Origin of the sequence: Aeromonas sp. QDB54 (assembly GCF_027707385.1) — a bacterium.
Classification (GTDB): Bacteria; Pseudomonadota; Gammaproteobacteria; order Enterobacterales; family Aeromonadaceae; genus Aeromonas; species Aeromonas hydrophila.
Genome location: NZ_JAPCIT010000007.1, coordinates 169,483 through 227,153, shown reverse-complemented (window position 1 = coordinate 227,153; position 57,671 = coordinate 169,483). Strand labels below are relative to the sequence as shown.

50 protein-coding genes (2 of these 50 only partly in view) are annotated in these 57,671 nt (G+C 61.1%); 32 read left to right on the top strand and 18 right to left on the bottom strand.

All coding sequences use genetic code 11. The features are described 5' to 3' along the window. The 5 genes from xni to queF all read right to left on the bottom strand — a co-directional run. Positions 1–629: the 5' portion of a flap endonuclease Xni gene (xni, locus tag PG881_RS09400; protein ID WP_162902007.1), read on the bottom strand. The gene continues 175 nt to the left of window position 1, outside the view; 629 of the gene's 804 nt are visible here — the first part of the coding sequence; its start codon is at positions 627–629; its stop codon lies beyond the left edge, outside the window. Between the two features lie 130 nt (positions 630–759). Beyond that, positions 760–2,115 carry a nucleotide 5'-monophosphate nucleosidase PpnN gene (ppnN, locus tag PG881_RS09395; protein WP_011705076.1) on the bottom strand — a complete coding sequence of 452 codons (1,356 nt, stop codon included), beginning with the start codon at positions 2,113–2,115 and terminating at the stop codon, positions 760–762. Between the two features lie 150 nt (positions 2,116–2,265). Next, the gene (locus PG881_RS09390; protein ID WP_270799505.1) at positions 2,266–3,885 is read right to left on the bottom strand and encodes a GGDEF domain-containing protein; all 1,620 of its coding nucleotides are present in this window, start codon (positions 3,883–3,885) and stop codon (positions 2,266–2,268) included. A gap of 90 nt (positions 3,886–3,975) precedes the next feature. After that, the gene (locus tag PG881_RS09385; protein WP_017408616.1) at positions 3,976–6,246 is read right to left on the bottom strand and encodes a hypothetical protein; all 2,271 of its coding nucleotides are present in this window, start codon (positions 6,244–6,246) and stop codon (positions 3,976–3,978) included. A gap of 134 nt (positions 6,247–6,380) precedes the next feature. After that, on the bottom strand, positions 6,381–7,229 hold the full coding sequence (gene queF, locus PG881_RS09380) for an NADPH-dependent 7-cyano-7-deazaguanine reductase QueF (protein ID WP_270799502.1): 849 nt from the start codon (positions 7,227–7,229) through the stop codon (positions 6,381–6,383). A gap of 157 nt (positions 7,230–7,386) precedes the next feature. Between queF and syd the strand changes: the two genes are divergently transcribed. Continuing rightward, on the top strand, positions 7,387–7,935 hold the full coding sequence (syd, locus tag PG881_RS09375) for a SecY-interacting protein (RefSeq protein ID WP_270799500.1): 549 nt from the start codon (positions 7,387–7,389) through the stop codon (positions 7,933–7,935). Between the two features lie 69 nt (positions 7,936–8,004). On the opposite strand, the gene PG881_RS09370 is transcribed toward syd, so the two are convergent. From PG881_RS09370 to PG881_RS09350, 5 genes are all read right to left on the bottom strand, one after another. Then, on the bottom strand, positions 8,005–8,790 hold the full coding sequence (locus tag PG881_RS09370; protein WP_039212951.1) for a Zn-ribbon-containing protein: 786 nt from the start codon (positions 8,788–8,790) through the stop codon (positions 8,005–8,007). 3 nt (positions 8,791–8,793) lie between these two features. Next, a complete protein-coding gene (locus tag PG881_RS09365; protein WP_270799498.1) occupies positions 8,794–9,090 on the bottom strand; it encodes a hypothetical protein in 297 nt (98 codons plus the stop codon). A gap of 88 nt (positions 9,091–9,178) precedes the next feature. Then, positions 9,179–9,415 carry a DUF2789 domain-containing protein gene (locus PG881_RS09360; protein WP_011705082.1) on the bottom strand — a complete coding sequence of 79 codons (237 nt, stop codon included), beginning with the start codon at positions 9,413–9,415 and terminating at the stop codon, positions 9,179–9,181. A gap of 57 nt (positions 9,416–9,472) precedes the next feature. Further along, positions 9,473–9,772 carry a DUF3301 domain-containing protein gene (locus tag PG881_RS09355; protein WP_011705083.1) on the bottom strand — a complete coding sequence of 100 codons (300 nt, stop codon included), beginning with the start codon at positions 9,770–9,772 and terminating at the stop codon, positions 9,473–9,475. A gap of 69 nt (positions 9,773–9,841) precedes the next feature. Further along, entirely contained in the window at positions 9,842–10,870 is a 1,029-nt protein-coding gene (locus PG881_RS09350) for a DUF3549 family protein (protein WP_039212953.1), read from the bottom strand. A 262-nt stretch (positions 10,871–11,132) separates the two neighbouring features. On the opposite strand from PG881_RS09350, the gene PG881_RS09345 reads away from it, so the two are divergent. The 6 genes from PG881_RS09345 (at position 11,133) to ptsG (ending at position 17,508) form a co-directional block, all read left to right on the top strand. Beyond that, positions 11,133–11,468, top strand: coding sequence for a YqcC family protein (locus PG881_RS09345; RefSeq protein WP_011705085.1), 336 nt, complete (start codon positions 11,133–11,135; stop codon positions 11,466–11,468). Beyond that, the gene (truC, locus tag PG881_RS09340; RefSeq protein WP_029303719.1) at positions 11,465–12,238 is read left to right on the top strand and encodes a tRNA pseudouridine(65) synthase TruC; all 774 of its coding nucleotides are present in this window, start codon (positions 11,465–11,467) and stop codon (positions 12,236–12,238) included. Before PG881_RS09345 ends, truC begins: the two co-directional genes overlap by 4 nt. A gap of 76 nt (positions 12,239–12,314) precedes the next feature. After that, complete coding sequence (locus tag PG881_RS09335; RefSeq protein WP_049048399.1) at positions 12,315–12,755, top strand: flavodoxin; 441 nt, start codon at positions 12,315–12,317, stop codon at positions 12,753–12,755. A gap of 528 nt (positions 12,756–13,283) precedes the next feature. Then, positions 13,284–14,582: a maltoporin gene (locus tag PG881_RS09330; protein ID WP_323971246.1), complete on the top strand. Its 1,299-nt coding sequence runs from the start codon at positions 13,284–13,286 to the stop codon at positions 14,580–14,582. Positions 14,583–14,673: 91 nt separating this feature from the next. Further along, positions 14,674–15,645 carry a MalM family protein gene (locus PG881_RS09325; protein WP_044799417.1) on the top strand — a complete coding sequence of 324 codons (972 nt, stop codon included), beginning with the start codon at positions 14,674–14,676 and terminating at the stop codon, positions 15,643–15,645. Positions 15,646–16,077: 432 nt separating this feature from the next. Continuing rightward, on the top strand, positions 16,078–17,508 hold the full coding sequence (gene ptsG, locus PG881_RS09320) for a PTS glucose transporter subunit IIBC (RefSeq protein ID WP_016349865.1): 1,431 nt from the start codon (positions 16,078–16,080) through the stop codon (positions 17,506–17,508). A 179-nt stretch (positions 17,509–17,687) separates the two neighbouring features. On the opposite strand, the gene PG881_RS09315 is transcribed toward ptsG, so the two are convergent. From PG881_RS09315 to map, 4 genes are all read right to left on the bottom strand, one after another. After that, positions 17,688–18,071 (bottom strand): DUF3461 family protein, encoded by a 384-nt coding sequence (locus PG881_RS09315; RefSeq protein WP_011705091.1) that lies wholly within the window; start codon positions 18,069–18,071, stop codon positions 17,688–17,690. A gap of 128 nt (positions 18,072–18,199) precedes the next feature. Continuing rightward, positions 18,200–19,027 (bottom strand): 2,3,4,5-tetrahydropyridine-2,6-dicarboxylate N-succinyltransferase, encoded by an 828-nt coding sequence (gene dapD, locus PG881_RS09310; protein WP_005303473.1) that lies wholly within the window; start codon positions 19,025–19,027, stop codon positions 18,200–18,202. Between the two features lie 166 nt (positions 19,028–19,193). Next, positions 19,194–21,848 (bottom strand): bifunctional uridylyltransferase/uridylyl-removing protein GlnD, encoded by a 2,655-nt coding sequence (gene glnD / locus PG881_RS09305; protein WP_270799492.1) that lies wholly within the window; start codon positions 21,846–21,848, stop codon positions 19,194–19,196. 97 nt (positions 21,849–21,945) lie between these two features. Next, positions 21,946–22,734 (bottom strand): type I methionyl aminopeptidase, encoded by a 789-nt coding sequence (gene map, locus PG881_RS09300; protein ID WP_011705093.1) that lies wholly within the window; start codon positions 22,732–22,734, stop codon positions 21,946–21,948. Between the two features lie 359 nt (positions 22,735–23,093). Here map and rpsB point away from each other — a divergent pair, with 359 nt between their 5' ends. The 22 genes from rpsB to pdxY all read left to right on the top strand — a co-directional run bounded on the left by rpsB (position 23,094) and on the right by pdxY (position 49,574). Beyond that, positions 23,094–23,822, top strand: a complete 729-nt coding sequence (rpsB, locus tag PG881_RS09295; RefSeq protein WP_005303470.1) for a 30S ribosomal protein S2 — start codon at positions 23,094–23,096, stop codon at positions 23,820–23,822. A gap of 104 nt (positions 23,823–23,926) precedes the next feature. After that, complete coding sequence (gene tsf, locus PG881_RS09290; RefSeq protein ID WP_016349867.1) at positions 23,927–24,808, top strand: translation elongation factor Ts; 882 nt, start codon at positions 23,927–23,929, stop codon at positions 24,806–24,808. A gap of 71 nt (positions 24,809–24,879) precedes the next feature. Next, positions 24,880–25,614 (top strand): UMP kinase, encoded by a 735-nt coding sequence (gene pyrH / locus PG881_RS09285; protein ID WP_011705095.1) that lies wholly within the window; start codon positions 24,880–24,882, stop codon positions 25,612–25,614. Positions 25,615–25,708: 94 nt separating this feature from the next. Next, complete coding sequence (gene frr / locus PG881_RS09280; RefSeq protein ID WP_085734650.1) at positions 25,709–26,266, top strand: ribosome recycling factor; 558 nt, start codon at positions 25,709–25,711, stop codon at positions 26,264–26,266. A gap of 72 nt (positions 26,267–26,338) precedes the next feature. Next, entirely contained in the window at positions 26,339–27,115 is a 777-nt protein-coding gene (gene uppS / locus PG881_RS09275; protein ID WP_017408605.1) for a polyprenyl diphosphate synthase, read from the top strand. Positions 27,116–27,141: 26 nt separating this feature from the next. Next, positions 27,142–27,999 (top strand): phosphatidate cytidylyltransferase, encoded by an 858-nt coding sequence (locus PG881_RS09270; protein ID WP_005303453.1) that lies wholly within the window; start codon positions 27,142–27,144, stop codon positions 27,997–27,999. A gap of 63 nt (positions 28,000–28,062) precedes the next feature. Then, positions 28,063–29,256: a 1-deoxy-D-xylulose-5-phosphate reductoisomerase gene (gene ispC, locus PG881_RS09265; RefSeq protein ID WP_113994930.1), complete on the top strand. Its 1,194-nt coding sequence runs from the start codon at positions 28,063–28,065 to the stop codon at positions 29,254–29,256. An 82-nt stretch (positions 29,257–29,338) separates the two neighbouring features. After that, positions 29,339–30,691: a sigma E protease regulator RseP gene (gene rseP / locus PG881_RS09260; RefSeq protein ID WP_270799486.1), complete on the top strand. Its 1,353-nt coding sequence runs from the start codon at positions 29,339–29,341 to the stop codon at positions 30,689–30,691. Between the two features lie 34 nt (positions 30,692–30,725). Continuing rightward, positions 30,726–33,149, top strand: coding sequence for an outer membrane protein assembly factor BamA (bamA, locus tag PG881_RS09255; protein WP_011705100.1), 2,424 nt, complete (start codon positions 30,726–30,728; stop codon positions 33,147–33,149). Positions 33,150–33,297: 148 nt separating this feature from the next. Then, positions 33,298–33,810, top strand: coding sequence for an OmpH family outer membrane protein (locus tag PG881_RS09250; RefSeq protein WP_011705101.1), 513 nt, complete (start codon positions 33,298–33,300; stop codon positions 33,808–33,810). A 3-nt stretch (positions 33,811–33,813) separates the two neighbouring features. After that, complete coding sequence (lpxD, locus tag PG881_RS09245; protein ID WP_011705102.1) at positions 33,814–34,833, top strand: UDP-3-O-(3-hydroxymyristoyl)glucosamine N-acyltransferase; 1,020 nt, start codon at positions 33,814–33,816, stop codon at positions 34,831–34,833. 24 nt (positions 34,834–34,857) lie between these two features. Next, the gene (gene fabZ / locus PG881_RS09240; RefSeq protein WP_010634777.1) at positions 34,858–35,319 is read left to right on the top strand and encodes a 3-hydroxyacyl-ACP dehydratase FabZ; all 462 of its coding nucleotides are present in this window, start codon (positions 34,858–34,860) and stop codon (positions 35,317–35,319) included. Between the two features lie 5 nt (positions 35,320–35,324). Then, entirely contained in the window at positions 35,325–36,116 is a 792-nt protein-coding gene (gene lpxA / locus PG881_RS09235; protein ID WP_124252437.1) for an acyl-ACP--UDP-N-acetylglucosamine O-acyltransferase, read from the top strand. Continuing rightward, positions 36,109–37,248, top strand: coding sequence for a lipid-A-disaccharide synthase (gene lpxB / locus PG881_RS09230; RefSeq protein WP_257684674.1), 1,140 nt, complete (start codon positions 36,109–36,111; stop codon positions 37,246–37,248). Before lpxA ends, lpxB begins: the two co-directional genes overlap by 8 nt. A 75-nt stretch (positions 37,249–37,323) precedes the next feature. Continuing rightward, entirely contained in the window at positions 37,324–37,914 is a 591-nt protein-coding gene (gene rnhB, locus PG881_RS09225) for a ribonuclease HII (RefSeq protein WP_270799481.1), read from the top strand. A 38-nt stretch (positions 37,915–37,952) separates the two neighbouring features. Next, the gene (dnaE, locus tag PG881_RS09220; protein WP_042067626.1) at positions 37,953–41,432 is read left to right on the top strand and encodes a DNA polymerase III subunit alpha; all 3,480 of its coding nucleotides are present in this window, start codon (positions 37,953–37,955) and stop codon (positions 41,430–41,432) included. Positions 41,433–41,448: 16 nt separating this feature from the next. Beyond that, the gene (gene accA / locus PG881_RS09215) at positions 41,449–42,399 is read left to right on the top strand and encodes an acetyl-CoA carboxylase carboxyl transferase subunit alpha (RefSeq protein WP_016349878.1); all 951 of its coding nucleotides are present in this window, start codon (positions 41,449–41,451) and stop codon (positions 42,397–42,399) included. A gap of 404 nt (positions 42,400–42,803) precedes the next feature. Next, positions 42,804–44,324, top strand: coding sequence for a lysine decarboxylation/transport transcriptional activator CadC (gene cadC / locus PG881_RS09210; RefSeq protein WP_270799478.1), 1,521 nt, complete (start codon positions 42,804–42,806; stop codon positions 44,322–44,324). Between the two features lie 143 nt (positions 44,325–44,467). Next, a complete protein-coding gene (locus PG881_RS09205) occupies positions 44,468–44,923 on the top strand; it encodes a hypothetical protein (protein ID WP_270799476.1) in 456 nt (151 codons plus the stop codon). Between the two features lie 168 nt (positions 44,924–45,091). Then, the gene (cadB, locus tag PG881_RS09200) at positions 45,092–46,426 is read left to right on the top strand and encodes a cadaverine/lysine antiporter (protein ID WP_024946039.1); all 1,335 of its coding nucleotides are present in this window, start codon (positions 45,092–45,094) and stop codon (positions 46,424–46,426) included. A gap of 76 nt (positions 46,427–46,502) precedes the next feature. Continuing rightward, on the top strand, positions 46,503–48,635 hold the full coding sequence (locus PG881_RS09195) for a lysine decarboxylase CadA (RefSeq protein ID WP_076361118.1): 2,133 nt from the start codon (positions 46,503–46,505) through the stop codon (positions 48,633–48,635). Between the two features lie 72 nt (positions 48,636–48,707). Next, complete coding sequence (pdxY, locus tag PG881_RS09190) at positions 48,708–49,574, top strand: pyridoxal kinase PdxY (RefSeq protein ID WP_024946037.1); 867 nt, start codon at positions 48,708–48,710, stop codon at positions 49,572–49,574. A 9-nt stretch (positions 49,575–49,583) separates the two neighbouring features. Here the strand turns inward: pdxY and PG881_RS09185 are convergent, their stop codons facing one another. Both PG881_RS09185 and PG881_RS09180 read right to left on the bottom strand, forming a co-directional pair. Beyond that, positions 49,584–51,005 carry an MATE family efflux transporter gene (locus PG881_RS09185; protein ID WP_101614568.1) on the bottom strand — a complete coding sequence of 474 codons (1,422 nt, stop codon included), beginning with the start codon at positions 51,003–51,005 and terminating at the stop codon, positions 49,584–49,586. 106 nt (positions 51,006–51,111) lie between these two features. Beyond that, positions 51,112–52,020, bottom strand: coding sequence for a LysR substrate-binding domain-containing protein (locus PG881_RS09180; protein ID WP_270799471.1), 909 nt, complete (start codon positions 52,018–52,020; stop codon positions 51,112–51,114). 504 nt (positions 52,021–52,524) lie between these two features. Here PG881_RS09180 and PG881_RS09175 point away from each other — a divergent pair. Continuing rightward, complete coding sequence (locus PG881_RS09175; protein ID WP_180345202.1) at positions 52,525–53,820, top strand: HAAAP family serine/threonine permease; 1,296 nt, start codon at positions 52,525–52,527, stop codon at positions 53,818–53,820. Positions 53,821–53,887: 67 nt separating this feature from the next. On the opposite strand, the gene PG881_RS09170 is transcribed toward PG881_RS09175, so the two are convergent. Further along, a complete protein-coding gene (locus PG881_RS09170) occupies positions 53,888–54,928 on the bottom strand; it encodes an MBL fold metallo-hydrolase (protein ID WP_270799467.1) in 1,041 nt (346 codons plus the stop codon). Positions 54,929–55,085: 157 nt separating this feature from the next. On the opposite strand from PG881_RS09170, the gene PG881_RS09165 reads away from it, so the two are divergent. Both PG881_RS09165 and yjeH read left to right on the top strand, forming a co-directional pair. Continuing rightward, on the top strand, positions 55,086–55,976 hold the full coding sequence (locus PG881_RS09165; protein ID WP_270799465.1) for a LysR family transcriptional regulator: 891 nt from the start codon (positions 55,086–55,088) through the stop codon (positions 55,974–55,976). Positions 55,977–56,099: 123 nt separating this feature from the next. Beyond that, the gene (gene yjeH / locus PG881_RS09160; RefSeq protein ID WP_270799462.1) at positions 56,100–57,380 is read left to right on the top strand and encodes an L-methionine/branched-chain amino acid transporter; all 1,281 of its coding nucleotides are present in this window, start codon (positions 56,100–56,102) and stop codon (positions 57,378–57,380) included. A gap of 41 nt (positions 57,381–57,421) precedes the next feature. On the opposite strand, the gene PG881_RS09155 is transcribed toward yjeH, so the two are convergent. Beyond that, on the bottom strand, positions 57,422–57,671 hold the end of the coding sequence (locus tag PG881_RS09155) for a GNAT family N-acetyltransferase (protein ID WP_270799460.1). It continues 290 nt past the right edge of the window; only the last 250 of its 540 coding nucleotides appear in the window; its start codon lies beyond the right edge, outside the window — the gene reads right to left on this strand; its stop codon occupies positions 57,422–57,424.

Sequence of the window (57,671 nt, the reverse complement as noted above, 5' to 3'; positions counted from 1 at the left end):
TCGCCGTATTGCTGCAGCAGCTGGGTGGCGGTCTTGGGGCCGATGCCGGGCACCCCCTTGATGTTGGAGCCGCCGATGCCGGTGAGAGCCCAGAAATCCACCAGTTGCGTCGGCGCCACCCCGTACTGTTGCTCGACGAAGGCGGCATCCAGCCAGCGCTTGTTGAAGTAGTCGCGGATCTGGATCTGCGGGCAGATGAGCTGGCAGAACCCCTTGTCGGTGGAGATGATGGTGGCTCTGGCACCGTGCTGGGCAATGCCGCTGGCGAGGGTGGCGATGAGATCATCTGCCTCGTCGGTCTGGGAGAGCAGGGCGTCCACGCCGCACTCCCAGAACGCATCCTGCAACTCGTTCAAACCCTCGCGCAGCTCGGTCGGCATGGGGGTTCGCCCCTCCTTGTACGCCGGGTAGACCTCTTTGCGCCAGCTGTGCACCTCGCCGTCAAACACCGCGATGACGTGGGTCGGCTCACTGGCGGCCAGCAGCTTGCGGCAGGTGTTGATGAGGTTGGCACGGGTGGCGATCAACGCCTGGGCCGGGGTCAGCGCCTGCTGGGCCTGAACCGCGTGCAGCCGGCGAATGAGATTGAGGGCATCGATGATGAGCAGGTGTGGCCTTGGGTTTGACATGGGGCACTCTTGGCAGTCGGGACGCCCCATTGTAACAAACCAGCGGGCTCGATGGGGGATTGATGGCCGCGGGCATCCCCTGCGACAAAAAAGGGGCGCCATGCGCCCCTCGTTTCAGCTGTGCTGTCCGTCAGCGCACGATTTCATAGCAGGGCACATACTGGCTGCCCGGCAGCTTCATACGTTGCTGCTTGACGAAGCTCTCCAGCAGTTTGTCCATCAGGTGCATCAGCTCCTTGTCGCCGTGCAGCTTGAAGGGGCCCTTCTTCTCGATGGCGCGGATGCCCCCTTCCTTGACGTTGCCGGCGACGATGCCGGAGAAGGCACGGCGCAGGTTGGCCGCCAGCAGCTGGGGCGGCTGGTTGCGGTGAAGGTCGAGGCTGGCCATGTTGGCGTGATCCGGCTCGAACGGCAGCTGGAACTCCGGCTCGATCTTGAGCGACCAGTTGAAGGAGTAGGCATCGCCGACCGATTTGCGGTATTCGCGGATCTTCGGCATCGCCTCTTTCATGACCCGGGCCACTTCCGGAGCATCGCCGACGATGATCCGGTAGAGGCTGGTGGCCGGCTCGCCCAGGGTCGCCTTGACGAAGTCGTCGATGGCGCGGAAGTAATCGGCGCTCTCCTTCGGGCCGGTCAGGATGATCGGCATGGGCTGCCGCTCGTTGGCCGGGTGCATCATGATGCCTAGCAGGTAGAGCAGCTCTTCGGCGGTACCAACCCCGCCCGGGAAGATGATGATGCCGTGGCCGAGGCGCACGAAGGCCTCCAGCCGTTTCTCGATGTCCGGCAGGATCACCAGCTCGTTGACGATGGGGTTGGGCGGCTCGGCGGCGATGATGGAAGGCTCGGTGAGGCCGATGTAGCGGCCGTTGCGCACCCGCTGCTTGGCGTGGCCGACGGCGGCGCCCTTCATCGGGCCCTCCATGGCGCCCGGGCCGCAGCCGGTGCAGATGTTGAGCTCACGCAGGCCCAGTTCGCTGCCTACCGCGCGGGTGTACTGGTACTCGATCTCGTTGATGGAGTGACCGCCCCAGCAAACCACCAGATTGGGATCGGCGCCAGGCAGGATCGCCTTGGCGTTGCGCAGGATAGCGAACACCACGTTAGAGATGTGGGTGGAGCTGGTCAGGTTGACCAGCCGGTTCGACTCCAGCTGGGTCGACACGTAGAGGATGTCGCGCAGGACGGAGAACAGGTGCTCCTGAATGCCGCGGATGATCTCGCCATCGACGAAGGCGTGCTCGGGGGCGTTGAACAGCTCGAGCTTGACCCCGCGCTCGCGCCGGATCACATGAATATCGAAGGATTTGAAGCGCTCCAGTATCTCTTTGGAGCTGTCGGTATGGCTGCCGGAGTTGAGTACCGCCAGCGAGCAGTTGCGAAACAGTTGATAGATATCGCTGGAGGCGGTTTGCTTGAGGCGGTCCACCTCGAGCTGGGACAGCAAGTCCATGCTGCCGACTGGATTGATGTGCGTAATCATAGGTTCCCCTTTCACTCGCTTGTTATCGTTGTGCTTTTCCCTGGGGAGAAAACGGGATGCCCTGTGGCATCCCTTGAATTTGATAGTAGATGTAAGCGGTGGGGCAGGGGAATAGGGGAAAAGTGCGTTTGCTGCTTTTTTAGTCGCCGATCAGGCCAGATTGACCTGATCCCGACCCGAGTTCTTGGAGCTGTAGAGCGCCTTGTCAGCCCGCTCGAATGCGTCCGTGGTGTGATCCCCTTCCCTAAACAGGGTGGCACCGATGGAGATGGTGATCTCGACCCTGGCATCCCGAAAACGGAACGGAATGCTCTTGATGGTCTGGCGCAAGGTCTCCAGTGGCTTCTGGAACTTGTCCGGGTTGATGTTCGGCAGCAGCACCACGAACTCCTCGCCGCCGAAGCGGGCGATGAAGTCGGTGTCGCGCAGGGCCCCCTGCAGCGCCTTGGCAACCACCTTCAACGCCTTGTCACCAGCCATGTGGCCGTAGTTGTCGTTGATGTGCTTGAAGTGGTCGATGTCGATGATGGCCAGGCACAGCGGCGTGTTGTAACGCAGCCAGCGCTTGTATTCGAGCTCGAGTCGCTCGTCGAGGGCCGCCCGGTTGTGCACCTGGGTCAGGCTGTCGAGGAACAGCTTGTGTTTCTGGATGGTGAGCCGCTTCTTGTATTCGGCGGTCTCCTCCTTCATCAGCCGCAGCTTGGCCTCCATGGTGGAGAGGCGGGTCAGCAGGTGGCGCTCGCGGGCGGCCATGGCCTCCCTGTCCTGCAGCAGCAGGTTGATGGCCCCCATGTGACCGGAGATGGCCCCCTTGAGGTCATCAAGGGTGTCATGGCTGGCCAGGGTATGGTCTATGGCCTTCAGCTCCCTGTCGATGGCCTTGCGGGTATCCAGGGTGGCACTTTGCAGGGCGCGCCCCTCATCGAGGGATTCGGTGAAGCTGAAGTGGACCGCCGAGAGGCTCTCGTTGAGGGTGCTGAGAAACGCCTGGGAGGCTTTGCGCTCCTCGCGGGTACCCTCGATAATGAGCTCGATCACCTGCAGGCAGATCTCCGCCAGCAGGGGAGGGGTGATGCCATTGAGCAGCTGGCGGCGAATGTCCGCCAGGCTCTCGCCGACGGCGCCGGCAAAGTCGAGTTCGGTGATGAGCCGCTGCAGCTCGTCGGCGATGTGAGCGTGCACCTTGACGTCAAAGGGGGCGCCCGGCTCCGGCGTGGCTAGGTCGGTGGCCGTTTCTGCCTGGTTGCCGGCGGGTGTGCTCTGGGCCAGCAAGGGCTGGGTGGGCAGCAGCTGGATCTTGATGGCCTGCTGGTAGAACTCCAGCAGCCGGATCACCTTCTTCTGGTGATCGCCGATGCCATAGCCATCCGGGCTTGCCAGAAACTCCTTGAGGGATTTGCGGGTCTCATCAGGAAAGCCTTTGAGAGCCTTGAGCTGTTTGCTGCCGAGCTCGATGGCGGACTTGGTCAGGGAGATGGACTCTTCCAGCGCGTTGCCGTGCTGCTGCAGCAGCTTCTCGATGACGGCGAGGTCGGCATCGAGGGAGGAGAGCGGCGGGTTGCCATCGAGTTTCTGCTTGAGCTTGGCAAGCTTGTTGTCCAGCTCGCGATCGTGGCCGCGACAGGCCTGCATCAGCTTGGCGATGAACTGGATGCTGCGGGCGCGTTCGGTGTCGGAGAAAGAGACGACGCCGTCCAGCTCCAGCTGCTTTTGCTGAAGGGATTCCCTGAGTCTGGCCAATTGTCCGGCTACGGCAGCGATATCATTCATTATTCAGGTCGCCCTGTTGTCATTATCGTTGTTGTGTTGGATAGCAACAGCGGTCGAACCCAGTTCCAGACCCAGTTGACTATCTATTCGTCATTGATCAACCGGCGCTTTCGTCCGTGAAAGTCGAAGCCAATTAACCCATTGCTTTTCATGAGAAGAATTTACTTTTACCAGTCCCTTGTCAATTGCCATCAAGCAGCATTGCCACACATCCCCATTAAAAAATGCGGCCTGCTGGCAATCGATGGCGGCCAGCTCCAGCCAGACGCTTTGCTGGTGTTTTTCGCTGAGCTGAATGGCTCCTGCCAGGGCCAGATAACAGAGGTCGAACAGGCCGTGATGATCGAGGGCGGTGGCCGCCTTGGGCAGGAAGGGGTGGCTGACGATGCCGAGGCTGATGTGGCGATCGAGCGGGTGCTGGCAGGGGAATTCGGCCAGTGCCGCGAGCAGTTCGCGGGCCAGTCGGTGCAGGTCTTCCACATGGCGCTGGGGCACCACATAGAGCAGGTGGCCTTCACGCAGGTCGTAGATGCGGCCATCCTGCGGGGTGAGGCCGTTGACGTAGGCGCCGAAGGCCTGCTCTATCTCGCGACTCACCTGATAACCGTGCTGTTCCAGGCTGTTGACCAGGAAGGGCACCCGAAACAGCAGGTAATGCAACTTGTCGTCGAACTCGCTGGTGGGCAGCTCGCTTAAATACCAGCGCTCGGATTTTTGCTGGCGCTTGGCCATCTCCCGCGGCCAGCGGCTCATCAGTCGCTGCCAGTTGGCCAGCCCGGTGCGTGGCTCGAGCAGCAGCGCCTCGCCCAGCTGTTTGCCCTGCAGACGGGCGACCCGCAGCTTGAGCCAGAGGGTGAAGAACAGATAGATGAACAGGGTCAGCAACAGACCGGTCACCACGCTCGACCAGAGGTAGCGATCCTGCTGATGCTTGCTGGTGCTCAGCTGCTGCTGCAGCTCCTTGATCTGCTGCTCCCGCTCCACCTGGGCGTAGTTGTCGCGGATCGCCTCCTGCTCCAGATCGACCTGCTGCTGGCGGACCTGCTCGCTGCGCTGGTGGAAATTCTTGTAGCTGTCCAGCGCCTGCTGCAGATAGCCCTTCTGCTCGTAGGCCGCCGAGAGCAGGCGGAAGATCTCGAACTGGCGCTGGGCGTCGCCGATCTGGTTGGCCAGTGCCAGCGCGTTTTCCAGCTGCAGGATGGCGATGCCCGCCTCCTTCTGCTTGAGGTGCAGCTCACCCAGCAGCAGCAGGGTGTCGATCAGCGGCTCCTTGTCGTCCCCCAGCTCGTGGGACTGGCGGGCCGCGGTGAGGTAGTTGCGGGCCAGGGTCAGGTTGCCGGTTTCCAGATAGGTTTTGCCTATCTCGTACTTGAGGTGGGCGATGCGGGTGCGGTTGTTGCCCTCGTCCAGCAGATCCAGGGCATTGAAGAAGTAGACCAGCGCCATGTTCATCTCGCCCTGTTCCCGGTTGAGGCGGGCCAGCACGATGAGGGCGTCGCTCAGCAGGGAGGGATTGCCGAGGGCATGGAAGTAGTTGGCCGCCTCGTTGGCGTATTGCAGCGCCTTCTGCGGCTCCTGCTCCTCCTGATAGAGGTTCACTATCTGGTTAGACAGCAGGCCGAGAAACAGTGGATCCTGCAACCCTCTGGCCTGCTGCTGGGCATCGATGTAGTCGCCCAGCGAGAGCTGGGGCTGCTTGAGGGCGTGGTAGAGGTCGCCGCTCACCGCGCTGACCCAGGCGCTGGCCAGCGGATTCTTGGTCTGATCCGCCCAGCGGCGAGCTTCGGCCAGCTGACGCTTGGCCTCGTCGAACTGGTGCGCCTCTATGCTGGCGTTGGTGCGCAGCAGCCGGCTGTAAACCTGCAGCTGGCTCTCTTTCAGGCTGGGGGTACTGAGCAGGGTCTCCAGCTGACCGAGCAGGCCGCCGCTGGCGCCGTGGGAACGCTCCTGCAGGTTCTGGCTGCGGATCTTCAGATAGAGGCCGTGGGCCTGCAGCTCCAGTTGCTGCTCTTTGGCCGCCATGGCGATGCCCTGATCGAGGGATTTCTGCGCCGCCTGGAACTGGCCAAGCTGCAGCAGGCACTCCCCCTTGAGCAGGTGGGCACCGGTGGCCTGGGCGGCGGTGCCATAGCTCAGCAGCGGCTCCCGATAGCCGTACTCTTGGCGATTGCTGATGATTTGCTTGGGATTATTGGCCGTGCGGGTGAGGAAGGCGGAGGTGATCTGCACGCATCTGGCGGGATCGGTCAGCACCAGGGTCTGGGCCTGTTGCAGATCGATGGACAACTGCTCCTTGGCCAGATCCAGATCAGGAGCCGACAGGGAGGACATCATCATTGCCAGAAAAAACAGTTGATTCATTGGATTAAGGGCAGCACGGGAGTGAGGGCATGTTATCCAAGCCCGCCCCCGTGCGTCCAGAGTTTACTGACAGATTGCGCGCCGGCCCCGCGATCCGGGCCGTGGCAGCACTGCAGGCCCGGCGGGTTGACCGGTTATTGCCGGATCAGGCGCAGGTTGACCGGCACCACTTCCCAGTCGCTGCGAAACGGGTTGATGTCCAGGCCGCCGCGGCGGGTGTAGCGGGCGTAGACCGTCAGCTGGCTCGGGCGGCAGAAGTGCTTGAGATCGGTGAAGATCCGCTCGATACACTGCTCGTGGAATTCGTTGTGCTGGCGAAACGAGATGAGGTAGCGCAGCAGTTTTTCCCGGTCCAGCTGCGGGCCGCGATAGTGGATCACCACGGATCCCCAGTCCGGCTGGCTGGTCACCAGGCAGTTGGACTTGAGCAGGTGGCTGTGCAGGGTCTCCTCCACCTCCTGGCTGCCGGCCGCACCTTGCAGCAGGTCGGCATCGAACTCGTAACAGTCCACGGCGATGTCCTGCTCGTCGATGCACTCGCCCGGCAGGGCGGCAATGTGGTGCGGAGCCTGGGCCAGCGGGAACAGGGTGACGCTCACGTCGCTACCGGCACAGGCGCTCAAGTCCTTGACCAGCATGGCCTGCACCGCTTCCAGCGAGTCACAGCGGGTCTGGTTGAAGGAGTTGAGATAGAGCTTGAACGACTTGGATTCGATGAGGTTCGCGCTGGTGGCGGGCACCGAGACCTCGCCGACGGCGACCATGGGCTTGCCCTTGGCATTGAGCCAGGAGAGCTCGTACAGGGTCCAGACATCGCAACCCTGGAACGGCAGTTCGCCGCCAAGACCGAGGTCGTCGCGGTTCAGGCTGCGCGGCACCGGCTGCAGCAGGGCCGGGGTGTACTGGCTGATGTAGGCCGACTGTTGACCCAGGCTCAGCCCCTGCAGGGCGCTGGCTCCGGCGTATCTCTCTTGTTTGCTCATGTGTGCTGACTCGAACGTTGAATGGGCGATGGCAGAGCATGCGCCCGATGGGGGCGGCAAGGCGGGGAGCGCTGGCTGGCGATCCGCGCTGCACCTTGTCTGCTCATGGCTTTGATGGTGCAATAGCGAACTTTGGCAGCAATTGTGGGGAATTTCGATGTCGGATCAAGTCTTGTCTGCCCTGGAACACTTTTTTTTGCGCTGGCAGCGCGATGGCGAGGCGAGGCGAGGGCTGCCCCTGTGCGAGTGGGAGGCAGACTGGCGCTCCCCCTGCGAGCTGGATGAGTCCAAGGAGGGGCGGGTGGCCTGGCGCCCGCATCGGCGCGCCGAGCCCGCCGATTTCACGGCGATGAACGAGGCGCTCGAGCTGACCCTGCATCCGGCCGCGCAGGCCCTGTTTGGTGGCTGGTTCAGCCGCCCTGTGCCCTGCCTCTACAAGGGGTTGCGGCTCGAGTTTGTGCTGCCCTGGAACGAGGCGGATCTCGACTTGCTCAAGGAGAACCTCATCGGCCACCTGCTGATGCTGCGCAAGTTGAAGCGCTCACCCTCTTTGTTCATCGCCACCACCCGCAACGAGATGACACTGGTGTCGCTCGACAACGAGAGCGGGCAGGTGTGGCTGGAGTGGCTCGACTCGGGTCGCCGGTTGGTGCTGGCCCCCTCACTGCCGGCGTTCCTCGAGCGGCTGGAGACTTTGCCGCAATAAACGGCGTCAGTTGCAATGAAAAACGCCTTGCCGACCGGCAAGGCGTTTTTGTTTGGTTCACCGCCGGGCTCAGTCCTTGAAATCCCAGGAGAGGTTGGCGACCAGCCGGCAGGGATCGCACTTGAAGTCGAAGATCTCGTGCAAGGGTTCGGCCAGTGCCCACTCGCCGCCGCAGATCGGACAGGGGCGGGCTTTCTCCTCGGCCGCACTCCGGCCGCCCACCCGGTAGAGGTAGTAGTAGGTGGGGATGCCGGTGAGGGCTTCCAGCCGCTTGCCGAGATCGCTGCCACGGCGATGGAGCCGGCTGCCCACCTCACCGATTTCATGCAGCGCCGCATGCTCGGCAATGGAGCCGTTCATCTGCAGCTGATCGCACGCCTCCCAATCCTCTTGCCACTTGATGATCTGTTTTTGGTCGCCGTTGGCGACGGCCGGCAGCCGATAGAGCGGGATGGGGGCGAAGTGGTCACCGCAGCGCAGCGGCGAACAGGTGTGCAGGAAGCTGGTGTAGAGCAGCATCCAGCTGGGGCGCTCGCCATCATGGCCGCAAGGGTCGGTGCTGTCGGAGAGCAGATCTGCCCCCTGCAACTGGAGTTTGGGGGCGAGCAGCCCGGCCTGATTGAGCTGCTGCTCCGCCAGCTTGACCTGCTCGCTCTGGTTGTCCGGGTGCAGGCTGTCCTGCTCAGGGCAGACCACCCGGCTGACGAAATAGCCCTCGTGCATGCTGGTGGGGAACTCCCGGCCGAGGATCTGGCCCTGATAGCGCAGCATGTCGAGGTAGTTGACGATGGCCCGTTCGGCCTCGCCCAGCGAGGTGTCGCGATAGCACTCAAAGCAGAGTTCGACGATGTACATGGCTTACTGTTTCCCCTGCTGGAGCAGCAGCTCGGTCAGCCGATCCACCTTCTGTTCGAGCCGCTCAAGCCGTTCGGCAAGCTGCAGCAGGGTGGGCTCGGCGGCGGGTGCGGGGGTCATCTGTGCTGTGCTGGCGGCTTCCGGGGCGCTGGCGGGCTGCTGCTTCCACTGGCTCAGCACTTTGAGCAGCTCGGCCATGGGAACGGGCTGGCTGAGGCGGGCCTTGACCATGGCGGTGGAGGGGGTGATCCCCTTGACGGCCAGTTCATTGGCGATGCGGATGATCTCTTGGGCTGACATGGGACTCCTGCGCAGGATGAAAAGTGGTTCGGGCTGGACGGGCAGAGAGCTTAACCAAAGCGCGGGGCGCTGAACAGCGGGGCAAGGGTCAGTCAGGCCGGCGCAGCAGCACATCCAGTTCGTCGATGGCTTCCGACCAGTCCGCATCATTCCACAGGGCATCGCGCAGAAAGTCGGCCTGGGCGCGATTCCAGAAGGGGGCTTCCGGCAGCAGGGTCTGGTTGTCCAAGCGGTGCTCGTGAATGAAGCGGTGCAGGCTCAGCTCGTCGTTGGCCAGCCCCAGCTGGGCAAACAGGGCGGCCAGATCGTGGGTCAGGAATTCCATCTCATCTCTCCCAAGAGGCATTCCTGAACATTATAGGCCCGCCCCGTGGCGGCAGATTTACAGGGTGGGCACCCGGTGGGGTGGCAGCTCGACGCCAACCACCTGCAGCCCCTGCATGCGCAGTTGCCCCAGATAGTGGCTCTCGCCATCGCTGGAGAATTCAAACTCGTAATAGGTGAGCAGCCGCAGTGGCTGGTGGGCCAGCGCACGGTGGCTGCGTGCCAGCGACAGCAGTTGCAGGTCGTGATGCTGGCAGTAGCGGCGCATGTATTGCCAGGCGAGCTCGGCCTGACGTCGCTGGTGCCAGAAGGCACCGGCACCGAGGATAAGCAGCAAGATTGCGAACATTTCACCCATCGCGGGCTCCTTCCGGGGTGTGATCCGTGGCGACAGGCGACCCGCCATGGTGGCGGGTCGCCGACATCATCAGGCCGAGGCGAACAGGCGACCGATGGCCTGGCCCAGGGCGTCGCTGCGCTCGGGGTCGCGCAGCCTGGCCAGCATATCATTGCGCAGGGCCGGCAGGGTCACCAGCTCGGCAAATACCTGATTGAAGAACTGGGTCGGCTGCAGGGCCAGCTGTTCCAGGAACAGGCTGAGCAGGCCAGCATCCTTCAGATCGGGCCAGAGCCGGCCGGCGATGGCCAGCAGCAGGGCCGGGCTCGGCTGGGTTTGCAGCAGGGTCAGCAGCTTGTTGGTGCGCATGCTGCTGCCGTTGCAGGAGGCCAGTGCCCGGCACAGGTAGGCCAAGGTCTCGGCATTGGGTTCGGCACACTCCTGCTCCTTGCCGATCCGCTCGAACAGGGCGCCCTGTACGGCCGGCGGCAACGGGGCGTTTTCCAGGCTCTGACAGAGGGCGTAGAGCGGCTCTTGCGGCAGTTTTGGCAGCGCCTTGCACACCAGCGCCAGGTTGCGTTCATCTTGCAGCCGCTCAGCGAGATCGGCAAAACCCTGTACGCCGAGGGTCTGCCATCCCTCTGGCGTCGGGGCAGCCAGATAGTGGCAGAGCCCCTCGAAGTAGGTCGAGGGGGCCTGCTCCAGCTGACGGGCCAGTTTGGCGTGCAGGCTGGCCATCTTGGCCTCGGCCGGGCGGAAGGTGTAGGGGTTCTCCGCCAGACGCTGGGCTTTCTCTTCATCGAGCTCGCCGGTCAGCTTGTAGCCCAGGGTTTCCACCACCTGATCCATGAAGTGTTTGGGGCCGCTGGCGATGAGCAGACCGCGCTCGTCGAGGGCAAACTTGAGAAACCACAGGTAGTGACGGGATTCGGCCGGCTGGAAGAAGTGGACGCCGAGCCAGGCGTGCTGCTGCAGGGGCCAGGGGTAGGGCTCCTGCTGTTGCTCGATGCGCTCGAAGGTGTCGCTCGCCAGTGGTCGCACCTGGCGGCCCATATCGAACAGTTGAAACTGGGTGTCGGCCTGGGTCAAGAATTCGGTCAGCGTATTGATGGTGGACATGAGGTGATCCGGCTAAGGGTGATGCGGGCCGATTATAAGGAGGTTGCACAAGATAGCCAGTGGGGGCGCGTCGCCTGGCATCCGGCCCGGTACGCAGGGGCAGGAGCCGCCATGGTTCTTCGCCCGTGTTGCCGGCCGCAAGGGGCATGGCAGAGGATAGGGGGGAGGGTGTATAGTAACGCCCTTTTTTGCAAAGTTCGGCCTGCCGCCAGCGACACAGGATTGGCGGCGGACGGTGTGTGGTGATGAGGAAGAGAACGCAATGAATCAATATCTGCTGGTAGCCGGCCTGTTGGGTGAACTGACCGCCGAGCTGCAACGTCTGGAACGCTGGCAAGCGGCCCATCCGGGTGAAGAGGCCCTGGCCAGCGAGCTGCCATTTTGCGTCGATACCCTGAGCTTCGATCAGTGGCTGCAGTTCGTGCTGATCCCGCGCATGGAACAGCTGGTGCTGCTACAGGCACCGCTGCCCAGCAGCGTCTCCCTCTATCCCATGGCCAGCGAAGTCTACAAGGAGGAGCTAGCCGAGGTCGAAGCCCTGCTGCGCCTGATCGCCCGCTTCGATCTGCTGCTCTCCGGCAAAGTGGTTGAGCAATGATGCGTGAGCAGGCACAGGAAGAGAACGCCTTGCAGCTGACCCTGCTTTATCAGGATGACTGGCTGGTGGCGGTCAACAAGCCCTCCGGCCTGCTGGTGCACCGCAGCTGGCTCGACAAGGCCGAAACCCGTTTCGCCATGCAGATGACCCGGGATCTTATCGGCGGTCGCCACGTCTACCCGGTACACCGGCTTGACCGGCCCACCTCGGGGGTGCTGCTGTTTGCCCTCGATCCCGCCGTGGCCCGCACCCTGACCGAAGCCTTTGCCGCCCGTCAGGTGCACAAGGAGTATCTGGCGCTGGTGCGTGGCTGGGCCCCCGAGCAGGGGCTCATCGACTATCCGCTCAAGGAGCAGCTGGACAAGATCGCCGATGCCATGAGCGATCCGGATCGTCCGGCCCAGGAGGCGGTGACCGCGTTTCGTCGCCTGCATCAGGTCGAGCTGCCCCATGCGGTCTCCAAGAAACACCCTACCAGTCGCTACAGCCTGGTTCGGCTGTTCCCCAAGACAGGCCGCAAGCATCAGCTGCGCCGCCATATGGATCATCTGTTCCACCCCATCGTCGGTGACACCACCCATGGCGATGGCCGCCACAACCGCTTCTTTCGCGAGCATTATGGCTGTGATCGTCTGCTGCTGGTGGCTCGCACCCTCAGCTTTGAGCACCCGGTGCTGAAGGTGCCGATGCGGATCCAGGCGCCACTGGGGCAGGAAGTACTGCAGCTGTTTGCCGAGCTGGGCTGGCCTGCCAGCGAGAGCGACTACTGAGCCTGACGATCGCGGGGTGTTGCCCGAGCGTTCACTGTGGCATGCTGGGCATCCATGTTGGTCAAAGAGGTCCGTGATGGCGCAGATAGACATAGTGGTGGGTACCGTATACGGCGCGGCCATGCTGGTGGCCGAGACGCTGGCCGCGCAGCTGGAGCAGGCGGGGCACGGCTGCCAGGTGTTCGAGGAAGCCGAGCTGGCAGATCTGGATGCGAGTCGATTCTTGCTGGTCATCACGGCTACCACGGGGCAGGGCGATATTCCGCCCAATCTGCAGCCACTGGCCACCGCCCTGGCTGACCGGGCCCCCTACATGAAAGGGTGGCGTTATGCACTGGTCGCCATGGGAGACAGCAGCTACGAGCATTTCTGCGGTGCCGGTCGTCACCTCGATGCGCTGTTGCAGGAGCTCGGTGCCAGTCCTCTGCTGCCCCGGCTGGAAATAGATGCCACCGTCGACGATGAGCCGGAAAAGGTAGCGCTGGCCTGGCTCAATGGCTGGCTAAATAAACTGTAGCGATCGTCCGTTTTTATCCTTTATTCATCCCCGCTCAGCCCGTCTGGCGGGGATGTTTATTTTGCGGTAATCAGCAGTCTCAACTGACCATATTTGCCCGATATTTATCCGGTTATTTTCCACGTCATCCCCACTTTGCTCAGCGATTTATTTCGGGGGCAGCCGACATGCCTCAAATTTAAAAGTTCCCCATTGAAAGCGATTTCAGTCATGTTTTTGTCATCAATTTGAATATTTATAACTTATTCATCGAAGCGAATTAATGGTTGGTAGCGGTTTCATGGTGGTTATTTTCGCTTTTACACCCGTATGGATGGTGAGTTATTGCATGGTTTGGTTGATTATCATCGTACAAAACCCTCCACGGCCAATGCTGGGCGATTTGTCGCCATTTTGTGAATCAGCTCATGTTTGTCCCGAAATTGGCTACCTATAATCGGCCTCGGTTATCACCTAAACGTTTTTATGGTGATAAGAACTTGGATATTCAGGATCACACTCCTCTCAGCGGGAATAAGGAAAATGAAAATGAAAGCAAAGTGGCTCCCGATCGCTGCAGCAGTAACCGCAGCCCTGGCTTCCCAAGCCGCCTTCGCCGTTGATTTCCACGGCTACTTCCGTTCAGGTGTCGGCGTTTCCAGTGATGGTGATATGCAGACTTTGAGCAAACAAAAGGTGGGCCGTCTGGGTAACGAAGATGATACCTACGGTGAAGTTCAGCTGGGGCAGGAAGTATTCAACAAGGATGGCAAGACTTTCTACGTTGACTCCATGTTCGCCATGACTTCCAACGGTTCTAATGACTGGGAAGGTACTGGCTCTGTATGTAACTTCGATGAAAAACAGTGCAGCGGTGACTCCGAGTTCGCGTTGCGCCAGTTCAACGTGCAAGCCAAGGGTCTGCTGGGTTTCGCGCCGGAAGCTACCCTGTGGGCTGGTAAGCGTTACTACCAACGTCACGACATCCACATCTCTGACTTCTACTACTGGAACATCTCTGGTGCTGGTGCTGGTATCGAAGGTGTCCAGGCGGGTCCTGGTAAAATTTCCTTCGCGTGGGTTCGCAATGACCGTGGTTGGGATGGCAAAGATGGCTGGACCAAGTTTGAGGGGATGGATGTAAATACCCTTGATCTGCGTTATGCAGGCATTCCTTTGTGGCAAGATGCTTCTTTGGAAGTCGGTGTTGACTATGCAATTGCTAATCCAACAGATGCTCAAAAAGACTCTTCTAATGCTCAGTACAAAAACGCTAAAGATGGCGTAATGCTGACTGCTGAATTGACCCAAGGTATCTTTGGGGGATTCAACAAGACCGTGCTGCAGTACGGTACTGAAGGCTACTCCAAGACCATGGCTTTCTACGGTGACGGTTCCTGGTACGGTGCCGAAGCCAAGGATGGTGCCGATGGTTTCCGTATCATCAACCATGGTGTGATCCCAATGGGCAACTCTTGGGAGATGGGCCACCAGCTGGTCTATGGGGTAGGCAATGACATGTGGGATGGCAACGACAAGTGGGAAACCATGTCCGTTGTTGCACGCCCGATGTACAAGTGGGATGACTTCAACAAGACCATCTTCGAAGGCGGCTACTTCAAGGACAAGAACAAGTCTACCAACGGTTCTTCCCTTGAGGATTCTGGTTACAAGTTGACCTTGTCTCAGGCTTGGTCTGCCGGCTCAAGCTTCTGGGCCCGTCCTGAAATCCGAGTCTTTACTTCTTATGTAGCTCTGGATGACAACGATATGGCTGGTACTCCCTATAACAGTAAAACATCTAAAGATACCTGGAACTTTGGTGTTCAAGCGGAAGCTTGGTGGTAAGCAGCTGTTTAAGTTAAGTTAGTCACTGCCCCCGTATGGGGGCAGTTTTGTTTCGCCGGGTAACGGCAACCGGGTTATGGAGATAAGAAGAATGAAACTGGTAAAGATGTCTATCGCAGCCGTGGTTACTGCGCTGTTGGCCGGTTGTTCCGGTAGCATGTTGGTCCCCGTGCAGGATCATGCATCCATCCTGAGTAATGCCGATCAGGCCAAGCAGGCGCTCTCGCAGGCGACCAGCTGCTGCGCCGCTTTCAGTGATTTCAATTATGTGGCGTTGCCGGAGGGCGACACTCTGCTGGCCCTCGACAGCAAGCAACCCAGTTTTCAGTTTGACGAGGGGATGAGCTATTTCGCCGCTTATCGCCTGCCGGCCAATACCGGCAATCTGGCCATCAGCATCGCATCCCAGGTGAGCAAGACGGTGCTGATCCCGCAGGTCATCATGCTGGATGCCCAGTTCAAGGTGACGCGCGTGCTGGGTGAATCGGTATTCACCTATCAGCCGGCCCATCTGCTCGATAACGACAGGATTGAGGGCAAGTTGTTCGTCGACCGCAGCATGCCGGGCAATCCGGCGGCCGAGACCTATATGATCGTCTATGCCCCGGCCAACAAGCTGGCAGGCAGTACCACCATACTGCACCCCTCCAAGGCGTTTGCCAGAGCCAACGGGACGGTTGAACCGGATATCAAGGACCCCGTGATCCCGCACTCCCCATGGGGTCTGGTACAGATCAAGGTGGCCGACATGGCAAAAGGGCAGGGACTGGAAGCGGTCTTCAAGCCTGAATATGCCGACAAGGTAGCAATGAGCAAGGCTGCACCGGCGGCGACGGCCGTTGCGGCAGGCACTGTGGCGACCGCTGCGGTAGCCGCGCCTGCCAAGCCTGCGCCCGCCATGCTGAGCGAAACCGAGGCCTTCTATCAATCCCAGATCGAAAAAGCGGTGAAAGCCGGTGATATCGACAAGGCGATGCAACTGGTCAGCGAGGCGGAGCGGGCCGGTTCGACCAAGGCGAAATCGATCTTTATTGATGCGGTCAAGCGCTCCCAAAAGGGCTGAATATTGCCCGGTCTTTAAAATATAATATTTATTTGAGGCCTCCCTTGTTGGAGGCCTTTTTAATCGGTAGACTAAAATAGAAAAAACAGCAAATGGTTACATTAAGTTACAATGAGTTTCGTTGGGTATTATTTTGATTGGCTAAAATACAATGCGAAACAGCACTTTTCATATTTATGGCTTAGCATGAAGATGCCGAAATATATCCGTAATTAGCCGAAAATTCCCGCCAAAATTATCTTGTGATCTCCCCTCCAAATTTTTTATTCGCTTACCCCTGATGGAAGATATTTGCGATCTGCTGGGTTATATTCAGCTGGTCAAAATAAACAAACCCGCGTCGAATTCATGCCGATGAGAGATGATGTTGATGATCGTCTATAAATTGGACTGAAGCGTCTACGGTAAGACATTCCATTCAGGAGCGCACACATGTTAAAAAATGCTTTCTCTAATCTGCAAAAGGTCGGTAAGGCGCTGATGCTGCCAGTATCGGTCTTGCCCGTTGCAGGTATTCTGCTGGGGGTGGGTGCTGCCCACTTCAGCTGGTTGCCGGAAATTGTCTCCCAATTGATGGAGCAGGCTGGTGGTTCCGTATTTGGTCAGATGGCCCTGCTGTTCGCAGTGGGCGTGGCCCTCGGCTTTACCAATAACGACGGCGTGTCCGGTCTGTCAGCCATCGTTGGCTACGGCATCATGGTCGCCACCCTGAAGGTCATGGCGCCCGTGATGGGCGTTGAGACCATCGAAACCGGCGTCTTGGGCGGTATCCTCGCCGGTGGCGTGGCCGCATGGGCGTTCAACCGCTTCTACAAGATCCAGTTGCCCGAGTATCTGGGCTTCTTCGCCGGCAAGCGCGCCGTGCCCATCATCACCGGTTTCGTCTCCATCGGCCTGGGCGTGATCCTGTCCGTCATTTGGCCGCCGGTGGGCGCTGCCATCGGAGCCTTCTCCGACTGGGCTGCCAACCAGAACCCGGTACTGGCTTTCGGTATCTACGGCGTGGTTGAGCGCTCCCTGATCCCGTTCGGTCTGCACCACATCTGGAACGTACCTTTCTTCTATCAGGCGGGTACCTGTGTCAACGCTGCCGGTGAAACCGTACACGGCATCATGACCTGCTTCCTGACTGCTGACGACGCTTCCCGCGCTGCCGGCAACGGCTTCGGTCAGCTGGCCGGTGGCTACCTGTTCAAGATGTTCGGTCTGCCTGCCGCCGCGTTTGCCATCGCGCACTCCGCCAAGCCGGAAAACCGCGCCAAGATCGTAGGTATCATGGCCTCTGCCGCCCTGACCTCTTTCCTGACCGGTATCACCGAGCCGATCGAATTCTCCTTCCTGTTCATCGCCCCGGTACTGTACGCCATCCACGCCGTGCTGGCTGGTCTGGCCTACGTGCTGACCAACTCCCTGGGCGTGGTACACGGTCACACCTTCTCCAACGGCTTCATCGACTTCGTGGTGCAATCCCCGCGTGCCGATCACATGCTGCTGCTGGTGGGTCTGGGTCTGGTCTATGCCGTCATCTACTACGTGGTCTTCACCGTGGTCATCCGTGCCATGAACCTGAAAACCCCGGGTCGTGAAGACGAAGCGGCCGAAGAGAGCGTTGGTCAGAGCAAGGACGAGATGTCTGCCGCACTGGTCTCTGCCTTCGGTGGCAAGGAGAACATCGCTTCGCTGGACGCCTGCATCACCCGTCTGCGGGTCGGTGTGAAAGACGTGGCCAAGGTTGACCAGGCTGGTCTGAAGAAACTGGGCGCTGCCGGTGTGGTAGTGGCAGGTTCTGGCGTACAAGCCATCTTCGGTACCAAGTCCGACAACCTGAAAACCGACATGGACATCTGGATGAAGAGCAACTAATCCTGTTGCCTGAATACCAGAGTTGTTGAAAAGGGAGGCGCAAGCCTCCCTTTTTGCTGGGCGTCATAGGGTAGCCGATGCGGTGGTGCATGTTTCGACCGGCGCGGTATCAATGTTGCCATCGGTCTTCAGTTCAAAGAAAAAGGCGCCCACGGGCGCCTTTGCTGCATCAGACCGGTTTAGAGCTTTTCCAGATCCCGCTCGATTTCGCTGATCTTGTTCTGCACCACTTTTTCCAGGTGGCGCAGGTCGCGCAAGATCTTCTGCTTGATGTCCGGGTCGGCCTGCACGTGCACGCCCTGGGTCAGGTTGTCGAGCTCATCCACCACGTACTTGAGATTGGCGTTGATCTCGGTGACATCCTTGTACTCGTGGGTGCCCGAATCGACCAGCATGGTCTTGCGCTGGCGCGGATATTTGAACTTGACGCTCTTGGCGAAGAACTCGCCCTTCTGTTTCTTGAAGTAGATCTTGAGGATGTCGTGATTGGCTTCCTGGCGCAGGGTATAGCTGTCCACTGAGGTGGGTTCCTGGATCCCCAGGCTCTTCAGATTCTCGTACATCGGGCTTCCTCGGTTTGAAACGATCCTGACCAATCTATCTTAACCGAGTCGGTGTGGCTTGCCTGTGACAGGGGCGCCAAAATCAAAAGGGCGCCATCAGGCGCCCTTTTAAATCACTGCAAAACCGCTTACTCGTCGATGGAGCGCAGCAGGGCGTTGATGCCGACCTTGGCGCGGGTCTTGGCATCCACCTTCTTGACGATCACGGCGGCGTACAGGCTGTATTTGCCGCACTTGGAGGGCAGGGAGCCGGAGACGACCACCGAGCCGGCCGGGACGCGGCCGTAGTGGATCTCGCCGGTTTCACGGTCATAGATGCGGGTGGACTGGCCGATGAAGACGCCCATGGAGATGACGGAGCCCTCTTCCACGATCACCCCTTCCACCACTTCGGAACGGGCACCGATGAAGCAGTTGTCTTCGATGATGGTCGGGTTGGCCTGCAGCGGCTCCAGTACGCCACCGATGCCGACGCCGCCGGAGAGGTGCACGTTCTTGCCGATCTGGGCGCAGGAGCCCACAGTGGCCCAGGTGTCGACCATGGTGCCTTCATCGACGAAGGCGCCGATGTTGACGTAGGAGGGCATCAGCACGGTATTGGGCGCGATGAAGGAGCCTTTGCGGGCGGTGGCCGGCGGTACCACGCGCACACCGGCAGCCTTGAACTGCTCGGCGCTGTAGTCGGAGAACTTGAGGGGAACCTTGTCGTAATACTGGGCGTCGTCACCCTTGATGATGCCGTTGTCATTGATGCGGAAGTAGAGCAGTACCGCCTTCTTCAACCACTGGTGTACCACCCACTCGCCGGCAATCTTCTCGGCGACGCGAGCCTTGCCGGAGTCCAGCAGGTCGATGGCTTGCAGGATGGCGGCCTTGGTGGCGGCATCGACGGAGCCGGGAGTGATGGAATCACGGCGCTCGAAGGCCGCTTCGATGATCTGTTGCAACTCGGTCATGACAGGTTTCCTTTAAAAAATTCCGTTTGTTGTATCACACTTTTCCAATTGTTTTTAAGGGCTCGGGCCGATTTCTTCACGGGAACGCTGATTTATTGTGCTGGCGTGGTCCAACCTTTTGTTCTGCTTGATAAATCAGGGGCAGACTCGGCGTCTTGTGAAGCCTTCACGGGCCCGGCCTGCCCTCATCATCGGCCGACTCTTGCGGGTTGAGCTGGTTGACCAGCCGCTCCTCCAGCGCCTGCTGCTCGGCCTGGGTCAACGGCTCGCCGGCCAGGGTGGTGAGGCTGAAAAAGTCCTCCACCCGCTCGCCGATGGTGGTGATCTTGGCGGCATGGAGCGACAGGCCGCACTGCTGAAACACCGCGCCGATGCGGGCCAGCAGCCCCGGGGTATCGAGCGCGGTCAGCTCCAGCAGGGTGTGGCGGGTCTCCCCCTTATGGGGCAGAAAGACCACCCGGGTCGGCACGCTGAACTGGCGGTGGCGCCGTGACAGTGGCTTACTGCGTAGCACCAGCTTGCCCGGCTCCTGCAGCGCCTTCTCCAGCGCCTTCTTGATGGTGGCGGTGCGGTTGGGGCTGATGGGCTCGCCGTTGGGTTCGAGCACCACGAAGGTATCGAGCACGTAGTCGCTGCGCGAATTCATGATCTGGGCGTCGTGGATGTTGAGGTTCTTCTGATCCAGCGCCGAGGCCACGGTGGCGAACAGATTCGGGGTGTCGCGACAATAGATGAACACCTCGCTGCCGCCGCGGGTCGGGTGCTTGCCGATGATCACCAGCGGCGCCGGGTTGTCGCCGTGTTCGATGATCTTGCGGCAGTGCCAGGCGATCTGCTCCGGCGTATGGCGCAGGAAGTAGTCGGCCTTGAAGTCGCTCCAGAGCTGGTTGATAGCCTCCTCCGGCACGTCGCGTTGGGCCAGGATCTGCTTGGCCTGGCGCTGGTTCTCGCGGATCTTGAGACGCATGTCGGGCGGGTTTTCCAGCCCCTGGCGCAGCGCCTTCTGGGTGGCGAAGTAGAGCTCGCGCAGCAGGGTGCCTTTCCAGTCGTTCCAGAGGGTGTCGTTGGTGGCGCAGATATCGGCCACGGTCAGGCAGTAAAGTAGGTCGAGGTGCTGTTCGTCGCGCACCTTCTGGGCAAAGTCGGTGACCACCTCGGGGTCATAGATGTCGCGGCGCTGGGCGGTGACCGACATCAGCAGGTGATGGCGCACCAGCCAGGCGACCAGCCGGCTCTCGTAGCGATCCAGGCCGTGCAACTGGCAGAACTCCAGCGCATCGACGGCGCCGAGCTCTGAGTGGTCGCCACGCCGGCCCTTGGCGATGTCGTGGAACAGGGCGGCGATGCTGAGCAGCTCCGGCTTGCGCAGCCGGGTGAACACCTCGTGGCAGAGCGGGTGGGTCTGGCGGCTGGCCGGGTTGGGAAACTGGTGGATGTTCTTGAGCAGCCGGTGGGTGTGTTCATCCACCGTGTAGGCATGGAACATGTCGAACTGCATCTGGCCGACGATGAGGTTCCACTGCGGCAGGTAGGCCGCCAGGATGCCGTACTTGTGCATCAGGGTGAGCGGCTGGCCGATGCCGTTGGGGTGGCGCAATAGCGCCATGAACAGGCGGCGGCAGTCGGGCAAGTCCTGCAGCCAGCAGTTGAGCTTGCGGCGCGCCTCGCGCAGCTGGCGCAGGGTGGCGGAGTGAATGCCGGCAATCTCCGGATGCTGTGCTATCTGGTAGAAGAGGCGCAGGATGGCGGCAGGCTCACGGCCGAACAGCTCGGAATCCACCGCATCGATGAGGCGCCCGCGCAGCTGGAACTCGTCGGAGAGGCGGCGCACGTCCATGGCGGTGTTGCCAAGGATCGCCTCGTCAAACAGCTGCAGCAGCATCTCGTTGAGCTCGGAGACCCGCCGCACCGTCTGGTAGAAGCGTTTCATCATCTGCTCGACCGGGGCGTTGCCTTCCCCCTCGAAGCCCAGCATCTGGGCCACGGTACGCTGGCGATCGAACAGCAGCCGGTTGTCGCCCTTGTTGATGGCCATGTGCAGGGCGAAGCGCACCTTCCACAGAAAATTCTGGCAATCGAGCAGCTCGCGATACTCGGCCCGGTTGAGAAAGCCGTGGCTGGTCATCTCGAACAGGGTGGTGGCGCCGAAGTGGCGGCGGGCCACCCAGGCGAGGGTCTGGATGTCGCGCAGGCCGCCGGGATTGCTCTTGAGATCCGGCTCCAGCTTGTAGGCGGTGCCGAGAAACTGCTGGTGGCGCTGGGCCTGCTCTTCGCGTTTGGCCTTGAAGAACTGCTCGCTCGGCCAGAAGTGCTGGGGGCCGGTGGCCTCCTTGAGCTGCTGGAAGCCCGCCTCGCGGCCGGTGATGTAGCGCGCCTCGATCAGGTTTGTGGCGACCGTGATGTCGCCGCGCCCCTGCTCGAGGCACTCGGCCACGTTGCGCACCGCCTGGCCCACCTCCAGCTTGAGATCCCACAGCAGGGTGATGAATTCGCCGATGCGCAGCCCCAGCACCTCGTCCAGTTCGTCCCCTTCATAGAGGATCAGCAGGTCGATGTCGGAGTGGGGGTGCAGTTCACCACGGCCATAGCCGCCCACCGCGATCAGGGTGAGCTCAGTTTTGTCGAAGCCGAACTTTTGCCACAACCGGGTCAGCAGCTCGTCCATGTATTCGGAGCGGGTAGCCACCAGTTCGATGATGTTGTCACCGGCATCGAAGCGGGCGTGCAGCCAGCCGAGAAAACGGCTCAGGTACTCCTTGCAGTTCTCGCGGGTGAGCTGAGCGTCGGGTAACAGGTGGGGGGAAAGCAGGCTGGCATCCATGGCGTCTCACACTCTACTGTCGCACGCATGTGCGCTGTTTTCGCACGGGTTCGCGGCTGATAAAAACAAAACCCCGGCGGGAGGCCGGGGTTTGATGTTAACCGTGTTTGATGAGACGGTCGATAGTGTCATCCGGGCGCAGCGTCAGCACCTCGCAGCCATCCTCGGTCACCAGCAGGGTGTGTTCCCACTGGGCGGAGTCGCCGCCATCCTTGGTGGTCACGGTCCAGCCATCCTTCGGATTGACCTTGCAGTGGTACTTCTTGCTGTTGACCATGGGCTCGATGGTGAAGCACATGCCCGGCTTGAGCTCCTGCTTGCCGCCGTTGCGATAGTGCAGGATCTGCGGCTCTTCGTGGAACTCGGCCCCGATGCCGTGGCCACAGTAGTCGCGCACCACGGAGAAACCGGCCTTCTCGACGATGGGCTGGATCACGGCGCCGATCTCGGTGATGCACATGCCCGGACGCACCTGCTTGATGGCGGCGTAGAGGCTCTCCTGAGCGACCTTGCACAGCTGACGGCGCAGCGGGGTGGTCTCACCCACGATGAACATGGCCGAGGTATCGCCGTGGTAGCCATCCTTGATGACGGTGATGTCCAGGTTGATGATGTCCCCTTCCCGCAATTTCTTGTGGTTCGGGATGCCGTGGCAGATCACATCGTTCACCGAGGTGCAGATGGACTTGGGGAAGCCGTGGTAGTTGAGCGGCGCAGGGATGGCCTGCTGCACGTCGACGATATAGTCGTGGCAGAGGGTGTTCAGTTCGTCGGTGGTGACGCCCGCCTTGACGTGGGGGGCGATCATGACCAGCACATCGGCGGCCAGTTGGCCGGCAACGCGCATCTTTTCAATCTCTTCCGGTGTCTTGATTTTAATGGACATGGGATCTCTCTTGGGACCTGATCGCGCATCTATCGATGTCCGGCAATCAGGTAATGAAAAATAGATGCGTTTGCAATCAGGCCAAAATTTTATCCCCAACCCCCGTTTACTTCCAGTGTGATTGTCATCACAGCGTCAAATCGGCGCTTCAGCATGCTGCCCAGGGATCCATTTTTAGCGGTTAGGCTGGTGGTGTCCTGACCAAAGTTATGGTATAAAGCGCGCCGGAATGGGGAACTTGTGTCCTCATTCCATCACCCTTACTTAAACAACACACACACATCGACACATATGCCGGGGTGCCTTAACGGGTCGGTTATATGGGATGTGTGGAGGCCTAACCCCAATAGAGGTATAAAATGGCTAAAGTTTCTATGCGCGACATGCTGCAAGCCGGCGTTCACTTCGGTCACCAGACTCGTTACTGGAACCCGAAAATGAAATCCTACATCTTCGGTGCCCGCAGCAAGGTTCACATCATCAACCTGGAAAAAACCGTTCCGATGTTTGACGATGCCATGAACTTCATCAGCTCCGTAGCTGCCAAGAAGGGCAAGGTACTGTTCGTAGGTACCAAGCGTGCCGCGTCTGAAGCCGTAAAAGAAGCCGCTGAGCGTTGCGACCAGTTCTATGTTAACCACCGCTGGCTGGGCGGCATGCTGACCAACTGGAAAACCGTTCGTCAGTCCATCAAGCGCCTGAAAGATCTGGAAACCCAGAGCCAAGACGGTACCTTCGACAAGCTGACCAAGAAAGAGGCGCTGATGCGTACTCGCGAAATGGAAAAGCTGGAGAAGAGCCTGGGTGGTATCAAGAACATGGGCGGCCTGCCTGACGTTCTGTTCGTTGTCGATGCCGACCACGAGCACATCGCTATCAAAGAAGCCAACAACCTGGGTATCCCGGTAGTTTCCATCGTTGATACCAACTCCAACCCGGACGGCGTTGACTATGTCATCCCGGGTAACGACGACGCTATCCGTGCCGTTCAGCTGTACCTGAATGCTGCTGCTGACACCGTACTGGAAGCTCGCGCTCAGGACATCGTTGTTCAAGCCGAACAAGATGGCTTCGTTGAAGCTGAGTAATTGATAAGGACTGCAAAGCCCTTATTAACCAAGCTGATGTAATTGGTTAGCAGGGGCCCTTGTGGCCCCTGTTTCTTGTCAATTCAAGACCGAGGATACTGGACATGGCAAACATTTCTGCCGCCCTGGTAAAAGAACTGCGCGAGCGCACCGCCGCTGGCATGATGGATTGCAAAAAAGCACTGGAAGAAGCCAACGGTGATATCGAACTGGCTATCGAAAACATGCGCAAATCCGGTCAGGCCAAAGCCGCCAAGAAAGCTGGCCGTATCGCCGCTGAAGGTGTGATCTTCGCCCGTACCGAAGGCAACGTTGCCGTCATGATCGAGCTGAACTGCGAGACTGACTTCGTTTCCAAGGATGCCGGCTTCCTGGCCATGGGTCAGAAAATCGTTGAAATCGCCGCTACCCAGAAGATCGCTGACGTTGACGCGCTGAAAGCCGCCGACTTCGGCAACGGCGAGTCCGTTGAGCTGACCATCACCAACCTGATCGCCAAGATCGGTGAGAACATGAACCTGCGTCGCGTGATGCTGGTTGAAGGTGACAACCTGGGCACCTACGTTCACGGCTCCCGCATCGGTGTTATCACCAAGCTGGCCGGTGGTTCCGACGAGCTGGCCAAAGATCTGGCCATGCACGTTGCTGCCAACAGCCCGCAATTCGTCAAGCCGGAAGATGTATCTGCCGAAGTCGTTGCCAAAGAGCGCGAAATCCAGATCGACATCGCCATCAACTCTGGCAAGCCGAAAGAGATCGCCGAGAAAATGGTTGAAGGCCGCATGAAGAAGTTCACCGGTGAGGTTTCCCTGACTGGTCAACCGTTCGTGAAAGATCCTTCCATGACCGTTGCCGAGCTGCTGAAGAAAGAAGGCGCTGACGTTGTTTCCTTCACCCGTTTCGAAGTGGGCGAAGGCATCGAGAAGCAAGAGACCGATTTCGCTGCGGAAGTTGCAGCCCAAATCGCGGCCGCTCAAAAGGCCTAATCGAACCGGTTTTTCCGTTTCCCCAGACCGCGACTTATGTCGCGGTCTTTATATGACCAGGAATCAGTGACATGAGTACCAATCCCAAGCCTGCATACAGACGTGTTCTTCTGAAGTTGAGTGGTGAAGCCCTGCAAGGATCCGAGGGTTTTGGCATTGATCCGGCGGTGCTGGATCGGATGGCCCAAGAGATCAAAGAACTGGTTGAGCTGGGTGTTCAGGTCGGTCTGGTCATCGGTGGCGGCAACCTGTTCCGTGGTGCCGGTCTTGCCAAGGCGGGCATGAACCGCGTGGTGGGCGACCACATGGGTATGTTGGCTACCGTGATGAACGGTCTGGCCATGCGTGATGCCCTGCATCGTGCTTATGTGAATGCCCGTCTGATGTCTGCCATCTCCCTGCAAGGCATCTGTGACTCCTATGTCTGGGCCGAAGCCATCAGCCAGCTGCGTGCCGGCAAGGTGGTGATTTTCTCCGCCGGTACCGGCAACCCCTTCTTCACTACCGATTCTGCGGCCTGTCTGCGCGGGATCGAGATCGAAGCTGACGTCGTGCTCAAGGCTACCAAGGTCGATGGCGTGTTCACCGACGATCCGGTCAAGAACCCGGATGCCGTGCTGTGCCATGAACTGAGTTATGATGAAGTTCTTGAAAAAGAACTCAAAGTAATGGATCTTGCTGCTTTTACTCTGGCCCGCGACCACGATCTGCCGATCCGGGTGTTCAACATGAACAAGCCGGGTGCGCTGCGTCGGGTGATCATGGGCGAGCCGGAAGGTACCCTGATCCATCACGTCAGCAAGTGAGACAAGCGTGAGCTTCGGCTCGTTTGTCCATGACGCCAGCCAATAAGATAGATACGGGCCGGTTGACGGCTCGTTCGCCAAAAGGAAAACCACTGTGATCAACGAGATTAAAAACGACGCCAAGGACCGCATGGCCAAGAGCGTAGAATCGCTCAAGACCCAGATGTCCAAGATCCGTACCGGCCGTGCTCACCCGAGCCTGCTCGACGGTATCCAGGTGGAGTATTACGGTGCGGCCACTCCTCTGAAACAGTTGGCCAACGTGGTGGCTGAAGATGCCCGCACCCTCTCCATCTCCATCTTTGACCGCTCCATGATCCAGGCGGTGGAAAAGGCCATCCTGACCTCCGATCTGGGCCTCAACCCGTCCAGCAACGGCCAGACCCTGCGCGTGCCGCTGCCGCCGCTGACCGAAGAGCGTCGTCGCGACCTGACCAAGATCGTGCGTGCCGAAGCGGAAGGTGCCCGGGTTGCCGTGCGCAACATCCGTCGCGATGCCAACGCCGACTTCAAAGCGCTGCTCAAAGACAAAGAGATCTCCGAAGACGACGACCGTCGTGCTCAGGAAGAGATCCAGAAACTGACCGATTCCTTCATCAAGCTGGTAGACGAAGCGCTGGCTCTGAAGGAAAAGGAGCTAATGGAAATCTAAGCCTCTGACAGGTATATTACGAGCGCCGTGTAGTGCCCCTGCACGGCGCTTTTGTCTTTGTGGGAGAAATGAATGTCGCTTTTGGCAGCCGTAGGTGATTGCGCCAATTCGTCCTTGCCTCGTCACGTCGCCATCATCATGGACGGCAACGGACGCTGGGCCCAGAACCGTGGCAAGATGCGGGTCTATGGCCACAAGGCAGGCGTGAAGTCTGTTCGCGAGGCGGTAACCTTTGCTGCGCGGGCCAAGATAGACGCGCTGACCCTGTTTGCGTTTTCCAGCGAGAACTGGCGTCGCCCGGAAGGGGAGGTCAGCGCCTTGATGGAGCTGTTCATGACGGTGCTGGGCCGTGAGGTGCAGAAGCTGCACAGCAACGGCATCCGGCTCAAGGTGATCGGCGATACCGCCCGTTTCAGCGAGCGTCTGCAGGCCAAGATTGCCAAGGCGGAGGCGCTGACCGCCAACAATCAGGGGCTGACTCTCAATATCGCCGCCAATTATGGTGGTCAGTGGGACATCGCCCAGGCGGCCCGCAAGCTGGCCCGTGCCGTGGCGAGCGGGGAACTGGCTGCCGACCAGATAGATGAAGCCATGCTTGGCCGCGAGGTATGCATGGCCGACCTGCCGCCGGTGGATCTGCTGATCCGCACCGGGGGCGATCATCGCATCAGCAATTTTGTGTTATGGCAGCTCGCCTATGCCGAGCTCTATTTTACCCCGGTGCTGTGGCCTGATTTCAACGAGGCCGAGTTCAGCGAGGCCGTTGCCTCCTTCGTGGCCCGTGAGCGTCGTTTCGGCTGCACGGGTGAACAGATCCGGGAATTGATCGCCGAGCAACAGACCGGCTAACCCCCCTCCCAAGAGAGAGGCTTCTTTTGCTAAAACAACGAATTATTACCGCATTGCTACTGGTTCCCCTGGTGTTGGGGGCGCTGTTTTTTCTGCCGTTGAAATTCTTTGCCCTGTTGGCATCCCTGGTATTTCTGTTGGCCAGCCGCGAGTGGAGCGGCTTCGTCTCTGCCAAGCCGCAGCAGTGGCTGCCGCTGGTGTACTGCCTGCTGCTCGGGGCCAGCCTGTTCTGGCTGCCGGTGGAGCAGCTGTGGACTCCTCATCTGCATCCGCTGGTGATGGGCGTGCTCTGGACCGCCGTCAGCTGGTGGCTGCTGGGGCTGCTGCTGGTGTTGCGCTATCCCCAGAGCGCCAAGCTGTGGAAGGAGTCCATCTGGCTCAAGTCCCTGTTCGGCCTGGTGACCCTGGTCCCCTTCTTCTGGTCCCTGGTGGCCATCCGTGGTTACAACTTCTATCACGACCCCATGATGGGGGCCTGGATCCTGCTGTTCGTGATGGGACTGGTCTGGGCGGCAGATTCTGGCGCGTATTTTTTCGGCAAGGCGTTCGGCAAGCACAAGCTGGCGCCGGCCGTGAGCCCCGGCAAAACCATCGAAGGCATGTGTGGCGGCCTGTTTACCGCCAGCCTGCTGGCGGTCGGGGTGACCTGGTTCATGGGCTTTGTGCCCGCCAAGATGGCCATCGTGCTGTTCTGCTCCTTGCTGGCGGTGCTGGCCTCGGTGCTCGGCGATCTCACCGAGAGCATGTTCAAGCGCGAAGCCGGCATCAAGGATTCAGGCACCCTGTTGCCCGGCCACGGTGGCATTCTCGACCGGATCGATAGCCTGACCGCCGCACTGCCGGTGTTCCTGCTCAGCTATCTGCTGCTCAGCCAGGAGTTTTGATGCTCAGCCTGATGCGTCTGCCTGCGGCGGGCGCCATCCATTCGTCATACAGCGGGAGTTTTGATGCATAACCTGGTGATTCTGGGAGCCTCCGGCTCCATCGGTCAGAGTACGCTCAAGGTACTGCGGCACAATCCGGGGCGCTGGCAGGTGCTGGCGCTGACCGCGGCCCGCAGCGTGGAGGCCATGCTGCGCGATTGCCTCGAATTCTCTCCCCGCTTCGCCGTCATGGTGGACGAGGCCGCCGCCAGCGAGCTGGCCGCTCAACTCAAGACCCACGGCAGTGCGACTCGCGTCATGGCTGGCCCGGCCGCCCTGTGCGAAGTGGCCGCTCATCCCGATGCCCACAGCGTGATGGCCGCCATCGTCGGCGCCGCCGGGCTTGCGCCCACCATGGCTGCGGTGCGTGCCGGCAAGCGCATCCTGCTGGCCAACAAGGAGGCCCTGGTGATGTCCGGCGCCTTCTTCATGGAGGCGGTGCGCGAGCACGGTGCCGAGCTGCTGCCCATCGACAGCGAACACAACGCCATTTTCCAGTGCCTGCCCGAGGCCATCCAGCGCCAGCCGGGCTTTTGTGACCTGGCGGGAGCGGGCATCAGCAAGATCCTGCTGACCGGCTCCGGCGGCCCGTTCCGTTATACCGACATCGCTGAGCTGGCCCGCGTCACCCCGGCCCAGGCCATCGCCCATCCCAACTGGTCCATGGGCGCAAAGATCTCGGTCGACTCCGCCACCATGATCAACAAGGGGCTGGAGTATATCGAGGCGCGCTGGCTGTTCAACGCGGCGCCCGAGCAGATCCAGGTGGTGATTCATCCCCAGTCGGTGATTCACTCCATGGTGCAGTACAAGGACGGTTCCGTGCTGGCCCAGCTAGGCAACCCGGACATGTGCACCCCCATCGCCCACGCCCTGGCCTATCCGGCTCGAATCGAGTCCGGTGTGGAACCTTTGGATTTCTTCAGTGTCGGAGAGTTCAGCTTTATCCGTCCCGACTATGAGCGCTATCCCTGCCTGCAGCTTGCCATGCATGCCTGTCAGCAGGGACAGGCCGCAACCACGGCCCTCAATGCCGCCAACGAGGAGGCCGTGGCGGCTTTCCTTGCAGAGCGGATCGGTTTTATGGATATTGCCAGAGTCAATGAGGCCACCATGCTCGCCCTGGGCGGTACGGCGGCCGGTTCGCTGGACGATTTGATTGCGCTGGATGGGGCGGCCCGTGCCCGTGCTCACAATTTGATTGAGGAGCTTAGCTGATGAGAGCTGTTTCGTGGCATTGTGCTGCCTTCACCCTGATTGTCGGAGACAGGACCATGCATGAACGCGAGGTGATGGGCTGATGGGCGGTGTGTTGTGGAACATCGGTGCCTTTATCGTCGCCCTCGGGCTGCTGGTTGCGGTACATGAATTCGGCCACTTCTGGGTGGCCCGTCGCTGTGGCGTCAAGGTGGAGCGTTTCTCCATCGGTTTCGGCAAGGCCATCTGGCGTCGGCTCGGCAAGGATGGCACCGAGTACGTGCTGGCCCTGATCCCCCTCGGCGGTTACGTCAAGATGCTGGACGGTCGGGTGGACGAGCTCAAGCCCGGTGACGAGCAGTACGCTTTCAATCACAAGAGCGTCTGGGCGCGGATGGCCATCGTGGCTGCCGGCCCCATGGCCAACTTCGTGTTTGCCCTGTTCGCCCTCTGGCTGATGTTCATGATCGGCGTACCCGCCGTCAAACCCGTGGTGGGGGAGGTGCGTCCCACCTCCATCGTGGCGGCGGCCGGGGTGGAACCCGGCATGGAGATCGTCGGCGTCGGTGGCGAGGAGACCGGTGACTGGGAGAGCGTGACCTATGCCCTCATCAGCCACCTTGGCGATGACTCGGTCCAGCTCAAGCTCAAGGCAGCCAACACCAGCTACGCGGTGGACAAGACACTGCAGCTGGCCGGCTGGAAGTTTGATCCCGACAAGGAGTCTCCCATCGGCAGCCTGGGCATAGTGCCGCTTGGTGGCAAGGTGCTGCCGGTGGTCGATGCGGTGGTGGCCGCGAGCGCCAGCGAGAAGGCTGGCGTTCAGGCGGGCGATCGCATCAAGCGGGTAGGGGAGCAGGAGATCACCGAGTGGGCCCAGTTTGTCCACCAGGTGCAGCAGTCGCCCCAGCAGCCGCTTGAGGTGACCGTCGAGCGGGCGGGCAGCGAGCTGACCCTGACCCTGACGCCGGATGCCAAGAAGGTGCGGGGCCAGCTGGTCGGTTTTGTCGGCCTGTCGCCGCAACTGGTTCCATTACCGGATGAGTATCGGATTCTGTTACAGTATGGGCCTTTGCAAGCCCTGTGGCAGGGCGCCCAGAAGACCTGGAGCCTGACCACCCTGACGTTCGACATGATCGGCAAGCTGATCGGTGGCATCGTCTCGCTGGACAACCTGAGCGGCCCCATCTCCATTGCCAAGGGCGCGGGCAGCAGTGCCGACTACGGTCTGGTCTACTTTCTCGGCTTTCTGGCGCTGATCAGCGTCAACCTGGGGATCATCAACCTGTTCCCCCTGCCGGTGCTGGACGGTGGCCATCTGGTCTACTTCCTCATCGAGGCGGTCACCGGCAAGCCGGTATCAGAAAAAATTCAGGAAGTGGGTTTCCGGATTGGCGCCGCCATTCTGATGTTACTGATGGGTATTGCGCTGTTTAATGATTTCGCTCGCCTCTGAGGCCAGAGCATCAACAAGGACACATAAGAACAAAATGGCTGTTAAAAAAGCATTGGTGTTGAGTTGCCTGCTGGGTGCCAGTTTCCTGGCCCAGGCGGCCCCTGCCTCTTTTGTGGTGCAAGATATTCAGGTTGAAGGTCTGCAGCGGGTGACCCTGGGTGCTGCCCTGCTGAACCTGCCGATCCGGGTGGGCGATTCCGTCGATTCCGTGACGCTGGCCAACGCCATCAAGAAGCTCTATGCCTCCGGCAACTTCGAGGACGTCAAGGTCTACCGCGACGGCCAGGTGCTGCAAGTGGCGGTCAAAGAGCGGCCGACCATCTCCAGCATCGAGTTCTCCGGCAACAAGGATATCAAGGAAGAGCAGCTGACCCAGAGCCTGGAGTCCTCCGGCATCCGGGTGGGTGATCCGCTGGATCGCACCGTGCTGAGCTCCCTCGAGAAGGGGCTGGAAGATTTCTACTACGGCGTGGGCAAGTACTCCGCCAAGGTCAAGGCCATCGTCACCCCGCTGCCGCGCAACCGGGTAGACCTCAAGTTCACCTTCGTGGAAGGGGAAGCGGCCAAGATCCAGCAGATCAACATCGTCGGCAACAACGTGTTCCCGGAAGAGAAGCTGCTGGCTCAGCTCTCCCTCAAGGACGACGTGCCCTGGTGGAACTTCACCGGTGACCAGCGCTACCAGAAGCAGAAGCTGGCCGGCGACATCGAAACCCTGCGCTCCTACTACATGGATCGCGGTTACATCCGCTTTACCCAGGAGTCGACCCAGGTCTCCATGACCCCGGACAAGAAGGGGGTCTACGTCACCCTCAACGTCAAGGAAGGGGATCAGTACAAGGTGTCCGGCATCCAGCTCAAGGGCGATCTGATCGATCGCGGCGGCGAGATGAAGGGGCTCATCCCCATCGAGACCGGCAGCATCTACTCCGCCAGCCAGGTGACCCACACCGAAGAGGTGCTCTCCAAGTTCCTCGGTCGCTACGGCTACGCCTACCCGAAAGTGGTCACCTTCCCGCAGGTCAACGACCAGACCAAGGAAGTGGAGCTCATCGTCAACATCGAGCCGGGCCCCCGCGTCTATGTACGCAACATCAACTTCACCGGCAACGTCACCACCAAGGACGAAGTGCTGCGCCGCGAGATGCGTCAGATGGAAGGCACCTGGCTCTCTTCCGACAGCGTCGAGCAGTCCAAGACCCGTCTCAACCGTCTCGGCTTCTTCGAAACCGCCGAAGTGGACACCAAGCGGGTGCCGGGCAGCGATGACCAGGTCGATCTGGACTTCAAGGTCAAGGAGCAGCCGGCCGGTTCCATCAACGCCGGTGTGGGCTACGGTACCGAATCTGGTCTGAGTCTGCAGGCGGGCCTGCAGCAGGACAACTTCATGGGGACCGGCAAGAAGATCGGCATCTCCGCCAGTACCAACAAGTACTCCAAGAGCGTCGACCTCAGCTACAACGATCCCTACTTCACCGTGGACGGGGTCAGCCTGGGCGGTCGTCTCTACTACAACCAGTTCAGTGCGGCTGACGCCAACATCGTGGACTACGAGAACACCACCATCGGCTTCCGCCTCTCCAGTGGTTTCCCGGTCAACGAGAACAACCGTCTCGACTTCAGCCTCGGGGTCGAAAACAACAAACTGTCCCAGCCCAACCCCTATCTGCAGGTGGATGAGTTCTGGAAGGTGTACAGCGAGAACAAGGATGGCGACAACCGCATGGTGTTCAACACCGTCGACGTCACCGCCGGCTGGACCCGTTCCACCCTCAACAAGGGCCAGTTCCCGACCGCCGGTGACCGTCAGCGGGTCAACGCCAAGGTGACCGTGCCGGGCATGGATCTGCAGTACTTCAAGCTCAACGCCGAAGACGCGCACTACTTCCCGTTCGATGCGGATCACAAGTGGGTGCTGATGGCCAAGGCGCGTGCCTCCTACGGCAACGGCTACGGTAGCAACGGCAGCTATGACCACGTATTGCCGTTCTTCGAGAACTACTTCGCCGGTGGTTTCGATACCCTGCGCGGCTTCAAGAGCAATACCGTGGGTCCGAAGGCGCTCTACTACTACAACCTGAGCGGCAACGACGTCATCCAGGGCACTGACAGCTCGGTGGGCGGCAACGCCCTGGCGGTCGCCTCCCTCGAGATGATAGTGCCGACGCCGTTTGCGTCCGAGACCTATCAGCCGCAACTGCGGACCAGCTTCTTCATCGATGCCGGCTCCGTGTGGGATACCACCTTCGACTATGACCAGTACCGCAACCGTTGCTTCAGCGGCTGCAACTATCTGGCCGACTATTCGGATCCGACCAACTACCGCGCCTCGGCCGGTCTGTCGCTGCAGTGGCTCTCCCCGATGGGCCCGCTGGTGTTCGCGATTGCCCGTCCGCTCAAGCAGTACGAGGGCGACCGGACCGAGTTCTTCTCATTCAACATCGGCCGTACCTTCTAAGGACGGACTCTGCCCCCACCCAGCGGTGGGGGTATTCAATGATGGGACGCGCAGCTTGCGTGCCTCACCAGGTAACAAGTCGGTCCGGGTACCACTTGCATAATCAGGTAAATCAGGTAGCCCTCACATGAGGGAACAAGGAGTAAGTGTGAATAAAGCGTTGAAAGTAGCTGGTTTGAGTTTTGCACTGATGGCTGCCGGCATGGGCTCCGCCTTGGCCGAGACCAAGATCGCCGTGGTCGACATGGGCGAAGTATTCCAAAAGCTGCCCCAGCGTGAAGCAGTCTCCAAGAAGCTGAAAGGCGAATTCGAGCCGCGCATGCGTGAGCTGCAGAAGCTGGAATCCGACGGTCAGAAACTGGTCGAGAAGTTCAAGAAGGACGAAGCCTTCATGAGCGCCGAGCAGAAGAAGCAGAACCAGGAGAAGCTGGCCAAGCTGCAGATGGAGTTCAACCAGAAGCGTCAGGCGTTTGAACAGGACAACGGTCGCCGTCAGTCCGAAGAGCGCAACAAGATCCTGACCAAGGTGCAGGCTGCCATCGATTCCATCGCCAAGAGCAATGGTTACGATCTGGTGCTGGAGCGCAACGCCGCCCCGTACGCCGCCAGCAAGCTGGACATCTCTGCCCAGGTTATTTCTCAGGTAAGCAAGAGCAACTAATTGATGGCATTCACTCTCGCACAGCTGGCCCAGCAACTGGGGGCCCAGGTCCATGGCGACGGAACCCTGGAAATCCGCAAGGTAGCGACACTGGAAAAGGCCGGGGAGGGGGATATCACCTTCCTGTCCAATAAAAAGTACCGGCATTATCTGGAGCAGAGCAAGGCGACCGCCGTGCTCATCACAGAAGCGGATCTGCCATTTTGTCCCACCAATGCCCTGGTGCTCAAAGACCCCTATGTGGGCTTTGCCCGGGTTGCCCAACTGCTGGACACCACCCCGCAGCCGGCCACGGATATCCATCCGAGCGCCGTCATCGCGGCAGACGTGCAACTGGGCGAGAGAGTGGCCATCGGGGCCAATGCGGTGATCGAATCCGGCGTGGTGCTGGGGGATGATGTGCGCATCGGTCCGGGCTGTTTCGTTGGCAAGAATACCCGACTGGGAGCTCGCTCCCGGTTGTGGGCCAACGTCACCCTGTATCACAACATCACCATGGGCACCGACTGTCTGGTTCAATCCGGCACAGTGATCGGCGCCGATGGGTTCGGTTATGCCAACGAGCGCGGCGAGTGGATCAAGATCCCCCAGCTCGGCGGCGTGACCATCGGCAACCGGGTCGAGATCGGTGCCTGCACCACCATCGACCGCGGCGCGCTGGAAGATACCCGCATCGCTGACAACGTCATCATCGACAACCAGTGCCAGATCGCCCACAACGTCGAGATCGGCTACGGCACCGCCGTGGCGGGCTCCACCGTGATGGCAGGTAGTCTCAAGGTCGGCAAATACTGTATCATTGGCGGCGCCTCCGTCTTTAACGGGCACATGGAGATCTGCGACCAGGCCACCGTTACCGGCATGGCCATGGTGATGCGACCCATTACCGAGCCCGGTGTCTACTCTTCCGGCATCCCCCTGCAAACCAATAAAGAGTGGCGCAAGACCGCCGCCCGGGTGATGCGTATCGAAGAGATGCACAAGCGGTTGAGCAAGCTTGAGAAGAAGCTGGACCAAGAATAATCACGATTGGTATAGGGTACTGTTTTGACTACTGAAAAGAAGAGCCTGGGTATCCAGGAAATAATGGATCTGCTGCCCCACCGTTATCCGTTCCTGATGGTGGACAAGGTGGAAAACTACGAGATCAGCGATGAGCGCAAGACCTTGCGTGCCATCAAGAACGTCTCGTTCAACGAGCCGATCTTTCAGGGCCACTTCCCGGCCAAGCCGGTGTTCCCCGGCGTGCTGATCCTGGAAGCCATGGCACAGGCCACCGGTATCCTGGCGTTTACCATGGTGGGCAAGCCGTCTCCCAACGAACTCTATTACTTTGCCTCAATCGACAACGCTCGTTTCAAGCGTCCGGTGGGCCCCGGCGATCAGCTGGTGCTTGACGTGGAATTCCTGAAAGAGCGTCGCGGTATCGCCAAGTTCACCGGTGTGGCCACGGTCAACGGTGAAGTGGTCTGTACCGCCGAGCTGATGTGCGCCAAACGCGAGGTTTAACACACGTGATCGACCAGACTGCCATCATTCACGATACTGCCGTCGTCCATGAGTCTGCCGTCATCGGTAAAGGGGTTGAAATCGGCCCCTTTTCTGTCATCGGTGCCGAGGTGGAAATCGGCGACAACACCTGGGTCAGCTCCCATGTGGTGATCAAGGGCCCGACCAAGATTGGTCGCGGCAACAAGATCTTCCAGCACACCTCCATCGGTGAGGATTGCCAGGACAAGAAGTACGCCGGCGAGCGCACCTTCCTCGAGATCGGCGACAACAACGTCTTTCGCGAGAACTGCACCGTGCACCGCGGCACCATCCAGGATCAGTCCCTGACCAGGATCGGCAGCGGCAACCTGTTCATGGTCAACGTCCACGTTGCCCACGACTGCATCATCGGTGACAACTGCATCTTCGCCAACAACGCGACCCTGGCGGGCCACGTGGTGATCGGCGATTTCGTGATCTTCGGCGGTCTCTCCGCGATCCACCAGTTCGGCCGTGTTGGCTCCCACGCCTTCGTCGGTGGCTGCGCCGCCCTCAACAAGGACGTGCCGCCCTACGTGATGGCCGCCGGCAACTACGCCAAGCCGTTCGGGGTCAACTCCGAGGGGCTGCGTCGCCGTGGTTATACGCCTGAGGCCATCTCCGCCGTCAAGCGCGCCTACAAAGAGATCTTCCGCTCCGGCAAGACCATCGAAGAGGTGCTGCCGGTGCTGATCGAGATGGCGGCCAGCGAGCCGGCCATCCAGCTCTACGTGGATTTCCTCAAAGACAACGAGCGCGGGATCATCCGTGCCTGATCCCGTTCGCATCGGTATCGTCGCCGGAGAGGTTTCCGGCGACATTCTGGCTGCCGGCCTGGTGCGCGAGCTGCAGGCCCGCTACCCGGACGCGCAGTTCGAAGGGATCGCCGGGCCGCGCATGCAGGCCCTCGGCGTGAAGGCGCTGTTCGAGATGGAAGAGCTTTCCGTCATGGGGATCACCGAGGTGCTGGGCCGTCTGCCGCGCATTCTCAAGGTCCGCCGCGAACTGCTGCGCCACTTCATCGCCAATCCGCCCGACATCTTCATCGGGGTGGATGCTCCGGATTTCAATATCGGGGTGGAGCTCAAACTGCGCCGCGCCGGTATCAAGGCGGTTCACTACGTCAGCCCCTCGGTGTGGGCCTGGCGCCAGAACCGCATTCACAAGATCAAGGCCGCCACCGACATGGTGCTTGCCTTCCTGCCGTTCGAGAAAGCCTTCTACGACCGCTTCGATGCCCCTTGTCGCTTCGTCGGCCACACCATGGCGGACGACATTCCGCTGGTGCCGGATCAGGCCGCGGTACGCAGAACCCTCGGCATCGACGCCAACCGGCGCTGGCTGGCGGTGCTGCCGGGCAGCCGCAGTGCCGAGGTGGGCTTTATGTCGCCCCTGTTTCTCGAGGCCTGCAAGCACCTGACGGTGCGCTATCCGGATCTCGGTTTCATCGTGCCGCTGGTCAACCAGAAGCGGCGCGAGCAGTTCCTGGCCATCAAGGCCGAGCTGGCGCCGGATCTCGACATGGTGCTGCTGGAAGGGCAGGGCCGTGAGGCGATGATCGCCGCCGACGTGGTGATGCTGGCCTCCGGCACCGCGGCGCTTGAAGCCATGCTGGTGAAAAAGCCGATGGTGGTGGGCTACAAGCTCAAACCGTTCAGCTACTGGCTGGCCCAGCGGCTGGTGAAGACCGAATTCGTCTCCCTGCCCAACCTGCTGGCCGGTCGCATGCTGGTGCCGGAGCTGATCCAGCACGAATGCACCCCGGAGAATCTGGTGGTCGAGGTGAGCAAGTTCTTCGAGCACGACAACAGCGCGCTGGTGAACACCTTCACCGAGCTCCATCAGCTCATCCGCTGCAACGCGGATCAGCAGGCGGCCGAAGCGGTGGCCGAGCTGCTCGGCAGATAACTTCCGGGCGGCCGCAGGGGCTGCGCCAACGTGACGCCAGGCCCTGCGGGGCCTGTTTTGATTCAAGGCTACAAGATGATGATCGATATTCCTGACGACAGGCTGGTTGCCGGTGTGGACGAAGTGGGCCGTGGCCCGCTGGTGGGGGACGTGGTCACCGCCGCGGTGATTCTTGACCCGGCCAATCCCATCATCGGGCTGAACGACTCCAAGAAGCTCTCCGAGAAGAAGCGCCTCGCCCTGTTTGACGAGATCAAACAGAAGGCGCTGGCCTGGTCCGTCGGCCGTGCCAGCCCGGCGGAGATCGACGAGCTCAACATCCTGCACGCCACCATGCTGGCGATGCAGCGCGCCGTGGCTGGGCTCTCCATCGCGCCCGAGCTGGTCTTCATCGACGGCAACCGCTGCCCAAGTTTGCCGATGGAAGCACGCGCCGTGGTCAAGGGTGACAGCCTGGTGGCCGCCATCAGCGCCGCCTCGATTCTGGCCAAGGTGACTCGCGATGCGGAGATGACCGAGCTGGACAGCCGTCATCCCGAGTACGGTTTCGCCCGTCACAAGGGCTATCCGACCGCGGAGCACCTCGCCATCCTGGCCGAGCGCGGCCCGCTGCCCGAATATCGCAAAAGTTTCAAACCGGTGCATCGCGCACTGGGGATCGAATAGACCATGCAATTTAGTCCGAGCAACGAGAGGGGATGACGATGGCTGAACCCCGTTTTATCCACCTGCGGGTCCACTCCGACTTCTCCATGGTCGACGGCCTGCAGAAGATCAATCCCATCGTCGGTGCGGCGGCGGCCAACAACATGCCGGCACTGGCGCTGACCGACCAGATGAACATGTGCGGCCTGGTGCGCTTCTACGGCGCCGCCCACGGCAAGGGTGTCAAGCCCATCGTCGGGGCCGACTTCTGGGTGCAGAGTGACGAGCTCGGCGACGAGCAGTTCCGCCTCACCCTGCTCGCCATGGACAACGACGGCTACCAGAACATCACCCTGCTCATCTCCCGCGGCTATCAGCGCGGTCACGTGCAGGGGCGCCCGGTCATCGACAAGGCCTGGCTGGCCGAACACGCCAAGGGGGTGATCGTGCTCTCCGGCGGGCGCGAGGGGGACGTGGGCAAGTTCCTGCTCAAGGGCAACCGCCAGATGACCGAGCAGTGTCTCGCCTTCTATCAGGCCCACTTCCCCGACGCCTATTATCTGGAGCTGCTGCGTACCGGCCGCCCCGATGAAGAGGTCTACCTGCACATGGCGGTGGCCATTGCCACCGAGTTTGCGCTGCCGGTAGTGGCCACCAACGAGGTGGTGTTCCTCACCGCCGATGACTTCGACGCCCACGAGATCCGGGTCGCCATCCACGACGGCTATACCCTGATGGACAAGCGCCGCCCGCGCCGCTACAGCCCGCAGCAGTATCTGCGCAGCCAGGAGGAGATGGCGGAGCTGTTTGCCGACATCCCCGAGGCGCTGGAGAACACGGTGGAGATCGCCAAGCGCTGCAACGTGACGGTGCGCCTCGGCGAATACTTCCTGCCCAACTTCCCCACCGGTGACATGACCACCGAAGATTTCCTGGTCATGAAGTCGAAAGAGGGGCTGGAGGAGCGACTCGAATTCCTGTTCCCGGATCCGGCCGTGCGGGCCGAGCGCCGCCCCGAGTATGACGAGCGGCTCGACATCGAGCTGAAAGTGATCAACCAGATGGGCTTCCCGGGTTACTTCCTCATCGTGATGGAGTTTATCCAGTGGTCCAAGGACAACGGCATCCCCGTTGGCCCGGGCCGGGGCTCGGGGGCGGGTTCCCTGGTGGCCTACGCCCTCAAGATCACCGATCTCGACCCGCTGGAATTTGACCTGCTGTTCGAACGTTTCCTGAACCCCGAGCGGGTATCCATGCCCGACTTCGACGTCGACTTCTGCATGGACCGGCGTGACGAGGTGATCGACCACGTCTCCGAGATGTACGGTCGGGAGGCGGTATCGCAGATCATCACCTTCGGCAGCATGGCGGCCAAGGCGGTGGTGCGGGACGTGGGCCGGGTGCTGGGCCACGCCTACGGCTTCGTCGACCGCATCTCCAAGCTCATTCCGCCGGATCCGGGCATGACGCTCGCCAAGGCGTTCGAGGCCGAACCCAAGCTGCCCGAGCTCTACGAGCAGGACGAGGAGGTCAAGGACCTCATCGACATGGCGCGCCGCCTCGAAGGGGTAGTGCGCAACGCCGGTAAACACGCCGGTGGCGTGGTGATCGCGCCCACCAAGATCACCGACTTCGCGCCGCTCTACTGCGATGACGAAGGTCATCACCCGGTTACCCAGTTCGACAAGAACGACGTGGAGTACGCCGGGCTGGTGAAGTTCGACTTCCTCGGCCTGCGCACGCTCACCATCATCGACTGGGCGCTCGGCATGATTAACCCGCGCCTTGCCAAAGAGGGCAAGCCGCCGGTCGACATCGCCGCCATCCCCATCGACGACAAGCGCTCGTTCGACCTGCTGCAGCGCTACGAGACCACCGCGGTATTCCAGCTGGAATCCCGCGGCATGAAGGATCTCATCAAGCGGCTGCAGCCTGACTGCTTCGAAGACATGATCGCACTGGTGGCGCTGTTCCGCCCGGGCCCGCTGCAGTCGGGCATGGTGGACAACTTCATCGAGCGCAAACACGGCAAGGAGGCCATCTCCTATCCGGACGAGAAGTGGCAGCACGAGAGTCTGCAGCCGATCCTCGAGCCCACCTACGGCATCATCCTCTATCAGGAGCAGGTGATGCAGATTGCCCAGACCCTGGCGGGTTATACGCTGGGTGGCGCGGACATGCTGCGCCGGGCGATGGGCAAGAAAAAACCCGAAGAGATGGCCAAGCAGCGGGCCGGCTTCGAGGAGGGCGCGGTCAAGAACGGCGTCGACGGCGAACTGGCGATGAAGATCTTCGATCTGGTGGAGAAGTTTGCGGGCTACGGCTTCAACAAATCTCACTCCGCCGCCTATGCGCTGGTCTCCTACCAGACCCTCTGGCTCAAGACCCACTTCCCGGCGGAGTTCATGGCGGCGGTAATGACTGCCGACATGGACAACACCGACAAGATAGTGACCCTGGTGGACGAGTGCCAGCGGATGGGGCTGACCGTGATCCCGCCGGATGTGAACACCGGCCGCTACCGCTTCAGCGTCAACGAAGACGGTCACATCGTCTACGGCATTGGCGCGGTGAAGGGGGTGGGGGAAGGCCCCATCGATGCGATCCTGGAAGCGCGGGATCGGGACGGGCCGTTTCGCGATCTGTTCGACTTCTGCAACCGGGTCGATATCAAGAAGCTCAACAAGCGGGTGATGGAGAAGCTGATCCTCTCCGGCGCCATGGACCGGCTCGGCCCCCACCGCGCCGCCCTGATGGCGACGCTGGAAGAGGCGATGCGCGCCGCCGAGCAGCACGCCAAGGCGCAGGCGGTGGGTCAGGTTGACATGTTCGGCGTGCTCACCGAAGAGATCGACGACGTCAAGAAGGCGTTCGCCAACGTGCCGCACTGGCCTGACAAGGTGTGGCTGGAAGGGGAGCGCGAGACCCTCGGGCTCTACCTCACCGGTCACCCCATCAACCAGTACAGCGGCGAGCTGCGTCGTTATACCTCTGGCCGGCTGTGCGATCTGCACCCCACCTCCCGCGATACCGTGACCACGGCCGCCGGCTTGGTGATTGCGGCGCGCAGCATGGTGACCAAGCGTGGCAACAAGATGGGGATCTTCACCCTGGACGACCGTTCCGGTCGCCTCGATGTGACCCTGTTCAGTGAAGCGCTGGAAAAGTATGAAGAATTGATGCAAAAAGACCGTATTTTGGTGGTTTCTGGACAGGTCAGCTTTGATGACTTCTCCGGTGGCCTTAAAATGTCGGCCCGTGAATTACTGGATATCAACGATGCGAGAGAGCGTTTTGCCAGGGCGATCCGCATCTCTCTCGATGAACAGCAGATTGATGATCGTTTTTTCCCGCGTTTGTGCGAGATTTTGGAACCCGCCCGTGCCGGAGTTTGTCCGGTTCAGGTAAACTATCGTCGCCCCGGCTCCCGGGTGCGATTGACGCTCGGTACCGAGTGGCGGGTGACGCCCACCGATCAACTGATAGATGACTTGCGCGTCCTGCTTGGACGAGAGCGGGTTGAATTGGTTTTTGATTAGAGGATCTATAGTCCCTATGAGTCTTTTTCTGGATTTTGAACAGCCGATCGCCGAGTTGCAGGCGCAGATTGACGAACTCCGTCATGTGAGTGAAGGCAATCACGCCGTGGATCTTAAAGAAGAGATCCGTCGGCTGGAGAAGAAAAACGAAGAGCTGACCAAGAAGATCTTCGGCGATCTGGGGGCCTGGCAGGTATCCCAGATGGCGCGTCATCCCCAGCGCCCCTATACCCTCGACTACATCGAGCACATCTTCACCGACTTCGACGAGCTGGCCGGCGATCGCGCCTATGCCGATGACAAGGCCATCGTCGGCGGCATCGCCCGTCTCGACGGCGAGCCGGTGATGGTCATCGGTCACCAGAAGGGGCGCGAGACCAAAGAGAAGATCAAGCGCAACTTCGGCATGCCGCGCCCGGAAGGGTATCGCAAGGCCCTGCGCCTGATGGAGATGGCCGAGCGTTTCAAGATGCCGATCATCACCTTCATCGACACCCCGGGCGCCTATCCTGGCGTAGGTGCTGAAGAGCGTGGCCAGTCCGAGGCGATTGCCCGCAACCTGAAAGTGATGGCCGGTCTGACCGTGCCGGTGGTCTGCACCGTGATCGGTGAAGGCGGCTCCGGCGGCGCCCTGGCCATCGGTGTCGGCGATCGCGTCAACATGCTGCAGTACTCCACCTACTCGGTCATCTCGCCGGAAGGGTGCGCCTCCATCCTGTGGAAGAGCGCCGACAAGGCGCCGGTCGCGGCCGATGCCATGGGCATCACCGCCCAGCGTCTGAAAGAGCTGAAACTCATCGACAACATCGTCGAGGAGCCGCTCGGTGGCGCCCACCGCAATGTGGAAAAGATGGCCAAGCGCCTGAAAGACCGCATTCAGCAGGATCTGAACGCCCTGCGCCCGCTCGAGACAGAGCAGCTGCTGGAGCAGCGTTACCAGCGCCTGCTGGGCTACGGCTACTGCTAAGCGGGCTTCGGTATCGCACCATGCTGGAAGGCCCCCGCTCTGCGGGGGCCTTCTTTTTTTGGGCGAGAGTTTGGGCGAGAGCAGGGCAGTGAAAAATCCTGTTCATATGGATACCTGTTGGCACGATGTTTGCCAAAACCCCCCTGTTGGATCAATTCAACGGCGATTTGTGGCCGAAAAAAGTGGGATCCCGCTCCCGTTTTGCTTAAAGTGATTGTTTCCGATCGACCCGATCGGCATGCCCGCAAGGACGCTCTGCGGACGTAAACAGGCCAGCCCGGCCTGACTCACAGGAATGTTCACCTTCCCGGCGGCCCAGTCTTGTGCAGCACCCTGCTGCGTCCAGCCGCCCCGGTGTTACGTCACTCTCATCGTGCATCGTCTCCATCTGCAGCGAGTGAATCATGAGCGAATCGGTTTTTGAGATCCATGACTGGACCCTGAGCGTCGACGACAACATGCTGTGTCGTCCCGACCGCGAGGTCTACCTCGAGCCCCGTCTGGTCAATCTGTTGCGCTTCCTGGCCAGCAACGCCGGCACGGTATTTGGGCGCGACTGCCTGATCAACGAGGTGTGGGACGGCGCCGAGGTGACCGATCAGGTGGTGACCCAGTCCATCTTCGAGCTGCGCAAGATCCTCAAAGACGGTCGCAACGATGCCGCCGACTACATAGTCACCGTGCCCAAGCGCGGCTACAAGCTGGTGGCGCCGGTGCGGCCGCTGCAAGTGGTGTCGGTGGTGATGGCGCCAGCCGGCGACGAGATCCAGAGCGATTTGAGCCCGCCGCTGGCAGAGGAGGATTCGGAGGCCGTGGTCACGACGGCCCCCTTCCCGGCTGGCCCACTGACCCGGGCCATCTCGAGCCACGCCCAGGATGGCCGCAGCCGCTGGAAGATGATCGGCTTCGATGTCTTCGTGGCGGTGATCCTGGTCTCCATCGTCAGCCTGCTCAGCTATCAGCACGCCAGCCCCCAGGTGCACTCCATGCTGGATCCCGACCTGCTGGTGTTTCGTTTTCACTCCGGCATGGATGGCAGCAACGAGAACGTGCGTCTCGCCGACGGTATCACCCGCGCCCTGATGGGGGAGGTGGCCGCCGCCACGCCGCTGCGGGTGCAGTATGGTGCCAACACCCTGATGGGGGGCATCCTGCCCGGCAAGGAGCTGAGCGTGCGGGTCTCCCGCCAGCCGGGGGGCACCTATCTCGATCTGGAGTACCGCAACATCAACACCAACCGGGTGCTGTTCAGCCACCAGTACCAGCTCAGCCGTCACAACGTGCACGGGGTGTTGCAGGCGAGCAGCCAGGATCTGCTGCGTGCCCTCGATCAGCCGGACGTGCTGCCCGGCATGGGCTGGCCGACGGATGACGGAGCGCTGATGGCCATGATGGAGGCGCACTACTACATCAACAGCCAGGATCCGGTGGCCCTCAGACGCGGCGTCGAGCTGCTCGACAAGTCGCTGGCCAGTCAGCCGGATCAGCCGCTGCTGCTGGCGGAGCGTTATCTGGCCGGGGAGGCGCTGGCGACCCTGACGGGGACTCCCCAGAGCGAGCGCCTGCAGGGCATCGGTGCCCATCTGGCCAGCGTGGTACGGGATCAGGTCGCCCTACCAGCCCGGGTCTGGGAGGCCCTCACCTTGCAGGCGATCCTGAACGGACAGCAGCAGGAGGCTACCCGGCTGCTGGCCGAGGCCGCCAGCCGGGGCCGCTCCGTGCTCTATCACATTCTGCGCGGCAAGCTGGCCGAGCTGGATGGTCGCCCCGAGGCGGCTGGGGATGCCTACAGCCAGGCCTTCCTGATGGAGGCGACCGAGCAGACCTATCTGCTCTGCCAGCAGCTCGGTTTTTACAGCAACATGGAAACCCTCACCCCGGCCCTGTTCAATGCCCTTGGCCAGAGCAAGGTGAAGCTGTTCTGACTCCCGCCGGGGCCATCCTGGCCCTGTCGCCAAGACGGCGATCCCCGCCGGTTGGCTGAGGGGCGCCGGCGGGTGCGCCGTCTGACATCATCTCTCTGCTATCCCCATTTCTATCCGATGATTGCCCCGTGCAGGCATAAGCCATGGTTGCCACCATCCTTGGCGCCAGCATCGAACTGTCTCTCTGTCTCCCCACCGAACCAGCCGAGCTGGTGCCGGTGTTTACCGTCTTATGGGCACTCAAGGTGCTCGATCTCAGTCTTGATATTGTCTTGAGCCTGGAGCGCGGCGCGGTTGTGGTCGCCAGCCGGTGCCTGTTGCAGCGGCCGGGCATTGGCAAGGCGCTGCCGGCCGAAAGCGAGAGCGTGCCCACGGCAGAGGGAGATGCAAAAACACCCAGCAAAGGGGACCGTGCGAACCCGTCTGCCGGGCATGGCCGGACTCGGTGGGTCATGAATGACGCGCTTTATGCCGTGGCGCCTCTCAGAAAAATATCAAGGCGTGTCGAATGGCGCTCATCGGCCGCATCAAGGGGGGCGGCGGATATCAAGGTTTTATCAAGGTGCTTGATGGCGCATTGGCCAGTCACTTGTTTTTAAAGTGTTTTTATCGATTTAGGCTGACCGGTCGAAAAAGTTCACTCATGTTTTTATCCCTTAGCTGGTCTTTATGTTTTCCGGGGCCGAGGAGCCTAGTCTGTGGCCATTGGTTGGCGGGAGGCTCCGCCAAGCGTGTGTTTGATGCCTTAATATCGACCCGGAGATTTTATGTCCCTAGATACGAGCAAGAAGATCGGCCTTGTCGCCTGTACAGGTGTGGTGGCCGGCAACATGATGGGGAGCGGTATTGCACTGCTGCCCTCGGCCCTGGCCACCATAGGTTCCATCTCTGTGTTCAGCTGGGCCATCTGCCTAGTCGGCGCCATGGGGCTGGCCTTCGTGTTTGCCCGCCTCGCCACCAAGAACCCGCAAGAGGGTGGCCCCATCGCCTACGCCGGCGAGATCTCTCCGGTGTTCGGTTTCCAGACCGGTGTGCTCTACTACCACGCCAACTGGATCGGCAACCTGGCCATCGCCATTACCGGCGTCTCCTACCTCTCCGTCTTTTTCCCCATTCTCAACAGCCCGATCCCGGCCGCCGCGGCCACCATCGCCGCCGTCTGGATCTTCACCTTCGTCAACCTGCTTGGCGGCAGCTGGGTGAGCCGGCTCTGTACTCTGGGTCTGGTGCTGATCCTGTTGCCGGTTGTCGGTACTGCCGTGATGGGCTGGGGCCATTTTGATGCCACCGTTTACAGCCAGAACTGGAACACCACCAGCGGCAGCGACCTGCATGCGGTCATCAGCGCCGTGCTGATCTGCCTCTGGTCCTTCGTGGGCGTCGAGTCCGCCGCCGTCTCTTCCGGCATGGTGAAGAACCCCAAGCGCACCGTACCGCTCGCCACCATGCTGGGCACCGGTATCGCTGGCGTCATCTACATCCTCTCCACCCAGGTGATCAGCGGCATGTTCCCGGCCGGTGAAGTGGCTGCCTCCGGTGCGCCGTTTGCCATGGCCTCTTCTGCCATCTTCGGCAGCTGGTCTGCACCGTTCGTCTCCGCCTTCACCGCGCTGGCCTGCTTCACCTCGCTGGGTTCCTGGATGATGCTGGTGGGCGAGGCGGGCAAGCGCGCCGCCCATGACGGCAACTTCCCGAAAATCTACGGCGAAGTGGACAAGAACGGCGTCGCCAAGAAGGGCCTGATCCTGGGCTCCCTCAAGATGACTGCGCTGATGGTCGGCCTGACCGCCTTCACTTCCCAGTCCGCCCACGCGGCCGATCTCTTCAACGTGCTGACCACAGATGCGGTGCTGCTGACCATGCTGCCCTACTTCTACTCCAGCATTAACCTGATCCGTTTTGAAGGCATGACCTCCCGCAGCATCGGCGCCATGATCTTCTCCGGTGTCGCCTGCGTGTTCTGCCTGGTGGCCCTGATGGGGGCCAAGGGTTCCAACCTCACCGCTACCTTCGTGGTGTCGCTCATCATCCTGATGTTCTACGCCAAAAAACAGGGTCTGCGTCAGCACGACGCCCTGCTCAAAGAGCAGACCAGCCACTAATTCCGTTTTCCTTTTCCGAGCGCTCTTCACTCACCATCCCTGATGGAGAGCGCCCCATCACGTGTGGAGCATTACGATGAACATCATTGCCATCCTCAACCACCTCGGCGTTTTCTTCAAAGAAGAACCCATTCGCCAGCTGCAAGCCTCCCTCGAGCGCAAGGGTTTCGAGGTCGTTTATCCGGTCGACGTGGCCGATCTGCTGAAACTGATTGAGAAGAACCCCCGCGTCTGCGGCGCCATCTTCGACTGGGACAAATACTCCCTGGGCCTGTGCAAGGAGATCCACGATCGCAACGAGAAGCTGCCGATCTTCGCCTTCGCCAACGACCAGTCCACCCTGGACATTCACCTGACCGACCTGCGTCTGAACGTGCACTTCTTCGAGTACCGTCTCGGCATGGCCGACGACATCGCCCTCAAGATGGGTCAGGCCACCCAGGAGTACCAGGACGCCATCCTGCCGCCGTTCACCAAGGCGCTGTTCAAGTACGTGGAAGAGGGTAAATACACCTTCTGTACTCCGGGTCACATGGGCGGTACCGCCTTCCAGATGAGCCCGGCCGGCAGCATCTTCTATGACTTCTACGGTCCGAACGCGTTCAAGGCTGACGTCTCCATCTCCATGCCGGAGCTCGGCTCCCTGCTGGATCACTCGGGCCCGCACAAGGAAGCCGAGGAGTACATCGCCCGTACCTTCAACGCCGATCGCTCCTACATCGTCACCAACGGCACCTCCACCGCCAACAAGATAGTCGGCATGTACTCGGCGCCGGCCGGCAGCACAGTGCTGGTGGATCGCAACTGCCACAAGTCGCTCACTCACCTGATGATGATGAACGACGTGACCCCGCTCTACTTCCGTCCGACCCGCAACGCCTACGGCATTCTGGGCGGCATCCCGCAGAGCGAATTCAGCCGCGACACCATCGCCGCCAAGGTCGCCGCCACCCCGGGTGCCCAGGCGCCGCGCTACGCCGTGATCACCAACTCCACCTATGACGGCCTGCTCTACAACACCGGCTTCATCAAGGAGGCGCTGGACACCCCTTACATCCACTTCGACAGTGCCTGGGTGCCCTACACCAACTTCAGCCCGATCTACGAAGGCAAGTGCGGCATGAGCGGCGAAGCCATGCCGGGCAAGGTGTTCTACGAAACCCAGTCCACCCACAAGCTGCTGGCGGCCTTCTCCCAGGCCTCGATGATCCACATCAAGGGTGACGTGGAGGAAGAGACCTTCAACGAAGCCTTCATGATGCACACCTCCACCTCGCCGCAGTACGGCATCGTGGCCTCCACCGAGATCTCCGCCGCCATGATGCGTGGCAACACCGGCAAGCGGCTGATCAAGGACTCCATCGATCGCGCCATCTCCTTCCGCAAAGAGATCAAGCGTCTGCGCGAGCAGAGCGAAGGCTGGTTCTTCGACGTATGGCAGCCGGATGACATCGACACCGTCGAGTGCTGGAAGCTGGATCCGAAAGATGACTGGCACGGCTTCAAGGACATCGATGACAACCACATGTACCTGGATCCCATCAAGGTTACCCTGCTGACCCCGGGCATGGGCCGCAATGGTCAGCTGCTGGACAACGGCATCCCTGCCTCGCTGGTCTCCAAGTTCCTGGACGAGCGCGGCATCGTGGTGGAGAAGACCGGTCCCTACAACCTGCTGTTCCTGTTCTCCATCGGTATCGATCAGTCCAAGGCGATGCAGCTGCTGCGCGCCCTGACCGAGTTCAAGCGTGGCTACGATCTGAACCTGACCATCAAGAGCATACTGCCGAGCCTCTATCGTGAAGACCCGAGCTTCTACGAAGGGATGCGCATCCAGGAGCTGGCTCAGCGCATTCACGAGCTGACCAGCAAGTACCGTCTGCCGGAGCTGATGTTCAAGGCGTTCGACGTACTGCCGGAGATGAAGATGACCCCGCACGCCGCCTGGCAGCAGGAGCTGGCCGGTAACGTGGTGGAAGTGCCGCTGCGCGACATGGTGGACCGCATCAGCGCCAACATGATCCTGCCGTACCCGCCGGGAGTACCGCTGGTACTGCCGGGCGAGATGGTGACCCAGGATTCCCTGCCGGTGCTGGAGTTCCTCGAGATGCTGTGCGAGATCGGGGCCCACTACCCGGGCTTCGAGACCGACATCCACGGCCTCTATCGTCAGGCCGATGGCAGCTACACCGTCAAGGTGCTGCGCTAAGCGAGAGTGACAACAACGGGCCGCAAGGCCCGTTTTTCCCATCTGGGTTCATCCATTTTTTTGCGAGTCAGCATGAAGCGAGTTCTCTCCATCCAGTCCCACGTGGTGTTCGGCTGTGCCGGCAACAGTGCCGCCGTGTTTCCCATGCGTCGCATGGGGCTGGAGGTGTGGCCCGTCAACACGGTGCAATTTTCCAACCATACCCAGTACAGCGCAGGCTGGCAGGGGATGGTGATGCCAAACGGTCATATCCGTCAGCTGATGGCGGGGCTGGCTGACATCGGCGTACTGGGGCAGTGCGATGCGATCCTGAGCGGTTATCTCGGCTCGGCCGAGCAGGGGGAGGAGATCCTGGCGGCGGTGGCCCACCTCAAGGCGCTCAATCCGAATGCCCGCTATTTTTGCGACCCCGTGATGGGGCATCCCGACAAGGGGTGCATAGTCGCGCCCGGCGTCGCCGATTTTCTGAAAAACCGGGCGCTGGCCTGCGCCGACCTGCTGGCCCCCAATCTGCTAGAGCTGGAGCAGTTGACCGGCCGCGAGATCTGCAATCTGAGCGAGGCGCTGGCGGCGTGCCAGCAACTGCGTGAGGGGGGAGTGGAGCTGGTGATGGTCAAGCATCTGGGCCGCGCCGGCTTGAGCCTGGACCGGTTCGAGATGCTGCTGGTGTGCGAAGAGGGGGCGTTTCATATCTCGCGCCCCCTCTATGAGTTTCAGCGTCAACCCATCGGGGTGGGGGATCTGCTGAGCGCCACCATGCTGGCCAACCTGCTGGCGGGCTTCACGCCGGTGGCGGCGTTCGAGCGCACCAATGCCAGCGTGGATGCGGTGCTGGCCCAGACCTGGCTGGCGGGCGCCTACGAGCTGCAGCTGGTGGCCGCCCAGCAGGCGATGGTCGAGCCCGAGATCCGCACCTGTGCCCGCCGGCTGCCGGCCTGATGGCGGCGCTTAACCGGCGCGCCGGGCCAGTTGTACTTGCTGGCGCGCACCAAGCGGCTTGCGACCGGGCCGGCTCAGCGGGGCACAGGCCAGCTTGAGGCGGCGCCACTCGCGCCACAGCAGCCAGCACAGCGGCAGGGTCAGCAACACCACGGTAGTGGGCTGGGCCAGCAGCACGCCGTCCCGGCCCCACCAGAGCGGCAGCATGAAGATCAGCGGCAGCAGCAGCAGGGTCTTGGCGGCCGAGATGAGTAGCGCCTGGCGGGTACGGGCCATGGACTGCAGCAGCACGATGCCGAACATGATGATCCCCTCCAGCGGAATGGCGCCCAGGTTGAGAGTCAGGCTGCTGATGGCGGCCGCGAGCAGCTCACCATCCTGATCGCCGGTGTAGAGCATGGCCACCTGGCGCGGCAGCAGCTGGATCAGCAGCCAGACCGCCAGACCGTAGATGAGCGTGATCTTGAGCCCCATCTCCATCAGGAACTTGAGGTCACGATGGCGTTTGGCGCCGGCCGCCTGGCTGACCAGCGGCTGGATGCCGAAGGCCAGCCCCTGCAGGATGACGATGAACACCGCCTCGGTGTAACCGGCCACGGTGAAGCCCGCCAGATCCTTGACCGAACCGTGCACCATCAGCTGGCTGTTGTGCAGCAGCAGCAGCAGGCCGAGGTTGAACTGGGCGATCAGGCTCGGCAGGCCGGTGAACAGCAGGTTCGGCATGGCCGGAAAGTTGGGCACCAGGTGGCGCCACTCTATGCGCAGCTTGGCATGGCGGGTAAAGAAATAACCCAGCCCGAGCAGGCTGACGACCCCTTCCGAGATGAGGGTGGCCTGCGCCGTACCGATCAGACCCAGCCCCAGCCGGCCCACCATGATGTAGTTGAGGATGATGTTGAGGATGGCGCCGCTGCTCACCAGCAGCATGGCGAGACGGGGGCGGCCGTCGTTGCGCAGCAGATAGGGCACCGCCAGGTTGCAGGCCAGCAGTAGGGTGCCGCCACCGATCCAGTAGAGGTAGTCGCTGGCCTGTTGCCAGGTGTCGGTACCCTGTTCAATGCCCAGTGCCAGCAGGATGTCGACGTGCCAGTAGTGCAGCAGCAGCGGCGCCACGGCGCCCAGCAGCCCCAGCAGCCAGAGCGCATTGACCAGCGCCTGGCGGGCCAGGCCGAAATTTCTGGCGCCCTGCTGGAAGGAGATGGCGGTGGCCGCCCCCATGCTGATCATGGCGGCGAGACCGATCAGCACCATGATGACCGGGTAGACCAGGTTGATGCCGGCAAGGCCGGCGGCCCCCACGTAGTGACCGACGAAGATGCCATCGACCAGGTAGTAGGCGCCGGATACCAGCATGGCCATGATGGAGGGCAGGGCATAGCCCCAGAAACGGCGGGTCATCGCCCGCTGGCGCAGAGTGAAGTAGGCAGACATATCTGTTCTCTTGGGGAGTTCGATTATCGAGCAGATAGTCTAGATTAATATTTTTTTGTCGATAATCCGGTTTCTACTTGATGAATTGCTGAGCCATATTCATCAATCAGCACGGCTGGTAGTGTCCCTTGAGCATGTCGATGAGGGCGCGCAGCCCGTTGCCCAGCTGATGGCGACTGGGATAGAAGAGCGAGAAACCGACGAAGGTGGGGCACCAGGGCTCCAGCACGCTCACCAGGGTGCCCTCGGCCAGCTGCCTGCTCACCTCCTCTTCCAGGCAGTAGGCCAGCCCCAGTCCCGCCTCGGCCGCCCCCAGGTAGAGGGCCGGTGTGCTGGTGGTGAGCGGCCCGGTCACTTCTATCTCCAGCATGGAGCCCTCCTCGCCGGCAAAGGCCCAGCGATAGTGATGGGAGGGGGTGAGCCGATAGCCGATGCAGGCGTGCCGGGTCAATTCGCGCGGGTGCTGCGGGGTGCCGTGCTCGGCCAGATAGGCGGGGGCGGCTACCACCAGATAGCGCTGGGGTGGGCCGAGCGGTACCCCGATCATCTCCTTGGGCAGCAGATCCCCATAAAAGAGGGCGGCGTCATAGCCATCTTCGATGAGGCGCGGCATCAACTCCTGCTCCACCACCTCCACCTGCATGCGCGGGTAACGCACCATGTAATCGATCAGCACCGGGGCCAGCAACTCATCGATGGCGCCGCGCGGTGCGCTGATCTTCAGCCTTCCTACCGGTTCGTCGCTGTGACGGGCCAGTTCACCCAGCGCACTCTCCAGATGGCTCAAAGTCGGCAGCAACTGGGTCAGCAGGCGCTGACCGGCATCTGTGGGTACCACGGCGCGGGTACTGCGATTGAGCAGCCGTACCCCCAAACGGGTCTCCAGCCCTTTCAGGCTGTGGCTTAGGGCGGAGGCAGACACGCCGAGTTCGAGGGCGGCCTTGCTGAAACTCTGGTGGCGGGCGACGGCGGCAAACACCGCCAGTTCGGCGAGATCGGTACGGGTGATGGCCATATTAATTCAGCGAAAAAATGTTGAGCAACAGGGTACGCCAGCGGACGGCGGGGCACAACCTGAGCAACAAATGAGCGAATGTAAGCAATTTGTTGTACCTACAAGGATATAGATACGGGTGAAACTACCTCTATTTGTTAACGGCTGTTCACAAAATTGGGCTCGTAACGTGATCTCTGACGCCAGAAAGGCGATTCCAGTCAAACTTTGGTTGATTAATTCAAAAAAACACTGTGATCGCTAAGGGGATTTAATTAGAGTCAGCGCATCGGAACAAAGGCGTGTTAGCGAGTTGTAAAGTCTGACGCGTTTGTGGCCCTCGGGCCTATGACCCGCCGGCTTGTTTGTTGCAATTTGGTTGTTACATGGAGTGATGACCAGCTTGCCGGGCCGACGGGATGAGAATAACAGGGATGGACTGCAGGAGTTCCAGGGAGATGGAACAGGGCATTGCGCCCGGTTGACTAGAAATTTTCTATTTTCCTTGATGACAGGAACACCCCTATGTCTGACATGAACATTGCAGTAGAAGGCAGCTTAGCCAGTAATGCGTCTTCCCGTGGCATCAACAAGGCCGATGTGGTCTGGATGCTGGGTCTGTACGGTACCGCCATCGGTGCCGGTGTACTCTTCCTGCCGATCAACGCCGGTGTAGGTGGTCTGTGGCCGCTGGTTGCCATGCTGGTCCTGGCCCTGCCGCTGACCTTCTTCGCACACCGTGGCCTGACCCGCTTCGTGCTGTCCGGCTCCACCCGTGATGGCGACATCACCGAGGTAGTAGAAGAGCACTTCGGCAAGACCGCAGGCAAGTTCATCACCCTGCTCTACTTCTTCGCCATCTACCCGATCCTGCTGATGTACTCGGTAGCCATCACCAACACCGTCGAGAGCCTGATGGTGCACCAGCTGGGCATGACTGCACCTCCCCGTGCCATCCTGTCTCTGGCGCTGATCCTGGGTCTGATGGCGATCGTTCGCCTCGGCGGCCAGGTTATCGTCAAAGCGATGAGCGTGCTGGTATTCCCGTTCGTGATCACCCTGATGGGCCTGGCGCTCTACCTGATCCCGCACTGGAACGGTGCCATCATCACTGAAGCTCCGGCTCTGGGTGATGCCTTCAACGGCGACTTCCTGAAGACCCTGTGGCTGGCCATCCCGGTCATGGTGTTCTCCTTCAACCACTCCCCGATCATCTCCTCCTTCGCGGTGGACAACAAGGGTCGTTACGGTGAAGGTGCCGAGAAGAAGTGCAGCAACATCCTGCTGGGCGCCCACGTCATGATGGTGATGACCGTTATGTTCTTCGTATTCAGCTGCGTACTGAGCCTCTCCCCGGCTGACCTGGCTGCTGCCAAAGAACAGAACATCTCCATCCTGTCCTACCTGGCCAACCACTTCGACAACCCGGTTATCGCCACCGTGGCTCCGCTGATCGCCATGGTCGCCATCAGCAAGTCCTTCCTGGGTCACTACCTGGGTGCACAAGAGGGCATGAACGGTCTGATGGCCAAGTCCCTGCGTGAGAAAGGCAAGAACGTTGACGTCAAGCAACTGAACAAAGTGACCGCAGTGTTCATGATCCTGACCACCTGGGCCATCGCCACCATCAACCCGAGCATCCTCGGCATGATTGAAGACCTGGGCGGCCCCATCATCGCGATGCTGCTGTTCCTGATGCCGATGTACGCCATCACCAAGGTGCCGGCCATGCGCAAATACGCTGGCAACATCAGCAACGTGTTCGTGACCCTCATCGGCCTGATCGCCATGTCCGGTATCATCTACAAGCTGATTGCCTGATAACACGGGTTACCCGCTTGAATGAAGAAGCCGCCTCGCAAGAGGCGGCTTTTTTTATGGCCGGGATTCAGGGCTGGGCGTTGTCGATGTTCTCCACCTGCCAGAGGGCGTAGCCCTTGCCGGAGGCAGTGGTGGGCAGGTCAATCTGCATCAGGTCATTGCCGATGACGAAGGGGCCCGAGTAGCGGGCGCGCAGGCTCTGCGCCAGATCCTTCACCCCGAGCTGGCCGTTGAGGCCGATATGGCTGAACACGGTCAGTGCCGGTTTGGCTTCATTCATCACCCGGGCGGCCTGCTCGGGGGAGGCAAGGTGGCCGGCGATCGCCCGGTAGCCCGGGTTGGCCTTCATGCGGGCGGCGGAGGTCATGGAGACGCAGTGCACCAGCAGATCGGCCCCCTTGGCCTCTTTCACCACCTGCGGGCTGTAGCGGGTATCGCCGGATAGCACCACGCTGTGGCCGTGGTAGTCGATGCGATAGCCAAACGACGGCTTGATGTTGACCCCGTGGTCGTTGTCAAAGGCGGTCACCTTGACCCCATCCTGGTTGTAGACCACCCCGGCTGTTACCTCGTGGCTGTTGATCTTCACCCCGTCCAGCGGCGTGCCTTCATCCTTGACCCGGGTGGCGATGTCGGTGGCGTAGGCCTGCTGCAGGCCGCTCGCGAGGGCATCGGTGCCCCTGGGCCCGTAAAGCTCCATCGGCGCGTGGCGCTGGCCATAGGCCGGTTGCAGCCAGCCGGTCAGCCAGAGATCCGCCAGCCCGTTGGTGTGATCCGAGTGGAAGTGGGTGAGGAAGAAGGCGTTGACCCGGCCGATGGGGATATGCAGCTGCCACAAGCGGGTGGCGGAGTTGCGGCCAAAGTCGAACACCAGCTTCTGGTTGCCCGCCTCGACCAGGGTGCTGTAACCGCCGCGGCTGATCTGGGGCACCGGGGTGCCGGTGCCGAGCAGGCTGACCCGGAAGATATCGGGCTGGGCTTGAGTCGCGGCCAGTGTCGCGCTGACGGGGGCGTTCTGCTGCGGGTTGATAAAGCTGCTCTCGGCAGCCTGGCTGACGCCGGTGGCCAGCAGACCGACCAGCAGGGCGGCCAGATAGGTACTTTTCATGAATGTATGTCCTGATAGGTGAGGTTGCTGGTCACTATATTGGCAACCAAAAGTGCGATAAATTGGCCAAAAACTATTTCTTACTAAACTTTTGGTTGTGAATGTAGGCTGCTTGCAGCGGGCCAAATGGCCTAGAAACGTGGGCAAAGGAGGGGTTGTGGACCGATTGACCAGCATGCGCATCTTCACCCGGGTGGTGGATCTCGGCTCCTACAGCGCGGTGGCGAGCGAGCAGGGGATCAGCGCCCAGATGGTGGGCAAGCATGTGCAGGGGCTGGAGCAGTGGCTGGGGGGCAAGCTGTTTCACAAGACCACCCGCCAGCAGACCCTGACCGAGCTGGGTCAGCTCTTTCTGGCCCGCTGCCAGCGGGTGCTGGAGGAGCTGGCGCTGACCGAGTCGCTGACCCAGCACCTGTTGGCCGAGCCCGCCGGGCGGCTGCGCATCGCCGCTCCCTTAAGCTTTGGCCACCACCGGCTGGTGCCGCTGCTGCCCGCTTTTCTCGACCGTTACCCCAGGCTGGAGGTGGATCTGCAGCTCACCCCGCGCTGGGTCGATCTGGTGGAGGAGGGGTTCGATGCGGCCATCCGCACCCTGCGCCCGCAGGATGAGGCGCTGATCGCCCGCCCGCTGCTGACCCAGCACTACCGCCTCTGCGCCGCGCCCGACTACCTCGCTCGCCACGGCGTGCCCCGTGATCCGGCCGATCTCGCCAGCCACCAGTGTCTGCACGGCAACTGGGGCGAGCACGAGCGCTGGCAGTTTGTCGGGGGCGATGGCCAGAGCGAGGAGGTACGGGTGGCCTCGCGCCTGCGCATCAACCACTGGCCGGCGCTGCTGACGGCGGCACTTTCCGGGGCCGGTATCACCTTGCAGCCGGCCGAACAGGTACGTGACCATATCGCGGCGGGGCGGCTGTTGCCCCTGCTCGATACCTACCGCATTCCGGACAAGACCCTCCATTTCATCTACCCGGCGGCGCGCCGGCAGGTGCTCAAGATCACCCTGTTGGGGGATTTTCTGGCGGAGGCGCTGCGCCACCGCAGCTGACCTCGACTCACCCGCGAGCCTCCCGGCCTGAATAAAGCGCTGCATATTCTTGCCATCGTGCTTAACAAAGGGGCGGGGTAGGCCTAACATGGCGGGATGTTTTTCTAGTCGGGACAAAAGGATATGTCTGGGTTGAAAAAGGATCTCGGGCTCTGGCAGGGGATGGGGCTGCTCGCCACCTCGCTGCTGGGCACCGGGATCTTCGTGGTACCGGCGACTGCCGCCTCGCTGGCGGGTGGGGCCTCGCTGTGGGCCTGGCTGCTGCTGATTGCGCTGGTGCTGCCGATTGCCTTTACCTTCGCTCGTCTCGGCCGCCGCTACCCTCACGCCGGCGGCGCGCCGCACCTCATCGGCCTCGCCTTTGGCAACGGCGCCGAGCGCTTCTCCGCCTTCCTGTTTCTGGCGGTGCTGCCGGTGGGCCTGCCCGCCGCCCTGATGATCGCCGCCGGTTTCTGGCACGCCCTGTTCGATCTGGGGGAGTGGACCCTGTGGGGCATCCAGCTGCTCACCCTGCTCGGAGTTTTTTTGCTGGGGCTGAGCGGGGCACGCTCCTCCGGCAACCTGCAGTTGCTGATCGCGCTCGCCATTTTGGGACTCACCCTGCTCATCTGGTTCAAGGGGGATATCAGCTGGCGCGACGCGGCCCGGCCGCTGCCGACGACGGACGAGTGGCCCGCCATGGCCACCGCGCTGGCGGTGATGTTCTGGTGTTTCGTCGGGCTCGAGGCCTTCGCCCACATGGGAGAAGAGTTCAAGCGACCGGAGCGGGATTACCCTATCGCCCTGCTTGGCGGCGTGCTGCTGGCAGGGCTCATCTACTGGGTGCACTCGCTGGTGGTGCTCAAATACGGCCTCTACGGCGATGAGGCGACCAACGCCACCGCCATTCCGGCCCTGCTCTCGCTGCTGTTCGGCCCCACCGCCAAGTGGCTGGTGGCGGTGCTCGGCTATCTCTCCTGCTTTGCCAGCATCAACATCTACCTGCAGGGGTTTGCCCGGCTGATCTGGAGCATGGCGCGCGAAGGCAAGCTGCCGGTCTCGCTGGCCCGCCTCACCGCCCGCGGCGCGCCGCTGCGGGCCTTGAGTCTGGTGCTTGCCATCTGTCTGGTCTGCATCACCCTGATCATCTGGCTGCGACTGCCCCTCGATGAGCTGATCCGCTACGCCAATGGCAACTTCGTGCTGGTCTACCTGCTCTGCATGGCGGCGGGCTGGCGCCTGCTCGGCGGGGTGGGCAAGGGGCTGGCGGGGGTGAGCGTGCTGCTCTGTGCCCTGGTGCTGGTGGCGCTCGCCTCCCAGGTGCTCTATGCCGTGGTGCTCAGTCTGGGGTATGGCTGCTTCTCGTTGTGGCGGCGCAGACGCCGTCGCTCGGCATCCGATGAGGGTGTCTGCGCCATCAAGTAACCCGAAAAAAAGCCCCGCAGTGCGGGGCTTTTTGTTGCAGGTCACAGGCTGGTGGGCAGGTCGCTGCGCAAGATGGCGTAGTGGCGCAGGGAGATGAAGCCATCCCCCTTGCGTTCGCACTCCCGCGCGGTGCCCTCGTAGTGAAAACCGGCCCGCTCGAGCAGGCGGGCGGAGGGAAGGTTGGGCTCCTCCACCACTGCCAGCAACCGGTGCAGCTCGCTGGTGCGATAAGTGAGCGGCAGCCACAGCCGCAGCGCCGCGCTCATCATCCCCTTGCCCCAGTGTTCGGGA

Bases quoted from the DNA above. Each gene is read 5' to 3' on its own strand.
- dapD (WP_005303473.1), bottom strand. From the start codon at position 19,027: ATGACCGAGTTGCAACAGATCATCGAAGCGGCCTTCGAGCGCCGTGAT.
- tsf (WP_016349867.1), top strand. From the start codon at position 23,927: ATGGCAAACATTTCTGCCGCCCTGGTAAAAGAACTGCGCGAGCGCACC.
- PG881_RS09185 (WP_101614568.1), bottom strand. From the start codon at position 51,005: ATGTCTGCCTACTTCACTCTGCGCCAGCGGGCGATGACCCGCCGTTTC.
- yjeH (WP_270799462.1), top strand. From the start codon at position 56,100: ATGTCTGGGTTGAAAAAGGATCTCGGGCTCTGGCAGGGGATGGGGCTG.
- PG881_RS09345 (WP_011705085.1), top strand. From the start codon at position 11,133: ATGAATCAATATCTGCTGGTAGCCGGCCTGTTGGGTGAACTGACCGCC.
- lpxD (WP_011705102.1), top strand. From the start codon at position 33,814: ATGGCATTCACTCTCGCACAGCTGGCCCAGCAACTGGGGGCCCAGGTC.
- PG881_RS09365 (WP_270799498.1), bottom strand. From the start codon at position 9,090: ATGTCAGCCCAAGAGATCATCCGCATCGCCAATGAACTGGCCGTCAAG.
- PG881_RS09325 (WP_044799417.1), top strand. From the start codon at position 14,674: ATGAAACTGGTAAAGATGTCTATCGCAGCCGTGGTTACTGCGCTGTTG.
- pdxY (WP_024946037.1), top strand. From the start codon at position 48,708: ATGAAGCGAGTTCTCTCCATCCAGTCCCACGTGGTGTTCGGCTGTGCC.
- PG881_RS09175 (WP_180345202.1), top strand. From the start codon at position 52,525: ATGTCTGACATGAACATTGCAGTAGAAGGCAGCTTAGCCAGTAATGCG.
- PG881_RS09350 (WP_039212953.1), bottom strand. From the start codon at position 10,870: ATGTCCACCATCAATACGCTGACCGAATTCTTGACCCAGGCCGACACC.
- rpsB (WP_005303470.1), top strand. From the start codon at position 23,094: ATGGCTAAAGTTTCTATGCGCGACATGCTGCAAGCCGGCGTTCACTTC.
- PG881_RS09330 (WP_323971246.1), top strand. From the start codon at position 13,284: ATGAAAGCAAAGTGGCTCCCGATCGCTGCAGCAGTAACCGCAGCCCTG.
- PG881_RS09195 (WP_076361118.1), top strand. From the start codon at position 46,503: ATGAACATCATTGCCATCCTCAACCACCTCGGCGTTTTCTTCAAAGAA.
- dnaE (WP_042067626.1), top strand. From the start codon at position 37,953: ATGGCTGAACCCCGTTTTATCCACCTGCGGGTCCACTCCGACTTCTCC.
- bamA (WP_011705100.1), top strand. From the start codon at position 30,726: ATGGCTGTTAAAAAAGCATTGGTGTTGAGTTGCCTGCTGGGTGCCAGT.
- PG881_RS09370 (WP_039212951.1), bottom strand. From the start codon at position 8,790: ATGTACATCGTCGAACTCTGCTTTGAGTGCTATCGCGACACCTCGCTG.
- PG881_RS09355 (WP_011705083.1), bottom strand. From the start codon at position 9,772: ATGGGTGAAATGTTCGCAATCTTGCTGCTTATCCTCGGTGCCGGTGCC.
- cadB (WP_024946039.1), top strand. From the start codon at position 45,092: ATGTCCCTAGATACGAGCAAGAAGATCGGCCTTGTCGCCTGTACAGGT.
- pyrH (WP_011705095.1), top strand. From the start codon at position 24,880: ATGAGTACCAATCCCAAGCCTGCATACAGACGTGTTCTTCTGAAGTTG.
- ispC (WP_113994930.1), top strand. From the start codon at position 28,063: ATGCATAACCTGGTGATTCTGGGAGCCTCCGGCTCCATCGGTCAGAGT.
- PG881_RS09180 (WP_270799471.1), bottom strand. From the start codon at position 52,020: ATGGCCATCACCCGTACCGATCTCGCCGAACTGGCGGTGTTTGCCGCC.
- accA (WP_016349878.1), top strand. From the start codon at position 41,449: ATGAGTCTTTTTCTGGATTTTGAACAGCCGATCGCCGAGTTGCAGGCG.
- uppS (WP_017408605.1), top strand. From the start codon at position 26,339: ATGTCGCTTTTGGCAGCCGTAGGTGATTGCGCCAATTCGTCCTTGCCT.
- truC (WP_029303719.1), top strand. From the start codon at position 11,465: ATGATGCGTGAGCAGGCACAGGAAGAGAACGCCTTGCAGCTGACCCTG.
- PG881_RS09205 (WP_270799476.1), top strand. From the start codon at position 44,468: ATGGTTGCCACCATCCTTGGCGCCAGCATCGAACTGTCTCTCTGTCTC.
- PG881_RS09170 (WP_270799467.1), bottom strand. From the start codon at position 54,928: ATGAAAAGTACCTATCTGGCCGCCCTGCTGGTCGGTCTGCTGGCCACC.
- glnD (WP_270799492.1), bottom strand. From the start codon at position 21,848: ATGGATGCCAGCCTGCTTTCCCCCCACCTGTTACCCGACGCTCAGCTC.
- PG881_RS09390 (WP_270799505.1), bottom strand. From the start codon at position 3,885: ATGAATGATATCGCTGCCGTAGCCGGACAATTGGCCAGACTCAGGGAA.
- PG881_RS09335 (WP_049048399.1), top strand. From the start codon at position 12,315: ATGGCGCAGATAGACATAGTGGTGGGTACCGTATACGGCGCGGCCATG.
- syd (WP_270799500.1), top strand. From the start codon at position 7,387: ATGTCGGATCAAGTCTTGTCTGCCCTGGAACACTTTTTTTTGCGCTGG.
- rseP (WP_270799486.1), top strand. From the start codon at position 29,339: ATGGGCGGTGTGTTGTGGAACATCGGTGCCTTTATCGTCGCCCTCGGG.
- PG881_RS09315 (WP_011705091.1), bottom strand. From the start codon at position 18,071: ATGTACGAGAATCTGAAGAGCCTGGGGATCCAGGAACCCACCTCAGTG.
- map (WP_011705093.1), bottom strand. From the start codon at position 22,734: ATGTCCATTAAAATCAAGACACCGGAAGAGATTGAAAAGATGCGCGTT.
- queF (WP_270799502.1), bottom strand. From the start codon at position 7,229: ATGAGCAAACAAGAGAGATACGCCGGAGCCAGCGCCCTGCAGGGGCTG.
- cadC (WP_270799478.1), top strand. From the start codon at position 42,804: ATGAGCGAATCGGTTTTTGAGATCCATGACTGGACCCTGAGCGTCGAC.
- PG881_RS09360 (WP_011705082.1), bottom strand. From the start codon at position 9,415: ATGGAATTCCTGACCCACGATCTGGCCGCCCTGTTTGCCCAGCTGGGG.
- ppnN (WP_011705076.1), bottom strand. From the start codon at position 2,115: ATGATTACGCACATCAATCCAGTCGGCAGCATGGACTTGCTGTCCCAG.
- ptsG (WP_016349865.1), top strand. From the start codon at position 16,078: ATGTTAAAAAATGCTTTCTCTAATCTGCAAAAGGTCGGTAAGGCGCTG.
- PG881_RS09385 (WP_017408616.1), bottom strand. From the start codon at position 6,246: ATGAATCAACTGTTTTTTCTGGCAATGATGATGTCCTCCCTGTCGGCT.
- rnhB (WP_270799481.1), top strand. From the start codon at position 37,324: ATGATGATCGATATTCCTGACGACAGGCTGGTTGCCGGTGTGGACGAA.